The following is a 43,096-nucleotide window of genomic DNA, read 5'->3' as shown; positions in this document are numbered from 1 at the left end:
CGCACCGCCAACAACGAATGCCCACCCAAATCAAAGAAATCGTCATCCACCCCCACCGACTCCACACCCAACACCTGCGCAAACACCCCGCACAGAATCTCCTCCTGCACCGACACCGGACCCCGACCACCACCACTACCCGCCGTGTAATCCGGCGCCGGCAACGCCCGCCGGTCCAACTTCCCACTCACCGTCAACGGCAACTCATCAAGCACCACCACAACCGACGGCACCATGTACTCCGGCAACCGCACCGCCACAAACTCACGAACCCCACCACTCACCAACACCCCACCAGCAACATCCACCGGCACCACATAAGCCACCAGCCGCTTGTCACCAGGAATGTCTTCGCGGGCGATCACCGCCGCCTGGGCGATCTCCGGATGCGAACGCAGCACACCTTCAACCTCGCCGGGTTCGATCCGGAACCCACGGACCTTCACCTGCTCATCGGCCCGGCCGACGAAGACGAGCTGCCCGTCCGCCGTCCACTTCACCAGGTCCCCGGTCCGATACATCCGCTCACCCGACCCGAACGGACACGCCACAAACCGCTCCGCCGTCAACGCCACCCGCCCCACATAACCCCGCGCCACCCCAGCACCCGCGACATACAACTCACCCACCACACCCACCGGAACCGGCGAGAGACCGTCGTCGAGCACGAGCATCGACATTCCCGCGACACCGCGGCCGATCACACTGTCCTGGTCGCCGCCGTCCAGGCGCCGATGCGTGACATAGATCGTCGCCTCGGTCGGCCCGTACATGTTCACGAGCCAGGGGTCGCCCTCTCCTTGCCTGGCCCACCAGCCACCCAACTGCGCCGGGTCCAGCGCCTCGCCGGCCAGCACCACCAGCCGCAACGCACCCAGGTGGAAGCCGTCAGCCGCGAGCATCTGGTAGAACGCCGACGGTGTCTGACTCAGGATCGTGACGCGTTCGCGCGTCAGCAGCTCCGCGAGCTCCAGCGGTGACCGGGACACCTCATAGGGCACGACCACGACCCGGCCGCCGTGCACCAGAGCGCCCCACAGTTCCCAGGCCGACACGTCGAAGGAGAACGAGTGGAAGCAGCTCCAGACGTCGTCCGGGCCGAGGTCGAACAGATTCCGCATCGAGGCGAACAGCCGAACGACACCGCGATGAGGAACCGCAATCCCCTTGGGCCGCCCCGTCGATCCCGACGTGTAGATCACGTAGGCCGAGTTGTCCGGCAGCGGCTCACCGTTTCGCTCGGAGCTCGACAGCACGCCGTCGTCGAACCCCGCCAGCTCCGCCGCCACTCCCGGCTCGTCCACCACGACCACCGGCACTCCCAGCGGCACCGACTCGGCGACCAGGGACGCACACGCCACCGACGTCAGCACACAGCCGGCGCCGCTGTCGTCCACCATGAGTCCCACGCGCTGCGCTGGTAGGTGCACGTCGACCGGCAGGTACGCCGCCCCGGCCTTGAGCACCCCCAGGAACGCCACCACCACGTCGATCCCGCGCTCCAACACCACCGCCACCACCGACTCGACGCCTACACCCCGAGCCGCCAGGTACCGCGCCACGCGGTTCGCCGCCGCGTCCAACTCCCGGTACGACACCTCCACCCCGTCGGCCACCACCGCCGTAGCGTCCGGAGTCCGCTCCACCTGCCGCTCGAACAACTCGACAACCGTGCCGTCGTCGACACCCTCGACCGCCGTGTCGTTCCACTCCACCAACACCTGATCCCGCTGCCGCTCATCCAGCAGGTCGACCTCGTGCAGCCGCACCTGCGGCTCAGCCGTCACCAACTCCAACACCCGCACGAACCAACCCGCGATCCGCTCCGCCGTCGACGCATCGAACAAATCCGTCGCCACCGTCAGCGAACCCTGCAACCCCGCGGGACGTCCCTGGGCATCGAACATCTCCACGACAGCCGCTTCGAGATCGAACCTGGCCAGGGTCATGGGCTTCTGCAGGACCTCGGCGGTCACGTTCGGCAACTCAAGGGCCGCTTCACCGGTGTTCTGCAGTGTCAGCATCACCTGGAACAACGGGTGCCGGGCCAGCGCACGGGTCGGCGACAGATCCTCCACCAGCCGCTCGAACGGCACGTCCTGATGCGCCAGCGCACCGAGGCTCGTCTGCCGCACCCGACTCAGTACCTCGGTGAACGTCGGGTCGCCCGACAGGTCGGTGCGGATCACCAATGTGTTGGCGAAGAACCCGACCAAGTCGTCCAACGCCTCGTCGGTCCGCCCCGCCACCGACGACCCCACCGGAATATCCGTGCCCGCGCCCAGCCGCGACAACAGCACCGCCAACGCCGACTGCACCACCATGAACCCGGTCACGCCCTCGGCCCGGGCCACCTCCACCAGCCGCTGATGCACCTCGGCCGGCACCCGCAGCGGCACGGTGTGCCCACGGTGACCCGGCTCGGCCGGACGCCGTCGGTCAACCGGCAGGGGAAGTTCTTCCGGCGCTCCCGCGAGCGCTTGCCGCCAGTAGGCCAGCTGAGTCGACAGCCGGCTCGCCGGGTCCGACTCCTCCCCCAGCAGCTCTCGTTGCCACAACGCGTAGTCGGCGTACTGCACCGGCAGGGCGCTCCACCGCGGTGCCTCGCCCCGCAGGCGTGCCGCGTACGCCGCTGAGAGATCTCGCGCCAGCGGCGCCCGCGACCAGGCGTCCATGGCGATGTGATGGACGATCAGGACGAGCACATGCTCGTCCGGTGTCTGCTGGTCGGCGCCGGTCTGAAACAGCCATCCCCGCACCGGGATCTCCGCTGCCAGGTCGAAGGAATACTCCTCCGCCTGTGCGACCGCCGCGGTCAGTTCTTCCGCCGCCACCCGGCGCACCTGGAGCTGCCAGTCCAGCTGTCGCATGTCGAGGATCTGCTGATGCGGCTCACCATCGACGGCCGGGAACACGGTCCGCAGTGCCTCATGGCGCTCAAGGACGTCGCGCAGCGCGGTGCCCAGCGCCGCGACATCGAGTTGGCCGCGGAAACGCACGGTGACACCGCTGTTGTAGGCCGGGTTCTGCCCTTCCATCTGGCCGAGGAACCACAGCCGCCGCTGGGCATGCGACAACGGAATCATCGTTTTCTCCCTATTGCACTGGGCGTGCAGCCGACCAACTCGATTTCTGATGTCACCGGATCTTTCGCACGTCTTATCGGCGTCGGCGCCGCGCCGTGCTGCGCTGTGCCGACGCGATCGTGAATCGCCCAGTATTCAGGGAAATTCACGCCCGGGGATACCCGAGCCGTCCACCGTCGCCCGACACCGGTCTGCGTTGCGGTGACAGACCGACGGCCAAATTTCAGCGCATCACCGGTCGTTGAACAAGGCCGGCTGCGGAACACCGAGACGGGCACTGTCCAACTGATGAGTCGGCGCAGTTGAACGGTTGAGGGGATTTCTCGAAACCGAGTGCGGGTCCTGAGTTCCGTACGGACGTGCCGTTCAGTTGATTGTGGTCATGCGGGGGTGTGGAAGCCAAGGCCTTCGCCGGGCGGACGGCTCCTCCATCGACATTCTGATCCGCAGGTCATCCCCGGAAAAGAGTCCAACTGCGGTGGTGCGCCGGTTGCACAGTCGCCCACGAGTCGCGCGTCGGGACGTGGCGGGGACCGTTGCTCATGAAGGCCGGGTGCGGCGGTGCCTCGGGGACCGCCGCACCTTCCTGGTTCCGCTCAGTCCGCGTACCCGAACTGCTCGACCAGTGCCGCGAATTCCGCGTCCTCGCGGATCCGCTCCTGGTAGGCCGCTGCCAGCGACTCTTCGACATCTTTGGCCACGGACGACTCGAAGTGGGGGGCGTCGTTCGCCTGTGATGTCCGGAACTCCCTCATGCCGGGCGGCATCTCGAAGATGCCGGACGCCCGGACGGTCGTCAGCGTCCAGTTCTCCACGGCCCGCAGGACCCGGTCGCCGTCCACCCCGCCCGGGACCTCAAGAAAGTCGACGATCCGCCCGAGCGCCGCGCCAGGGTCGGTCAACAGGTCTTCGTGCCGTATCACGCAGACGTCTTCCAGCTGTGGGAAGTGTGCGCGGACCCGCTCAGGCCGGGTCCACTCCCGGGCGTGCAGCTGCCAGTTGGCGTACGCCTCGTCGGACTGCTTCAGCGACTCGTCCGGGCTCCCCAGCAGCTGCTTGATCCGCCGCTCCCGGTCCTCGGGTCTGACCCGGTTTCCCTGAGTCATGGCGTACATGATGCCGCGCGGGTCGCGTGCCACGTACACGACCTTTCCGGTGATCGACCGGTAGTACTGGATGACTTCGGCGCTGGGCAGGAGGAAGGTCCGCACCAGGTGGGGTCGCGGCTCCTCCAGCGGCACGACCCGTCCCCAGTTGAACAGCACCGACAACTCGGGTGCCAGGTCGTTCAGGTCCTCCGGCGTGGCGTCACCCGGAGGCAAATCCAGCAGGTAGCCCGCTACGAGCGCGCGAGCCAGGCCGCAGGCGGACTGCTGGCAGGAGGTGATCCAGGCAAGGCTGGGCATGGTCCTCGTCTCCCTCGTGTCACCGGGTTAGTTGGCGTATCCGTACTGACCGGCGAGGCTGCCGAACTCCTCGTCCTCGCGCAGCAGGCGCCGGTAGGCGTCCTCGATGTCCTCGCCGTAGCCGGCCAGGGACTGGTCGCTCAGTCCCTGGCCGAAGAACGGGTTCCGGTCGCGGTGGCGGAGTGAGTCGTCCCGCCGCTCGGCGTCGCGCATCTTGTCCAATGCGGAGTTGTCCACGGCGCGCTGCACCCGGTCGGAGTCCAGCTCGCTGTCGAAACCGAGAAAGTCGATCATCTTGTACAGCGACCCGGCGGTGTCCCGCTTGATGTCCTCGTACCGGAGGACCAGCAGTTCGGTGTTCGGGAAGTACTGGTGCAGCCGCTCAGGGGTGGTCCACTCCAGCACGTTCTCCGTCCACAGCCCGAACCCCATGCGCTGCCACGGCACGACCCCGCGGTTGTCGATGAAGTGTTTCGCGTACGCGGTCCGGCGGTCCGGGCTGACGTTCAGCATCCGTTCCGCGCTGGGAATCACGTCGCGTGGGTTGCGCACGAGGTAGATCACCTTGGTGGTGGCATCGCGATACGGGTCGTGGATGTTCCGGCCGGGCAGGAAGTGGGTCTTCACCGCCAGTGGTCGTGGCTGGGCGACCGGCAGCATCGTGCCGGTACGCAGTACGTTCACCAGGTCGGGCACCGCGTCGTCCAGTCGGCCCCGGCCCAACTGCGCCATGCGCAGCTCGACCTGTCTGTCACGCAGGTAGCTGGCCAACAGGATGCGGGCCCAGGTGTTGCCGGACTTCGGGTAGGAAGCTATCCAGGCCAACGCCATGGCTCCTCCTTTCAATGCGGGATCGTGCCGCGGAACGGCAGTCGGACATCACGCCGGAAGACGTACACCTTGCGCTCGATGAGCGATGACGTGGGCTGGTCGAAGCCCCGGGTCGTAGGAGAACGGGAGAGGACGAACTCGACTCTCGACCGGAGCACCGGCGGTGCTCAACGGCCGCCTTCCCGAGGGAGGGGCCCGCCGGTGCATCCGGAACCGACCGTACCCGCTTCGCTGTTCACCGTCTCGGAGTCGCTGTACGGCCGCTTCGGTTCCCGCTGTCGCCGCCTCGCCCGCCCTGGTCACCTCGAACGGATCGTTCTCGGGCTCGGCGACGGCCCGCACGTCGCGAACCGCCCGCAGCCTCGACCGGAGAGAAGTGCGCGCTCCCTTTCCCGGATCGCTCAGCTCGTGGTGGCCCGTTGCTCCTCCTGGGGCGCTGTCACCGTGTCCGTGGGCAGACGGCGGTTGATCACCGACAGCAGCGGGCCGGTCATCGCGGTGGTGATCAGCGCCATCACCACCAGTGCGAGATACAGGGTGGAGGTGAGCACTCCGGCGCTGTACCCGGCCTGGAGGAGGACGATCTCGGTGAGCCCGCGGGTGTTGAGCAGGACGCCCAGGCGGAGTGCCTCGCCGCGCTCCTCGCCACCCCGGCGCAGGAACACGTAGCCGCCGCCGATCTTCGACAGCACGGCCAGGGCCGTCGCCAAGAGCGCCACGAGCCAGGGAATGCCTGTCGCTCCCGTCCATATCTTGAGTCCGGTGGTGACGAAGAAGACCGGCACCAGCCACCGGCCCAGCGTCGACACCCAGCGGACCGGTGCGTCCCAGTGCGGTGAACCGGGCGGGATCATCAGTCCCACCGCGAACGCGCCGAAGATCGCGGTGAGGCCCCAGGACTCCGCCGCGGCCGCCGCACCGAGCACGCACGCCCCCAGCACCACGGCCACCAGCCAGGGCAACCGGGCGCAGAGCCACTCGGCCTGACGGACCCTCAGCAGCCGGCGGCCCAGCATGATCGCGAGCACGCCGAGAATGAACATGGTGCCCGCCGTCGCGATGCCCCCCGCGCCCCCCTTGGCGATTCCGATCACCACGGCGAGGAGAAGCCAGGCCACGGCATCGACGAGCGCCGCCGAGGTCAGCGCGAGCCGTCCGGCGCGCGTGGTGGTCAGGCCCCGGTCGGCGAGGATCCTGGCGAGCACGGGTACCGCCGAGACCGCCATCGTGGTCGCGAGCAGCAGTACGAAAGCAAGGGTGGGCCCTGTCCCCCGGAGCTCGGGACGGTCGTACCAGACGAGCCAGCCGGCGAATGCCGCACCGGCCGCCAGGGACGGTGCGAGGGTGCCCAGTGTCGTCCAGCCGATGGCTCTTTCCCGCAGGCGGGAGTCGTCCATCCGCAGCTCGTGGGCGACGCCGACCAGGAACAGGACGAGTCCGGCGTGCCCGATCTGCCGCAGCGGTTCGATCACGGGGTCCGGCAGCAGGACGGGTTGTGCCTGCGGCCAGGCCCACCCGAGGATGGCGGGCCCCAGCAGCATGCCGACGGCGATCTCGCCGACGACCCCGGGCTGCCCGAGCCGGCGCGCGACCCACCGTCCGAGGTAGGCGACACCGAGGACGGCAGAGAGGGCGGCCGCCGTGTGGCCGGCCACGGCGGGCGTCATCGCGCACCCTGCCGGTCCGTCGCGACCGGGGTCGTTCTCTTCGGTTCCGGGGCCCGGGTCACGTTCGGGGGCCGCGTCCCCGTGGGTGTGAACGGTAACCGGCACAGTTCTTCTGTCGTGTCCATCGATTTCCCCCTGTGCAATGTTCCGAAGGTGCGTGGCGAAGATCGTCCGTTCCTCGGGTGATTTCACGACGTCGAAATGACCGGCACCTTCGACGAGTTGCACGGCCGACCGCCGCCGGCCCGAGTGCAGTTCCTCGACGCGCGTTCGGGCAGGCGAGGGCGAGATCGATATCCGCGCCTCGGCACTCATCTCGCCGTGCCATTCCGAAAGGGTTCACACCCGCTCGACTCCCCCTGAGCCGGCACATCGAACAGCGTCATCCGACTGCCCTGTGCGAGGAGTTCCCCGGCGACGGCCACCATAGTTCGCGGGTCGCTGTTCAGGCCATGGCCGAGGAGAACGGAACACTGATTGAGGAATACCTTCGTGAACGGATCGTGCGGGAACTTCGCCACCGGTCGGAACTGCTCGACGAGGTCGTTCACGGATTCGGCCGGACTCATTTGCTCGGCGCCTCGCCGCGATCCGTCGTCCTGAAGATTCACCATGAGGTCGAACGGATCGATGTCCCTGTCGACAGTCACCGCCAACCCTCGGGCCGACCGGTTCACGGAAGCCCTTCCGCCTGGCAGAAGCCGCCTTGCGCCGTGCACGCGGCCCTCAGGAACCTGATCCCAACCACGGCACGCGGGGCGACGATGCCCCGCCGACAGGGACGGGAACGCCATGCCTCACATGACCGCCTTCGCCAGGAACCAGTGGTACGTCGCCGCCTACAGCCACGAGGTCGGCCGCGACCTCCTCGGCCGGACGATCCTCGGCGAGCCCCTCGTCTTCTACCGCACCGAGGACGACGGCAGTGCCATAGCACTCCACGACCGGTGTGTGCACCGGCGGTTCCCGCTCTCCGAGAGCCGCCTCGACGGGGACCGGATCGTGTGCGGCTACCACGGCTTCACCTACGACACGACGGGCACCTGCGTGTACGTGCCGGGCCAGAAACGCATCCCCCGCACCGCCCGCGTCGCCTCCTACCCCGTGGTCGAGCAGGACGCGCTGGTCTGGGTGTGGATCGGCGACCCGGCGCTCGCGGACCCGCAGGTCATCCCCCGCGCCCCGCACCTCGCCTCCCCCGACTGGGTCACCGTCAGCGGCATGGAACCGATCGACGCCGACTATGGACTCCTCGTCGACAACCTCCTCGACCTCTCCCACGAGACGTATCTGCACGGCGGTTACATCGGCTCGCCCGAGGTCGCCGAGACCCCGATCACCACGGAGGTCGACGAGGGCGCCGGCGTCGTACGAGTGAGCCGGCACATGGACGACGCCGAGTGCCCGCCGTTCTACGCCAAGTCCACCGGAATACAAGGGCGGATCACTCGCTGGCAGGACATCGAGTACCACGCGCCCTGCCTCTACCTCCTGCACAGCCGTATCGCCCCGGTCGGCGTCCTGCCCGAGGAGGACGGCAGCGACCCGAACGGCTTCCACACCGAGATCACCTACGCCATCACGCCCTCGTCGGACGGCAAGGTGTACGACTTCTGGGCGGTCTCGCGCGACTGGGCCACGGGCGACGCCGAGGTCACCGAGTTCCTGCGCGGCAACAACCACACCGTCGTCATGCAGGACGTCGACGCGCTCAACCTCCTTCAGAGGACGTTGGGTTCGGAACGCTCCGGCTATCAGGAGCTGAGCATCAACATCGACACCGGCGGCCTCGCCGCCCGCCGTATCCTCGCCCGGCTGGTCGAGGAGGGCGCCAAGCCCGTGGAGCAGGTCCAGTGACCGCTCCGACCGGCGAGGTCTACCGCATCGACTGGCTGCCGGGCACCGACGTCCTGCACGGCACCTGTCACTGCGGCCGCGAGCACACCTCTCAGGACCCGATCGAGATGTGGGAGTGGATGCTCGCCCACCCCCGCGGCCACGCCGTCGACGATGCACAGGGAGCCGGCGCATGACCACCCACGAGGCCGAACTCGTCGTAGAGTCAAGGGACTTCGCGGCCGACGGCGTCCTCGCCCTCACGCTCCGCCATCCGCTCGGCGAGCAACTCCCGTCCTGGGAACCGGGCGCCCACATCGACGTCGTGCTCGGCCCCGATCTGGAGCGCCAGTACTCGCTGTGCGGCGACCCGGCCGACCGTACGACCTGGCGGATCGCGGTACTGCGCGAGCCGGACGGGCGGGGCGGATCGGCTTACGTGCACGGGCAGTTGGAGCAGGGCGACAAGGTGCGGGTGCGCGGACCGCGCAACCACTTCCGGCTGGAGCCCGCCCCCCGCTACCGCTTCGTCGCGGGCGGCATCGGCATCACCCCCCTCCTGCCGATGCTGGCCGCGGCGGAGGCGTCGGGCGCCGACTGGAGCCTGCTCTACGGCGGCCGCACCCGTAACTCCCTGGCGTTCACGGAGGAGTTGAGCCGCTACGGCGACCGCGTCACCGTCGCTCCGCAGGACGAGGTCGGGCTGCTCGACCTGCCGTCGGTGCTGGACGACGTTCCGGACGGCACCCTCGTCTACTGCTGTGGTCCCGGGCCGCTGCTCGACGCGGTCGAGGCACGGTGTCCCGGCGGCATCCTGCACGTCGAGCGGTTCCAGCCGAAGGCCCAAGTCGCGGACGCCGACAGCGAGTTCGAGGTCGTGCTGGAGCAGAGCGGGAAGACGGTCACCGTCCCGGTGGGCGTGTCCGTGCTCGACACCGTGCGCGCCGCCGGTGTGGAGGTGCTGTTCTCCTGCACCGAGGGCACCTGCGGGACCTGCGAGACCGATGTCCTGGAAGGCACCCCGGACCACCGCGACTCGGTGCTGAGCGAGGAGGAACGGGCGGCCGGCGAGACGATGCTCATCTGCGTCTCGCGCTGCCTGGGAAAGCGGCTCGTACTGGATCTGTGACGACGCGTCCTGGATCCGTGACGGCGCGGACCGGAGCTGTGACGACGCGGGGACAACACGCCAAGAGCGCACTTCGATAACTGTCAACAATATTGTGAGCACTAGGCATTGACCTGGCCGCGACGGGGCCCTACGTTCCCGCTCAACACCCATTGAGCACCACTGTGCGGTCTGCGCACAGCCTGTCGGAACACCGTCGTCTGCACAGGAGTTGCCATGCGTCGTCTGCTCGTCGGCCTCGCGGCCGGAACCGTGCTGGTCGCCGCGTCGGCCTGCGGTTCGTCCGGCAACGGAGCGTCGGATCAGAACAGCTCGTCCACCGGAACCACCACGGTCAAGGTGGGGGTCATCCCCATCGTCGATGTCGCCCCGCTCTATCTCGGCCAGAAGGAGGGCTTCTTCGGCAAGCACGGGCTGAAGCTCTCGATGACGCTCGCGCAGGGCGGCGCGGCCATCGTGCCGGGTGTGGTGAGCGGCCAGTTCCAGTTCGGCTTCTCCAACATGACCTCCCTGATGCTCGCCGAGTCCAACAACGTTCCCGTGAAGGCCATCGCCAACGGCGTCGCCTCAACGGGCGTGTCCGGCAAGGACTTTGGCGCCCTCGTCGTCAAGAAGGGCAGCACCCTCAAGTCGGCGAAGGAGCTGGAGGGCAAGAAGGTCGCGGTCAACACGCTGAAGAACATCAACGAGACGGCCGTCCGCGAATCCGTTCGCAAGGCCGGCGGCGACCCGGACAAGGTCAAGTTCGTCGAGCTGGCCTTCGACCAGATGCCGGCGGCGCTCGACAAGGGCCAGATCGACGCCGCCATGGCCGTCGAACCCGCGCTCACCACCATGTTGAACCAGGGCGCCCAGCAGATCGCCTGGCCGCTGGTCGACGTGGCGCCGAACCTCACCGTCGCCATGTACTTCACGTCGTCGGCGTACGCGACCAAGAACCCGGACGTGGTGAAGAAGTTCCAGGAGGCGACCGCCGAGTCCCTGGCCTACGCCGACGCCCACCCGGACGAGGTCCGCCAGATCGTCGCCACCTACACCAAGGTTCCCGCCAGTGTGCTGGCCAAGGTGATCCTGCCCAAGTGGCCCGCCGATCCGAACCGTTCGTCGATCGAGGCACTGGAGAAGCTGAGCGTGACGGACGGTCTCTTCAAGACGGCCCCCGACCTGGACAAGCTGCTTCCGTGAAGGGACTGAACACCGCACTGGGTGCGGCCGGACTCGCGGCCTTCCTCGCCCTCGGCGAGGTCGTGCCGCGCGTCGGCATCGTCAAAGAGGCGTACTTCCCGCCGACCAGCAGGATCGCGTCCGCGCTCTGGGACGAACTCAAGGACAGCACGTTCTGGTCGGCCCTCGGCGACACCCTCACCGGCTGGGCCCTCGGCCTGGCGATCGCCGTCGGCGCGGGCATCGTCGCAGGCGTCCTGCTCTCGGTGGTCCCGTACCTCCGCGAGGCGACGGCATCGACGGTCGAATTCCTCCGCCCGATCCCCTCGGTCGCCCTCATCCCGTTGGCAGTGCTGTTGTACGGCACCGAGTTGAAGTCGGTGCTGTTGCTCGTCGTCTACGCCTCCTTCTGGCAAATCCTGATCCAGGTCCTCTACGGCGTCCAGGACGTCGACCCGGTCGCCGAGGAGACGGCGCGGTCCTACGGTCTCGGCACCTGGGCCCGGGTGCGGCACGTGCTGTGGCCGAGCGCCCTGCCGTACGTCATGACGGGTGTCCGGCTGGCGGCGGCCGTCGCGCTGATCCTCACCATCACCGCCGAACTGGTCATCGGGGCACCGGGGTTGGGCGCGACCATCATGGTCGCGCAGAGCTCGCAGGCGGTGCCCGAGATGTACGCGCTGATCGTGGTGACCGGTCTGCTGGGGCTGATCATCAACGTGGGCGCGCGGACGGTGGAGCGGCGGGCGCTGGCCTGGCACCAGTCGGTGCGCGGGGAGGTGACGGTGTGAGGCGGGCTCTGCTCCGGCTGCTGTTCGTGGTCGCGCTGCCGGCGGTGCTGCTCACCGTCTGGTGGCTGGCGTCGGACGGCAGCACCAATGTGTTCTGGCCACCGCTACGGACGATCCTCAAGACCTTCCCCGACGTGTGGACCGCCGACAGGCTCAAGTCGGACGTCCTGCCCAGCGTGCTGCGGCTGACGGCCGGTTACGCCGCGGCGGCCGTCGCGGGGATCGCGCTCGGCACGGTGATCGGCTCCTACCGGCGGGTGCGGGCGGTGTGCGAACCGGTCCTGGAGTTCCTGCGCGCGGTCCCGCCACCGGTCCTGGTCCCGGTCATCATGCTGTTCGCGGGCATCGGCGACACGATGAAGATCGTGGTCATCGCGAGCGGCTGCGTCTGGCCGATCCTCCTCAACACGGTCGAGGGCGTACGCGCGGTCGACCCGGTCATGAAGGAGACGGCCCTCTCCTACGGCATCACGGGCACCGCCCGCCTGCGGAGCCTGGTGCTGCGCTCGGCGAGCCCACAGATCTTCACGGGGCTGCGTCAGGCGCTGTCCATCGGGATCATCCTCATGGTCATCAGCGAGATGTTCGCGGGCACGGACGGACTGGGCTACGCCGTCGTCCAGTTCCAGCGCAGTTTCGCGGTGCCCGACATGTGGACCGGCATCCTCGTCCTGGGGATGCTGGGATTCCTGCTCTCCGTCGTCTTCCAGGTGGTCGAGCGGCGGGTGCTCGGCTGGTACCACGGCCTGCGCGCGGCCTCCCGCCGGTCCCCGTGAACATCGTGAAAGGGCGGTCCATGCTCGACGTACGCGGCCTGAACAAGGTCTACGAAGGTTCCGGCCGCCGGGTGGAGGCGGTGCGGGACCTCACCTTCACCGTCGACGCCGGCGAACTCGTCTGTCTCGTCGGCCCGTCGGGCTGCGGCAAGACCACGCTGTTGAAGTGCATGGGCGGACTGCTCACCCCGACCGCGGGCGAAGTCCTGCTGAACGGACGGAAGGTGAGCGGTCCGCCGCCCGGGATGGCGTTCGTGTTCCAGGAGTACGGGCGGAGCCTCTTCCCCTGGATGCGGGTCGGCGAGAACGTCGAACTCCCCCTGAAACAGAAGGCGTTGAGCAAGGCGCGCAGGCGTGAACTGGTCGCGGACGCCCTGGAGTCGGTGGGCCTGACGGATGCGGCCGGGGCGTATCCGTGGCAGCTGTCCGGCGGTATGCAGCAGCGGGTCGCGATCGCGCGGGCGCTCGCCTACGAGCCCGAAGTCCTGCTGATGGACGAGCCGTTCGCGGCGGTCGACGCGCAGACCCGGGCCGATCTGGAGGACCTGGTACGGGGGTTGTGGCGGGAGCGCGGGATCACGATCCTGTTCGTGACCCACGACATCGACGAGGCCGTCTACTTGGGCGAGCGCGTGGTCGTGCTGTCCGCGTCGCCGACCGTCGTGCAGGAGCAGCTGAAGGTCGATCTGCCCGTGGAACGCGATCAGTTGCACACCCGGGTCGCCCCGCGCTTCGCCGAACTGCGGACCCATGTCTACGAGCAGATCCAGGCGGCGAAGCGCGGGACGCTCCCGGTTCAGGACCGGCTCACGAAGTCTGATACGCCTCCACTTCGCTGAACTGCGCCGCGGGCCAACCGGAGTTGGCGGTGACGTTGAGCCGTAGGTAGCGCAGGTTCGTACCGCTGGGCAGGGCCACGGTGACCGTGTTCCCGGTCGCCGGGTCGAAGCGGTAGCCGGTGGAGCCGACGACGGTCGAGTAGGCCGAGCCGTCGGTGCTGCCCAGCACGGACAGCGTCTGCGTGCGGGCACCCCACGTGGAGGACGGCGGCAGCTTCAACACCAGCCTGCGGACTGCCTGGTTGGAGCCGAGGTCGACCGTCCAGGCCTGCGGGAAGGCGTTGTTGGCGGACTCCCAGTAGGTGTTCGCGTCGCCGTCGACCGCCTTGCCCGGTGTGTAGACGTCCTGCGAGCCGGTCGCCGTAGCGGGGCGGCCCTTGGCGAGGTTGGTGTTCTGGTCCGGGGGCGGGTTGCCCTGCCCGGGCTGCGGCCAGGTCGAGCAGTCCGACCAGGTACTGCTCCAGCCGGAGTTGCCGCCGCCGTCGGTGAGGGTGAAGGCGCCGGAGCCGGACGGGTAGGGGCAGTTGTAGATGCCGGCCGCGCCGACGCCGGTGGCCTGCACGTTGCTGAACTTGGCCGAGCCTTGCGCCTCGGCCTGGACGACGACCGTCCCGGCGTTCTGCACGGTCGCCCCGCTCACGGAGACGTTGCCGGTCGAGTACCCGTGCCCGCCGCCGGACACGAACTCGAAGGCGCTGTAAGGGCTGTTGGTGATCGTCGTGTTGGTGATGGTGACAGTGGCGTTGACCGCGCTGTCGTAGGAGTCGACGCGCAACGCGCCCATGGGGTGGCCCCAGTTGGGGTTGATCGCGCCGGTGCGGACGAGGGTGTTGCCGTCGACCGTGATCGTGCCGGCGAGCGGGGAGAAGGGGTCGAGGAACTTCTGGTTGGAGATCGCGATGCCGCTGCCGAGGGCGTTGGTGTCGGAGACCAGGTTGTTCCTGACCGCGATGTTCGTGCCGCCGTAGATCGCGATGCCGTTGGCGAGGTTCGGCTGGGAGATGGTGTTGTTCTCGAAACTGCTGTTGGTGTCCGGGGAGTTGAGCGACCACATGGCGAGGGAGTCGTCGCCCTGGTCGCGGAGGAAGTTGTTGCGGACGATGACGCCGTGGGCGTTGCCGTTGAGGTTGAGGCCGTCGGCGGTGGTGTCGAGGATGCGGTTGTTCTCGACGACGAGGTTGTCGTTGTTGCCCGTCAGCCAGAGGCCGACCTTCAGGTGCTGGATCCACATCCCGGAGACCGAACTGCCCGGTCCCAGCGCCCCGTTGACGAAGTTGTCCGGGTTGGAGTCGACGCGTTCGGTGACCTCGCCGATGACCGCGAAGTCCTTGATGTGGACGCCGCCGGAGGAGCTGGACTGGTCGATGAAGCGCGAGGTGTGCACGACCGAGTACCACTGACCGGCGCCCTGGAGCGTCACGTTCTGCACGCCGCTGAGGGAGGAGGTGAGCCGGTAGTCGCCCGGCGGGATCCACACCACTCCCCCTTGGGCCGCGGAGATGGCGTCCCGGAAGGCCTGGGTGGAGTCGCCCGCGCCACTGGGGTCGGCGCCCTTGGAGACCACGGACACCGAACCGGCGGGCTGCGCGGCGGCCCCGGCGACCTGCTCGAAGTCGGCGACGTCGACGGCGACTTGGGTGCCCGTCGCCACGAACGCGACCTTGTCGCCCTGCTGCACGTTCTGGCCGAGCAGGAGCCGGGAGTTGTCGAAGAAGTGGTGCGTCTTCGCGCCCGCGATCCAACTGGTGTCGACGTACGAGTACTTGGACGTGACGGCGAGCGTCCTGCTGATCTTGACCCCGTTGACGTACACGTCGAGGCTGCCGCTCTGGCCGTCCGGGACGTTGTACGACACGTTCACGGCGTTGGCCGCGCGCGGCACGGTGAACTCGACCCGCTGCCCGGAGGTGAGCCGTACGGCCTGCCGTCCCGAGGCCTCGGAGGCGAGGGTCCCCTGGGTGTAGTCGGGGCCGATCTTCGTTCCGGTGGTGGTGGCCGACTCGGCCTCGACGGAGGTGAAGGGGAGGGAGGCGCCCGAGGCGGCGTGGGCGGCGGCGGGGGTCAGGGCGACGAGCGTGCCGGCGGCGAGCGCGACAGCCGCGCCGATCATTGGCATGCGCCTGACAGATCTGAAAGTGGTGCTGTGCATGTGCTGATCCCTTCGAGGTGGGGGTGCGGGGATAGCGGATGCAGGTGACGGCCGAGGGCCGGCGGCTATACGGTGCGCAGCCAGGCGGCCGTGTCCCGCGGCAGGCGTCCCTGGTCGTCCAGGGGGCCGCTGGTCAGCAGGAGGTGGGTGTGGGCGGGGAGGTCGGCGGGTGCGTCGGCGAGGTTGACCACGCAGGTCACGCCCTCCGCGCGGGCGAAGGCGAGGACTCCGTCGGGGGCGGGCAGCCAGGTGAGGGGGCCGTCGCCGAAGACCGGCCGGAGGTGGATCGCCTCGCGGTAGAGGTTGAGTATGGAGTCGACGGTCCGCTGCTGACGGTCGACCGCATACGATGTCCAGCCGACCGGCTGCGGCAGCCACGGCTCACCGCGCGAACCGAAGCCCGCGTACGGCGCTTCCTCGACCCAGGGCAGCGGCACGCGGCAGCCGTCGCGGCCGGGGTCGGTGCCGCCGGACCGGAAGTACATCGGATCCTGTATGCGGTCGGCGGGCAGCTCGACCTCGGGAAGACCCAACTCCTCCCCCTGGTAGAGGTAGACGACTCCGGGCAGCGCCAGCGACAGCAGGGCGGCCGCCCGGGCGCGCCGGGTGCCGAGGGCGAGGTCGGTCGGGGTGCCGAAGGCCTTGGTGGCGAAGTCGAAGCCGGTGTCGGCGCGGCCGTACCGGGTGACCGTGCGGGTCACGTCGTGGTTGCACAGGACCCAGGTGGCGGGCGCGCCGATCGGGGCGTGCTCGGCGAGGGTCTCGTCGATCGAGGCGCGCAGTCTCTCCGGGTCCCAAGGGCAGGACAGGAAAGCGAAGTTGAAGGCGGTGTGGAGTTCGTCGGGGCGGAGGTAGCGGGCGAAGCGTTCGGTGTCGGGGAGCCAGACCTCGCCGACGAAGACGGCACCGTACTCGTCGGCGACGGCCCGCCAGGAGCGGTAGATGTCGTGGAGTTCGTCGCGGTCGACGAAGGGGTTCGGGTCGCGGCCCTCGACGAAGTCGGGCAGGTCGGGGTCCTTGGCGAGCAGGGCCGCCGAGTCGATGCGGACGCCTTCGACGCCGCGCTCGAACCAGAAGCGCAGGATGTCCTCGTGCTCCTGACGCACCGCCGGGTGGGCCCAGTTGAGGTCGGGCTGTTCGGGGGTGAACAGATGGAGGTACCAGTCGCCGTCGGGGAGGCGGGTCCACACGGGTTCGGTGGAGGCGGCGAACTGGGACGGCCAGTCGTTGGGCGGGAGTTCACCGTGTTCGCCGCGTCCCGGGCGGAAGTGGAAGAGGTCGCGCTCGGGGCCACCGGCGAGGGCGGCGCGGAACCAGGGGTGCTGGTCGGACACATGGTTGGGCACGATGTCGACGATCGTGCGGATGCCCAACTCCCGTGCCTCGGCGATGAGTTTCTCGGCCTCGGCGAGGGAGCCGAAGGCCGGGTCGATGGCGCGGTAGTCGGCGACGTCGTAGCCGCCGTCCTTCATCGGCGACAGGTACCAGGGGGTGAACCACAGGGCGTCCACGCCGAGTTGGGCGAGATACGGCAGTCGGGAGCGGACGCCCGCGAGGTCGCCGGTGCCGTCGCCGTCGCCGTCCGCGAAGCTGCGGACATAGACCTGGTAGATGACGGCGGAGCGCCACCAGTCGTCCTGGCTCTGGGCATGGGGGGGCTGTCCCACGGTGCTGGCCTTTCTGTCGGGGGCGTCGAAGGGGGCGGTGTCAGCCCTTCGTGCTGCCCGCGCTGATCCCGGCGATGATGTGCCGCTGGAAGACCAGGAACATCGCGACCATGGGGATGCTCGCGATCACCATCGCGGCGATGAGCACGGTCAGTTGGATGTTCTGGGACAGCTGGACGAGTGCCACGCTGATCGGCTGCTTGTCGGTGTCGGAGAAGACCATCAGCGGCCACAGGAAGTCCTGCCACACGGCGACGAGCGCGAAGATCGACACGACGCCGAGGACCGGGCGGGACATGGGCAGGACGATGGACCACAGGATGCGGAGTTTCCCGGCGCCGTCGATCTCGGCGGCTTCCATGACGTCGCGCGGGAGTTGGTCGAAGAACCGCTTGAGGAGGTAGAGGTTGAAGGCGTTGGCGACGGCGGGCAGCCAAATGCCGAGGGGGCTGTTGAGCAGGCTGGTGTGGATCAGCGGGAGGTCGGCGACGGTCAGGTACTTGGGTACGACCAGGGCCTGCGCCGGGACCATCAGCGTCGCCAGGATGCCGCCGAGGATCAACTTGCCGAAGGCGGGCTTGAGTTTGGACAGGGCGTAGGCGGCGGCCGTGCAGAGGACCAGCTGGAACGCCCAGGCGCCGGCGGCCTGGACGACCGTGTTCCACAGGTGCTCCGGGAGCTGCATCAGGTCCCAGGCGTCGGTGTAGCCGCTGATGTGCAGGTGGTGGGGCACGATCGTGGGCGGGGTCTGCGCGATCTCGTCCGGCGACTTCATCGCGCCGGTCACCATCCAGTAGACCGGGAAGAGGAAGGCGAGGGCGAAGAGCACGACGACGCCGGTGAACACCGTCCAGTAGACGGCCTTTCCGCGCGGCCGGGCGAGGCTCGCCGGGGAGAGCAGCGTGCGGGTGGTCACAGGTCGTCCTCTCCGGAGCGGGTCAGCCGCAGATAGAGGGCCGAGAAGACGCCGAGCAGCACGAGGAGCATCACGCTGAGCGCGCAGGCGCCGCCGAAGTCGTTGTAGAGGAAGGCGTATTTGTAGATCAGGTAGAGCACGGTGACGGTGGCGCTCTCCGGTCCGCCGCCGGTGATCACGAACGGTTCGGTGAACACCTGCATCGTGGCGATGATCTGAAGGAGCATCAGCATCAGGATGACGAACCGGGTCTGAGGGATCGTCACATACCGGACGCGTTGCAGCAGGCTCGCGCCGTCCAGCTCGGCCGCCTCGTACAGCTCGCCCGGGATGGACTGGAGTGCGGCCAGGTAGATCAGGACGGTGCCGCCCAGGTTGGCCCAAGTGGCCACGATCACCAGGGAGATGAGGGCGGTGTCGGTGCCGTTGGACCAGTTCGAGGTGGGCAGGTGCAGGAAGCGCAGCGTCTCGTTGGCGAGGCCCGCTCCCGGGTCGTAGAACCACTTCCACAGCAGGGCGGTGACCACTGGCGGGATCATCACCGGGAGGTAGACGACGACCCTGAAGAACGCCTTCCAGTGCCTCAACTCGTTGAGGACCAGGGCGAGTACGAAGGGGATCGCGAAGCCGATGAGCAGGGCCAGCAGGGTGAAGACGAGGGTGTTGCGCCAGGCGGCGGCGAACTCGGGGTCGTGCCAGACCTGGGTGAAGTTGTCGGTGCCGACCCACTCGGGCGAGGAGCCGGGCGTGTACTTCTGGAAGGCGATCACGACCGCGCGGATCGCCGGGTACCAGGAGAAGAGGGCGAAGCAGATCAGGCCGCCGATGAGGAAGGCGTAGGCGCGCGCCTGGTCGAGGAGGCGGCGCCGCCCCGGGCCCCCTGCCGGGGGCGGCGCCTCGACCTGTCGAACTGCCGTCGTCTCGACGGGACTCCGGGTGGCCGTCCGGGTCATCGGGTCAGCCCCGGGCCAGGATGCCGTCGATCTTTCCGGAGGCGTCCTTGAGGAGTTGGTCGATGTTCGCGTCCTTCTTGGTGAGGACGGCGGAGACGGCTCCGTCGAGGACGGAGTAGATCTGCTGGGCGTCCGGCGGCTCGATCTTCATCTGGAGGGACTGGTTGCCGTCGAGGAAGGCCTGGTAATTCGCCACCGGGACATTGGAGTTGGCCTTCTTGACCTGCTGGTCCTTGGCGTCGGCGGCGCCGGTGAACAGGCGCGGTTCGGGCAGTCCGACGGGCGCGTTGGCCTTCTTGGCGCGAGCGTAGTCGCCGAGGAAGCCGCTGCCCGGGGTGAGGAACATGCTGTCGAGCCACTTGAGGCCGGCGCGGATCTGGGCGGGCGTGTCGTGCTTGTTGAACATGTAGCCGTCGCCGCCGATGAGCGTGCCCTGGCCGCCGGGCATCGGGCCGAGGGCGAGGTCGTCGTAGTTGCCGCCCTTCTCCTTGACCAGGATCGGGATGTTGTCCGGCGCGGAGAGGTACATGCCGAGCTTGCCCGAACCCATCAGCTGCTGCACGTCGTTGATGACCAGGAGCTGCTTGCTGCCCATCGAGTTGTCGGTCCAGCGCATGTCGTGCAGGTTCTGCAGCACGGCGTGACCCTGGGGCGTGTCGATGGTCGCCTTCTTGCCGTCGGCGCTGACGACGTCGCCGCCCTGCGAGTACATCTCGGCGGTGAAGTGCCAACCCCCTTGGTTCTGGGCGCTGTAGTCGGCGTAGCCGACGGTGCCGTTGCCGAGCGCGGCTATCTTCTTCGCGTCGGCCCGGACCTCGGCCCAGGTCGTCGGCGCCTTGTCGGGGTCGAGGCCGGCCTGCTGGAAGAGCTTGCGGTTGTAGATCAGACCCATCGAGTAGCCGGTGCGCGGGATGCCGTAGATCTTGCCGTCGACGGTGTAGATGTCACGCAGCTGCTTCTGGATGGTGTCGTAGCTCTTCAACTCCTTGATGTACGGCGTGAGATCGGCCGCCTGGTTGATGTCGACGACGTGCTTGGCGTCGGTGAAGTACGTGTAGAACACGTCCTCCATCTGGCCGCCGGCGAGTTTGGCGTCGAAGGTCTTCGGATCCTGGCAGGGGAACGCGTCGTGGGTGACGACGTCGATGTCGGGGTTCTTCTTTTCGAAGGCCGCGACATCGGAGTCGAAGAACTTGCGGTCGACCTTGGCGCTCTTGGGCGGCTCGCAGTTGACCGTGATGCGCGTCTTGCCGCTCCCCGAGTCGTCGCCGGACCCGCAGGCGGCGGCAGTGAGCGCGAGAGAACAGACGCCGATCGCGGCGAAGGTACGGCGGAACCCGGTGCTTCTCATCGGTGGACCCCTCTGGGCAGGAGCGGTGGGCGCCGCACACTCAAGCACCGCCGACACCTGTCCGCAAGATGTCGCGCAGAATCTGTAATTATTCGACAGCGGGGCGACTGTCAGCCGCGCGGGGCTTGCGCGGTGGAACCACGCACTACCAGTTCCGGTTCGAAGAGCAGCTCTTCGGCCGGTACGGCCGTGCCGCCGACCTGTGAGTTCAACAGCTCCACGGCGGCCCGGCCCATGGCCTCGATGGGCTGGCGGACCGTGGTCAGCGGGGGCTCGGTGCAGTTCATGAAGGCGGAGTCGTCGTAACCGACGACAGAAATCTGTGACGGGACGTCAAGTCCCTTGCGGCGTGCGGCCCTTATGGCACCCAGGGCGAGGGGGTCGCTGGCGCAGATGATGCCGGTGACGCCCCGGTCGATGAGCCGGGAGGCGGCGGCGTGACCGCCCTCGATGGAGAAGATGGCCCGTGCGACGAACTCGTCGGGCAGGTCCGGCGCGATGACCCGCGCGGCGGCCAACTTCCTTGCCGACGGCATGTGGTCGGCCGGGCCGAGGACCAGCCCGATGCGCTCGTGGCCGAGGGAGGCGAGGTGCCGCCAGGCCTGCTCGACGGCGACCGCGTCGTCACAGGACACGGCGGGGAAACCGAGGTGGTCGATGGCCGCGTTGATCAGAACGACCGGGATCTTGCGCTCGGCGAGCAGCCGGTAGTGGTCGTGCGGCGCGTCCGCCTGCGCGAACAGCCCGCCGGCGAAGACGACTCCGGAGACCTGCTGTTCCAGCAGCAGCGTCACATAGTCGGCCTCGGAGACGCCGCCCTTGGTCTGGGTGCACAGCACCGGGGTCAGACCGAGTTGGGCGAGCGCGCCGCCGATCACCTCGGCGAAGGCGGGGAAGATGGGGTTCTGCAGCTCGGGCAGCACCAGACCCACGAGTCGCGCGCGCTCCCCGCGCAACTGTGTGGGCCGCTCGTAGCCGAGAACGTCCAGGGCGGAGAGCACCGCCTGCCGGGTGGGCTCGGAGACTCCGGGTTTGCCGTTGAGCACCCGGCTGACCGTGGCCTCGCTGACCCCGACCTTCTTCGCCACCTCAGCAAGTCGTCGCGTCATGTGCGCAAGAATAGCGCAAGATGCGCAAGTGGTTTGCGTTATGCGGGAGTCGGATCAAGCCGATCGCGACTCCACGGCCTCCGGTGCCGGCGGGTCAGTCGTGGGCGGCCCACAGACCGCGGACATGCCCCAGGTGCCGGGTCATGATCTCACGCACGGCCCCCTTGTCACGGTCCAACAGCGCGTCCAGCAGCTCCAGATGCTCCTGCGCGGAGGCCAGCAGCCGTCCTGCCTTGACGAGGGCGGTCAGCCCGTAGAGGCGGGACCGCCCCCGCAGATCACCGACGACCTCGACGAGGTGGGCGTTGCCCGCAAGCGCGAGCAACCCGAGATGGAAACGGGTGTCCGCCTCGACGTACGCGATGAGGTCACCGGCAACGGCCGCGCCGACGATCTCCCGGGCGGCCGGCCGCAGCGCCTCCAGCGAGACCGGGTCGGCGGTCTCGGCCAGCGCCACCACCGTGGGGATCTCGATCAGGGCGCGGATGTGGGTGTACTCGTCGAGCTGCTTCTCGGAGACGGCGGTGACCCGGAACCCCTTGTTGGGAACGGTGTCGACCAGCCCCTCCTTGGCCAGATCCAGCATGGCCTCGCGCACCGGGGTCGCCGAGACGCCGAAGCGGGCGGCGAGCGTGGGCGCGGAGTACACCTCGCCCGGCCGCAGCTCCCCCGCGATCATCGCGGCCCGCAGGGCATCGACGACCCGCTCGCGATAGCTGCTCTTCTTGCCGCCCAGCGTGGGCAGGTCCGGAGCGGTGGTGGGCGGGGCGCCGGCTCGCTGGACGGCCATCGGAAGTCTCCTAGTGGTGCAAGGTCACACACGGTGCAATGTCACGCGTGACCGGCCATTATCCCCGATCTAGAGGATGAATCCGCCCGGGAACGGATCGGCGGGATCGAGCAGGTACTGGGCGGTGCCGGTGATCCAGGCGCGGCCGGTGAAGCTGGGCAGGACGGCGGGGACTCCGGCGACCTCGGTGGTGTCGAGGAGCCGTCCGGTGAACTGCGTGCCGATGAAGGACTCGTTCACGAACTCGGTGTGCAAAGGGAGTTCACCGCGCGCGTGGAGCTGTGCCATGCGCGCGCTGGTGCCCGTGCCGCAGGGTGAGCGGTCGAACCAGCCCGGGTGGATCGCCATCGCGTGCCGGGAGTGCCGGGCGGTGGCGCCGGGCGCGTACAGGTGGACGTGATGGCAACCGCGAATGGAGTCGTCCTCGGGGTGGACGGGCTCGTCCCGGTCGTTGATCGCCTCCATGAGGGACAGTCCCGCCTTGATGATGTCGTCCTTGCGGGCCCGGTCGAAGGGCAGCTCGAACTGGTCCAGCGGCAGGATGGCGTAGAAGTTGCCGCCGTACGCCATGTCGTATGTCACCGTTCGCCCGTCGGCGAGTGTGATTTTACGGTCCAGGCCGACGGAGAACGAGGGGACGTTCTTGAGGGTGACGTTCTTCGCGGCGCCGTTCTCTACGGCAACTTCGGCGACGACGAGTCCGGCCGGGGTGTCGAGCCGGATCGTGGTGACCGGTTCGACGACCTCGACCATGCCCGTCTCGACGAGCACGGTGGCGACGCCGATCGTGCCGTGCCCGCACATCGGCAGATAGCCCGACACCTCGATGTAGACGACGCCCCAGTCGCAGTCGGGGCGGGTGGGCGGCTGGAGGATCGCGCCGCTCATCGCGGAGTGGCCGCGCGGCTCGTTCATCAGGAACTGCCGGATGTGGTCGCGGTGTTCGCGGAAGTACAGCCGCCGCTCGTTCATGGTCGCGCCGGGGATCGTGCCGATGCCGCCGGTGATCACGCGGGTGGGCATGCCCTCGGTGTGCGAGTCGACGGCGTGCAGGACGAGTTTGCTGCGCATGACGCTCCTGATGAATGCCGGTGAACCACTGTGCCGTTGGTTACGCGAGCCCCGCCGCGACCGCCTTCTCGGTGGCCGAGCGCACGACCGCCTCGTGCTCGGGCAGCAGCGGTGCGCGCGGCGGACGCACCGGACCGCCGTGCCGGCCGACGATGTCCATGGACAGCTTGATGGCCTGCACGAACTCGACCTTGGAGTCCCAGCGCAGCAAGGGGTGCAGCTGCGCGTACAGCGTCTTCGCCGTGGCCAGGTCGCCGCCGACGGCCGCGTGGTACAGCTCGACGGATGCGGCGGGCAGCGCGTTCGGGTAACCGGCCACCCAACCCTTCGCACCCGCGAGCGCGAGCTCCAGCAGGACGTCGTCGGCACCGATCAACAGATCGAGTTCCGGGGCGAGTTCGGCGAGCTGATACGCACGCCGGACATCACCGGAGAACTCCTTGACGGCGTGGATGTACCCCTCGCCGTGCAGCTTCGCGAGCAGCTCCGGCACCAGGTCGACCTTGGTGTCGATGGGGTTGTTGTACGCCACGATCGGCACGCCCGCCTTCGCGACCTCCGCGTAGTGCGCGAGGACCGAACGCTCGTCGGCACGGTACGCGTTGGGCGGCAGCAGCATCACGGAGGCGCAGCCGGCGTCGCGCGCCTGCTCGGCCCAACGGCGGGACTCGGCGGAACCGTAGGCGGCGACACCGGGCATCACACGCGCGCCGCCGATCGCGGCGACGGCCGTCTCGACGACCTTGGCCCGCTCCTCGGGCGTGAGCACCTGGTACTCGCCGAGCGAGCCGTTCGGCACGACACCGTCACAGCCGTTCTCGACCAGCCAGGCGCAGTGCTCGGCGAACTTGTCGTAGTCGACGGCCAGTTCGTCGGTCAGCGGGAGCGCGGTGGCGACGAGGACGCCGCGCCAGGGGCGGTTCGGGGTGGTGGTCATAGGAAGTCCCATCTCAAGAGCGCGTGGTATTTCACTGGTGAACAGGGCGTACGGTCAGTCCGGCGCGGGTTCGGACTCGCCGGCACGGGCCAGCACCCCGAGCGGCACGGGCCGCGCGAACGGCCGCCGGGACGGGGCGAGTTCGCACCCGGCCAACCCCGCGACGGCGGGCCCGCACACCCTCCCCTGACACCAGCCCATCCCGGCCCGCGTCAACAGCTTCACGGTCCGCGCGTCACCGGCACCGAGCCCGTCCACGGCCTCGCGGACCGCTCCCCCGGTGACCTCCTCGCAGCGGCAGACCACGGTGTCGTCGGTGACGAGATCGGTCCAATGGGCGGCCGGTGCGTACACGGTGTCGAGGGCGGCGAAGAACTCCCGCAGTTTGGTACGGGACTTGGCGGCCGACACCCACGAACTCGGGTCGGGTGCGGTGCCGTTCAGGCGCGCGGCGGCGGAACGTCCCGCGATATGCCCCTCCGCGAGGGAGAGCGCCGCACCGCCGATGCCGGTGGTCTCGCCGGCCGCCCAGACGCCGGGGACGTCGGTGCGCTGTTCGTCGTCGACGTGGACGCCGGTCCCGTCGAGTCGGCAGCCGAGGGTCTCGGCGAGGTCGATGTGCGGGAGCATGCCGTGGCCGACGGCGAGGATGTCACAGGCGATCCGGCGTTCGGTGCCGGGCCGGACGCGCCCGTCGGCGTCGAGTGCGGCGACGGTCACCGCCTCCAGCCGCTCTTCACCGTGGGCCTCCACGACGGTGTGCCGGGTGAGCAACTTGATGCGATGCCGTAGGAGTTGGGCCGCGTACTGGGCACCCTCGGCGACCTTGCCGGGCTGCGCGGCGAGTGCTCGGGTCCGTCGCACGAACGCCCTGGGGTCGGCGGACTCGACGAGCGCGGCCACCTCGACTCCGGCTGCCGCGAGGCCGGTTGCCACGGGGAGGAGGAGCGGACCGGTACCGGCGACCACGGCGGTGCGTCCGGGGACGGCGAGGGTGCCCTTGAGCATGGCCTGGGCGCCGCCTGCGGTGAGGACTCCGGGAACGGTCCAACCGGGGAACGGGAGGACCTTCTCGTAGCCACCGGTGGCGAGGAGAACGGCGTCGGCGCGCACCTCGACCGGGGACTCCTGGGCGGGGCCAAGGAGGGCGTGCACGGTGAAGGCGTCTCGGGCGGCACCGCCGGTCAGTTGCTTCAACCGCCGCTCCACGAGCCAGACATGATGGTCAGTCAAGTGCGTGACGCGGCCCACCTCCACGTGTCGTGCGAGGGCGTCCCTCAGCCGCTCCCACGTCCGCCACTGGTGATGCAGGGCCTGCGGGCGCCCGGCGTTGAGTGCGGCGGCGGCCTGTCGGTAGAACTGGCCGCCAGCCTGAGCCGCCGAATCAACCAGGGTGACGCGGACACCGTGGGCAGCGGCGGCGACGGTGGCGGCGAGTCCCGCCGGGCCCGCGCCGATCACGGCGAGGTGCGGTCGGTCGTCAGTCATCGTGGCCCGTCCCCTCCTGCGTACGGATGGCGTCTCCCGGGTGCAGGGGCACCAGGCAAGCCCGTTGGTTCGGGCGGGAGTTGACGGTGACGAGGCAGTCGTAGCAGATGCCGATCCCGCAGAAGATGCCGCGCGGATGGCCCTCGCCCCGGGTGGTGCGCCAGGACGTCACGCCCGCCGTCCACAGTGCGGCGGCGACGGTCTGGCCGGGGAGGGCCTCGATCTCGCGGCCGTCGAGGGTGACCGTGAAGGCCGGGCCCGGGTGGGCGTCGGCGAGGTCCAGTGGGGAGTTCACGCGCCCTCCTTGTCGGGGAACTCGGGGAACTCTGGGAAACGGTCGGGCCGGAAGGGCGTCATGTCGAGGTCCGGGTTCTTGCCGCCCAGCAGCTGCGCGATCAAGTGCCCTGTGCCGGTGGCGAGTCCGATGCCTGCGCCCTCGTGTCCGCAGGCGTGGACGAGGCCGGGGACTCGGGGGTCGGGGCCGATGGCGGGGAGGTGGTCCGGCATGTACGGGCGGAAGCCGAGGTAGGAGCGCATCGCGTGGACGTCGGACAGGAACGGGAACAGCCGCGTCGCCCCCGCCGCCAGCGCCCGGACGACCAGCAGCGAGAACTCCCGGTCGAAACCGACGCGTTCGCGGCTCGCGCCGATCAGCACCGGTCCGGCGGCGGTGCCCTCCACGACCGGTGAGGTCTGGAGGGCGGCCGAGTCGCTGGCCACATCGGCCACGTAGTCGGCGGCGTACACCTTGTGGCGGACCAGGCGTGGCAGCGGTTCGGTGACGAGGACGAAGCCGCGGCGCGGGAGGACAGGGAGGGTGACTCCGGCGAGGGTCGCGAGTTCACCGCCCCAGGTGCCGGCGGCGTTGACGACCGTGGGGGCGAGGATGTCGCCCCGGTCCGTGCGGACGCCGTCGACCGTGCCGTCCGCCTTGAGGAGTACGTCCGTCACCGTGCGGCCGGTGAGCAGGCGGGCGCCCGAGGCCCGGACGAGGTGGGCGGCGGCCAGGGCGGGCATCACCTGGGAGTCCTGGGGGTAGTACACGCCGCCCGGGAGGCCGGGGGCGAGGTGGGGTTCGAGGTCGTACAGGGCGTCGCCGTGGACCGGTCCGGCGACGACTCCGGCGGTGCGCTGCTCGTCGGCGAAGCGCTCCAGCGCGGTGAGACCGTCGGGCCTGGAGGCGACGACCAGCCCGCCCTTCGCCTCGTACTCGACGAACTCCCCGATCTCCTCGGCGAGTTGCGCCCACAGGCGGCCGGAGAGGAGGGCCAGGTCGAGTTCCGGGCCGGGTTCCTTGTCGGAGACGAGCAGGTTGCCCTCGCCGGCGCCGGTCGTACCGCCGGCGACCGGGCCACGGTCCACGATGACGACGTCGAGGCCCGCCCGGGCCGCGTAGAGGGCGCAGGCCGCGCCCACCATTCCGGCTCCGACGACCACGACATCGCAGGTCAGTCGCTTGCTCACGGCAGTACTATGTCACATGACTCACTGGTTGGGTATGTTCCGACGCGACTGTCACCACACCCGGAATCACCGCACACGGAAGAGGTGCCCGACGTGGCCAAGGGCCGAAAGAACGGTCTGTACCGAGGAATCTCCGACGAGTTGTCCGCCCTGATGCGCACCGGCTGGGCCGACACCGAGCGCACGGATCTGGAGCCGGCCGAGCAGGCACCGCACGCGGCGCGCCGCCGGGCCGCGCTGTCCGCGCTCTTCCCGGGTGAGCGCCTGGTCGTGCCGTCCGGGAAGCTGCTGATCCGCTCGAACGACGACCACCACCCGTTCCGCCCGTACTCCGGCTATGTGCATCTCACCGGCGACCAGGGGCGCGACGGTGCCCTGGTCCTGGAGCCCCGCGCCGACGGCGGCCACGACGCGCACTGCTACCAACTCCCCCGCGACAGCCGGGACAGCGACGAGTTCTGGACGGGCTACACCGCCGAGCTGTGGATGGGCCGCCGCCGATCGCTCGCCGAGTCGGCTCTCGTACTCGGCCTGCCGTGCCGTGACATCCGCACGATCGCCGAGGACCTGGCGAAGGCCTCCGGCACACCCACCCGTATCGTCCGCGGCGTCGACCCGGCGCTGGACGCGGCCCTCGACACCGATGAGGAACGCGACGACGAGTTCGAGTCGGCCGTCTCCGGGCTGCGGCTGATCAAGGACGAGTGGGAGATCGGCGAGATGCGCCGGGCCGTCGACTCCACGGTGCGCGGATTCACCGATGTCGTACGGGAGTTGTCGCAGGCGGTCGCCACCTCGGAGCGCTGGATCGAGGGCACCTTCTTCCGCCGGGCGCGCGTCGAGGGCAACCATGTCGGCTACGGCTCGATCTGCGCCGCCGGCGAGCACGCCACGATCATGCACTGGACCGACAACGACGGCCCGGTCCGCCCCGGTGAACTCCTCCTGCTGGACGCGGGAGTCGAAACGCACAGCCTCTACACCGCCGACGTCACCCGCACCCTCCCGATCAACGGCACGTTCACTCCGGTCCAACGCCAGGTCTACGACGCGGTGTTCGAGGCCCAGGAGGCCGGCATGGCGGCGGTGAAGCCGGGTGCGCACTACCGGGATTTCCACGAGGCGGCCCAACGGTCCCTGGCCGAGCGGCTGGTGGAGTGGGGCTTCATCGAGGGGCCGGCCGAGCGGGCCTACGAGCTGGCGCTGCAGCGCCGGTTCACGATGGCGGGCACCGGGCACATGCTCGGGCTGGACGTGCACGACTGCGCGCAGGCGCGCAACGAGGAGTACGTGGACGGCGTCCTCGAACCCGGCATGGTGCTCACCGTCGAGCCGGGCCTGTACTTCCAGCCCGACGATCTGACGGTGCCCGAGGAATGGCGGGGCATCGGCGTCCGGATCGAGGACGATCTGCTGGTGACCGCCGACGGCTACGAGAACCTGTCGGCGGGGTTGCCGCGATCCGCCGACGAAGTCGAGGCGTGGATGCGGGAGTTCGCTGGCTGAGTGCGTCGACTGGTCACCTGGACAACATGGGTGACCAGTCGTCAGGCACGCCCCAACGCCGGATTGACCAGTCGTCAGACCCGGCTCGCGGTGGCCGTGTCGGCGGACAGGCGCTGGGCGACGTAGATCGGGAGCACGGACAGCAGGACGAGGACCGCGGCCACCACGTTGACGACCGGGGCCTGTTGGGGGCGGGTCATGTTGTTGAAGATCCAGATGGGGAGGGTCTCGATGCCGGGGCCGGCGGTGAACGTGGTGACCACGATCTCGTCGAAGGACAGCGCGAAGGCGAGCAGTCCGCCCGCGAGGAGCGCCGAGCGCACCAGCGGGAAGGTCACGTCGACGAAGGCGCGGAAGGTGTCGGCGCCCAGGTCCATCGCGGCTTCCTCGTACGACCCGGAGGTGCGCCTCAGGCGGGCGACGACGTTGTTGAAGACGACGACGATACAGAAGGTGGCGTGTCCGACGATCACCGTGAACAGGCCGAGGCCCACCCCGAGCGGCTCAAGTACCGTACTGAACGCCGAGTTGAGGGCGATTCCCGTGACGATGCCGGGCAGCGCGATCGGCAGGACGACCACGAAGGAGATGACGTCGCGGCCGAAGAAGCGGTACCGGGCGACCGCGAAGGCGATCAGCGTGCCGAGCACCAGGGCGATCGCGGTGGCGCCGAGACCGGCCTTCACGGAGACCCAAAGGGCCGCGCGGGCACCGGAGTTCTGCCAGGCGACCGACCACCAGTGGAAGGTCAGGGTGGACGGCGGCCAACTCGCGCTGCGGTCCGGGTTGAGGGAGTTGACGAGGACGAGCAGGAGCGGGACGTAGATCACCGCGAAGCCGAACCCGGCGGCCACGCGCAGGGCGATACGCGCGGAACGGGAGAGTTGCACGACGGGCTCCTCTACAGGCTGCTCAACGCGCCCGTGCGGCGCATCGCGAGCAGGTACACCACGATGACGACGACCGGGACGGTGCCGAGGGCGGCGGCCATGGGCAGGTTGAGTTCGATGTTGGAGTAGACGAGGTTGCCGATGAGCTGGGTCTTGCCGCCGACGATCTGCACGGTGATGTAGTCGCCGAGGCTGAGCGAGAAGGTGAAGATGGAGCCGGCGGCGACGGAGGGCAGCACCATCGGCAGCACGACCGACCGGAAGGTCCGCCCGGCCCGCGCGCCCAAGTCGGCCGACGCGTCAAGGAGGTTGGCGGGCAGCTGCTCCAGCGCGGTGTGGATCGGCAGGACCATGTACGGCAGCCAGAGGTACGTCAGGGTGAGGACGGTCGCGGGCAGTCCGAATCCGGGTCCGCTCAGCCCGAACGGCTTCAACATCCAGTCGGCCAGGCCGCCTTGGGAGAGGATGAGCCGCCACGCGTACACCTTGACGAGGTAACTGGCCCACAACGGGGTGAGGATGGCGACCACCAGCAGCGGGCGCCACTTCGGCTTGGCGACCCGGGCGGTGTAGAAGGCGAGCGGGAACGCGATCACCGCGCACAGGACCGTGACGGCGAGTGCGACGCCGATGCTGCGCAGGATGACCTGCCGGTACACGGGCACCGTGAACAGCTCGTGGAAGTTGTCGGTCGACCAGACCTTCACCACCTCGGAGGTGAAGGAGTCCGTCGTCCAGAACGCGGAGACGAACAGCACGCTCAGGGAGCCGAGATAGAGCACGGCGAGCCACAGCAGCGGTGCGGTGAGCAGCAGGGAGAGCCGCAGCCGGGGGCGCCGGTACAGCGCCCCCGCGGTCCGGTTCAGCAGGGACATGTCTCAGCCCTTGATCTCGGTCCAGGCCTGCACCCACTTCGCGTACGGCACGCACTTCACGTCGGTGCGGCCGTCGAGGCACTGCGCGATGGGCGTGTTCCAGAAGGCGATGTTCTTCCAGTACGCGGTGTCGGCGGCGTGGTAGGTGGTGCAGAAGTTCTTGTCGCTGGTCTCGGCGCACGCCTTGGAGTTGGCGGGTGCCTCGCCGAAGTACTCGGCGACCTGGGCGTTGACCTTCGGGGAGACGATCCAATTGAGCCACTGGTAGGCGCAGTTGGGGTGCTTGGCCTTGGCGGAGATCATCCAGGTGTCGGACCAGCCGGTCGACCCTTCCTTGGGCACGAAGGCCTTGATCTTGGTACCCTCGTCGGCGGTGAGGTTGGCGATGACCTGCCAGGTGGTGCCGACGACGGAGTCACCGCTCTTGAAGGCGGAGATCTCCTTGAGGTAGTCGCTCCAGTACTCGCCGATGTCCGCGTTCTGCTTCTTCAGCAGGGCGACGGCGGCATCGAACTGCTTCTGGTCGAGCGCGTAGGGGTCCTTGATCTTCAACTCGGGCTTGGTGGCCTTGAGATAGAGGGCCGCGTCGGCGATGTAGATCGGTGAGTCGTACGCCGTCACATGGCCCTTGTACTTCGAGGCGTCGTCGAAGACCGCGGCCCAGGAGGTCGGGGCGGGGGTGACCTTCTGGGTGTTGTACATCAGCAGGTTGGCTCCGCGGCCGTGCGGGATGCCGTAGGCCTTGCCCTTGACCGAGTTCCAGGCCTGGAGCTTCAAGTCGGGGAAAATGTCCTTGTAGTTGGGGACCAGGCTGGTGTTGACGGGGGCCGCGTCGCCGGAGGCTATGAGGCGCAGGGAGGCGTCGCCGGAGGCGGAGACGGCGTCGTACTCGCCGGTCTTCATCAGCTTGACCATCTCGTCGGAGCTGGCGGCGACCTTGGAGTTGACCTTGCAGCCCGTCTGCTTCTCGAAGTCGCTGACCCAGTTCACCTTGGGGTCGTTGGAGCCGTCCTCGACATAGCCGGCCCAGGCGATCAGGTTGACCTCGCCCTCGCTCTTGCCGAGCTTCGACTGGGCTTTGAGATCAGGGGGGTTGAGGCCGCCGCCCGACGAACCGCTGTCGGAGGAGCCGCAGGCGGTGGCGGCGAGCAGGACGGCGGCACAGGCCGTGACCTGGAGGGTTCGGGTGAGACGCACGGCGTTCTCCATGGGTGGAGGAGATGGGCGAGGGAGCGAGCGGGTCAGGGTCAGTGCGGGTCGGGAACGTGCACCGTGTGGCGTCGGTGCCATTGCAGTCGCACCCGGCTGCCCCGGTAGGCGGCGACGTCCTCGGCGGAGGTCTCCAGGTTCTGCTGGAGTGCGGTGAGCCGGCCGCCGGCGTCGAGGTCGACGAGGAAACGGGTGGAGTCCCCCAGGTACACGACCTCGGCGACGGTGCCGGCGGCGCTCTCGTGGTCCGGGTCGTCGCTCCCGGCGGAGTCCTTGAGGACGCGGATCTTCTCGGGCCGGATGCTGTAGGTGCCCGGGGTGCCGACGACGCGTTGGGCGGACTCGCCCTCCAGCAGGTTGGAGGTGCCGACGAAGGACGCGACGAAGGGGGTCGCGGGACGTTCGTAGACCTCGGCGGGGGTGCCGACCTGCTGGATGCGGCCCTCGTTGAAGACGGCGATGCGGTCGCTCATCGTCAGGGCCTCCTCCTGGTCGTGGGTGACGAAGACGAAGGTGATGCCCACCTCCCGCTGGAGCGCCTTGAGTTCGACCTGCATCTGCTCGCGCAGCTTGAGGTCGAGGGCGCCGAGGGGTTCGTCGAGCAGCAGCACGCTGGGGCGGCCGACGAGGGCGCGGGCGAGGGCGACGCGTTGTCGCTGGCCGCCGGAGAGTTGGGCGGGGCGGCGGGTGCCGTAGCCCTCAAGTCGTACTTCTGCCAAGGCCTTTCGGGCGCGGACGAGGCGTTCGGACTTGGGGACTTTCCGGACCTTGAGGCCGTAGGCGACGTTCTGTTCGACCGTCATGTGCGGGAAGAGGGCGTAGTCCTGGAAGACGGTGTGGACGTCCCGTTCGAAGGGGGCGAGGCCGGTGACGTCCTGGCCGGCGAGTTCGATGGTGCCCCCGGTGGGGCTCTCGAAGCCGGCGATCATGCGGAGCACGGTCGTCTTGCCCGAGCCGGACGGGCCGAGCATCGAGAAGAACTCGCCGTCCCTGATCTCCAGGTCGACCCCGGCCACGGCGGCCGTCTCACCGAACGATTTCCGCAGATCCCGCAGCCGGATCGCAATCCCCTCCATGGGCGGGAACCTTTCTGGTGCTCTGTAACGTTGCACGGAAACATATGAAGTCATAGTTCAAATCTCAAGACCCCCTTAGGGTAAAGCTTGAGTCAACGTGCAAGGTGGTGGCCGTGAACCAGCAGCAGCACATGAACGGCGGCGCCCGGAAGGCCGTCTTCGCCCCGGTCGACAACCGGGCGCGGGTCGACGCCGTCGTCAGCAGGCTCGGGGACGCCATCGAACTCGGACTGCTCGCCGACGGTGAGCAGCTCCCGGGCGAGAGCGAGCTCGCCGGGCAGCTCGGGGTGTCCACGGTGACCCTGCGGGAGGCGCTGATGGCGCTGCGCCAGCAGGGCCTCGTCACCACCCGCCGGGGGCGCGGCGGCGGCAGCTTCGTGTCGCTTCCCGAGGTCCCGGGCGAGGAGCGGCTGAAGGTCCGGCTGCGCGGCTGGAGCACCGAGGAACTGCGCGACCTCGGCGACCACTGGGCGGCCCTGTCCGGCACCGCCGCCCGGCTCGCCGCACAGCGCACCGAGCCCGAGGACCTGGTCCAACTCCGGCGTACGGCCGACGAGTTGACGCACGCCGAGAACGCGGCGGCACGCGGCCGGGTCTACGGCCGCTTCCACGTCGAGCTCGCCGCCGCCGCGCAGTCGGCCCGACTCACCCGTGAACAGGTCGCGTTGCAGACCGAGGTGGGCGCGCTGCTGTGTCTCGTGCTCGGGAACGACGAATATCGTGAAGAAGCCGCAGCCCGTCACCGCTCCGTAATCTCGGCCGTGCAAGATGGGGCCCACGATTCGGCCAGGGAGCTGGCCGAGCGGTGCGTGCAGGAATCGACGGCGCGGCTCATCGCCGAGCGGCTGGTCCTGTAACCGTCACCGCGTCCGCTCCCCGTCTGCTGGAGGGCACGCATGAGCCTCGCGACGGCAACACCGGCCACGGCACCCGAGCAGTCCGTCGCGGCCGGGGTCCGCTCGGCCCTGGAGTCCGTGTTCGACGCCGTGGCGGCCACCCGCGCCGACACGACGGCGCTGCTCGCCAAGGTGGCCGCACAGGGCCGCCGCCCGGCGACCGTCGACCTCGCCGCGCTCCGCCCCGGGCTCCATCTCCGGCTCGCCCGGCACGAGTTGGTGTCCGGCGTCGGCTTCGTCGCCGCACCGGGACTGCTGAGCGACGTACCCGCATGGCTGGAGTGGTGGCAGACCACGTCCGACGGAGGCATCCGCCCGCTGCTGCTCGACCTCGACCCCGAGCACTCGGCGTACGCCGACTACACGCACTGGGACTGGTTCGCGCTGCCTCGCGACACCGGGGAGCGGGCGGTCGCCGGGCCGTACGTCGACTACCTCTGCTCGGACGAGTACAGCCTCACCCTGTCCGCACCGGTCCTGACGGAGGGCCGGTTCGCCGGGGTGGCCGCGGCGGACGTGTATCTACGGCACTTCGAGGCGGCCGTGATGCCGATGCTGCACCGGCTGCCGGGACCGGCCCGGCTGGTGAACGCCCGTGGCCGGGTGGCCGCTTCGACCGATCCCCGGCATCTGGTCGGCTCCCTCAGCAAGGGGCCGGACTTCGCCGAGGCGCTCGCGGCGGGCCGGGCCGGGTCCGCGCAGGGGGCGCGGCTGGTGCCGTGCGACGGGGTGCCGTTGGTGTTGGTGGTCGCGGAGCGGTGACCGAAGTCAGCGGCGCGGGCGCCGATTTGGGGCCGGGTCGCACCGAACTCGCACGCCCGCGTGCCGAGTTGGGGCGATCCGCACGGTTCCCGCGCTCACTCGGCCGCGGGGACCACCCTCAGATGTCCGGCGCCGCGGCCGGCCCTGCGGACCCTGGGCGGTGGCACGCGGCGGGCCTCGCGCAGGACCAGCGTCAGGCGCGTATAGCCCATGTTCTCAAGGGTCTTGGGGGTCTCGCGGACGATGCGGCAGTCGGTGGCGCCCCAGCGCGGGTCGGGGTGCAGCAGCGGACGGACCGCGCCGTCGTGCTCCACGGCCTCCTCGCCGACCGCGCGGACCCAGTGCGGCAGGCCCTGCCGGTAGGCGGCCTCCATGATCGGGTCCTGGGCTATGTCACGGCGGATCGCCTGCAGGCCGTGGTCGTGTCCGTGGCTCTCCACGGCGGCGGCGAAGTGGGCCAGCATCGGCAGGCACCAACTCGACTCGTGCGCACCGAGAACGGAGCTCGCGTCGGGGTGGAAGAGCACGAAGCGCAGGAAGTTGTCACCGGGCATCGCCGTCGGATGCGGGCCGACCGCCCGGAAAAGTGACTTGAACGCGCCGTTGGTCAACACCACGTCCCAGCGGTGGTCGATGACGACGGAGGGGAAAGTGACGGCCTCCAACAGCGCGGCGTAGTCCAGCAGATACGCCTGGGCCTCGGGACTCTCGGGGACGGGCCGCGGCGCGGACCGCTGCCCACCTGCCTGATATGCCATCGGGAGGTCACCCCTCTTGCCTATGCGGCCTTCTCGCGGCGCCTTGATCCTGGTGCCCCGACGCGAGCCGTGTCAACTATCGTGGCATTTCATGCTTGTTGACGGCTGAAATTGGCCACAGTTGTGGCGAGACCTGGATGCGAGTTCGAACCAACCGCTACTCTCCGGGATGTTCACGGCCACCGTTTGTGAGAAGCCTGTGAGAGACGTATAGGAGATCTGTCGGTGTCGGATGGCTTCGAGGTACCGGGCACGACGGCGACCGCCCTGCTGCCCGTCGTCGTCGACCGCGTCACCGCGCTCGCCGAACGGCTCGACGTGCCCCAGGCCGAGGTCGTCCACATCGGCCGGCTGTCCGTGGCCTGCGGTGTCCCGGAGCCCGTGGTCAGAGCCCTGCTGAGCGGCCGTCCCGCGGGCGAGCCGGATGTGCAGGCCCGGTTCCTGCAACGCCTGGACCTGTTGCGCCGTACGAGACTGAAGCCCAACGGGCGCAAGTACACCCAGCAGGAGATCGCCGACGGCGCGGGCATGTCCCGTCAGCAGGCGGGCGCGCTCATCAACGGCGACCGGCGTCCCACCATGGAGCACTGCGACGCCCTCCAGCGCTTCTTCCGCGTGCACGCCGGATTCCTCACGGCCGAGGACCCCGAAGCCCTCGCGGGCGCCCTCCAGCGCACCGAGCAGGAGTTGCTGCAGAAGCTCGCCGACCGCGAGCGGGCTGCGGCTGAGGCCGCGGAGGACCCGCTGGAGCGGCTGCTCCAGGACCACGGAGTGCGCGGAATCGCCTGGCGGGCCGCGCAGTTGCCCACCGACCAGCACCGCGACAAGGTCGCCGAGTGGCTGGACATGCTCCTGGAGAGCGTGAAGCGGCCCGAGTCGTGATCCGGGGGCGAACGGTGGGCGTCGGACGGCAGATGCGCCGCCTGTGCGGCGAGTTGGTGGCGGAGCTGAGCCTCGGCGCACCCGCACGCCCCCACGACCTGTATGCCGCCCTGTGCGACGCGATGAGCCGCCGCCGGGGCCGCCCGGTCCAGTTCCGTACGGCCGCCTTCCCGGCCTGCACCGCGAGCGGGCTGTGGCTCGACATGGCCGACCAGGATCTCGTCGTGATCGAGGAACGCACCGCGCCCGACCACCAGTTGGTGATCCTGGGCCACGAGCTGTGGCACATGAAGGCCGGCCACTGCGGTCCGCAGGTGGAGGGCACCGCGGTGGCCGCCCGGCTGCTCGGCGAGACCGTCGACGAGGCGGCGCTGCGTGCGACCGTCCTCAAGGTGGCCGCCCGCAGCCGGTTCGAGCGCGCCGACGAGCGGGAGGCGGAGAGCTTCGGTCTGCTGCTTGCCAGCAAGTGCCGTACGTGGCTGGCCGGTTCGTCCCTGCGGGAGCCCGCGCAGCACGACCATCTGGCGGGACGGATCGAGGCGGCGCTGGGGTATCCGGGGCCGCGCAGCTAGGAGTTGACGGTCCGTCATACGGCCCGCCCCGCCTAGGTCGCGCTGCGTTCGCTCGCCTCCCGCAGGTCCCGTTCCCTCGCTCCGCCCTGGGCCGTGACGCCGGGCCGGCCCTCGCACAGGAGGTCGCGCCAGTGCTCGCGGCTCCAGTGCGCGGGGGTGGTGGTGCCGGTGAACTCCTCGACCAGGGTGAGGAACCGTGCCGGGTCGGTGTGGAACGGGAAGTGCCCCGCGCCCTCGAAGATCTCCAGCCGGCTGCCGGGCATGGCCTCGTGGGCGCCGTAGGCGTGCCGGACCGGCACCACGCTGTCCCGGTCGCCCCACAGCAGCATGGTCGGCATGCCCTCGGTGAGATAGCAGCGGTCGAGCATGGTCACCACCTGGCCGCGCCAGTCGACGACCGCGCGCAGGGTGCGGATGAAGGCGTTGCGGGCGGTCTCGTCGGGCAACGCGTCGACGAGGGTGAGGAGTTCGGGGGCGTCCCGGCCGAGATCGGTGTCGAGGAGCTTCAACAGCCCGACCGTGAGGCCGACTTGGAGACGCATGCCGGGCAACCGGAGCGCGGACAGGGCGAGATGGGACCCCGGGAGCGAGACGAGCCGTAGCACCGGATTGACCTCGCGGCCCACGCCGCCCGCGCTGACCAGGACGAGGCGTTCGGTGCGCTCGGGGAACTGGTAGGCGAACTGCATCGCCACTCCCCCGCCCAGCGAGTGCCCCAGCAGGGTCGCGGACTCGATGCCGAGGGTGGTGAGCAGATCGCGGACGCCGTTGGCGTAGGCGGCGACCGAGTAGTCCGCGCGGGGTTTGTCGGAGGCGCCGTGGCCGAGGAGGTCGGGGGCGATCACGGTGTGGGTGCGGGCGAGGTCGGGGATCAGGTCGGTCCAGGTGGCGGAGGAGTCGCCGATGCCGTGGATGAGGACCAGCGCCGGGCCCTGGCCGGCCATGCGGAAGGCACGGCGGTATCCGTGCACGACGCGGTACTGCAGGGCGAGTTCTCCGGCGCCCACCGAGCGCAGCCGTGCAGCGCGCGCCGGGCGCCGTGCCGGGACGTCCTCCACGCACTCGCCTCCCGTTCACCTGGCCGCCCACGAGCGGCCGAAAGCCCTTCCCTCCAGCGTAGGGCCGCTGTCCCCCGGGGGATTTCGGGGACGTTTCGCCTCCGCTAAGCGGGCGAACCGGCGCCCGGCGCAACGGCATTGTCAGTGGCACCCGGCAAGCTGGAGTCGTGCCACCGCCGTGCGGGGGCGCACGACGCCGACCAGGGGAGAGCCGTCCTATGCAGACCGCAGTGATGACCGACCGCGAGCGCGCCGCCGTTCAGGCCTATCTACGGCTGCTGCACACCGTCCGAGCAGCCTTCGACGGCCCACCGGGCGATCCTCGCCCCGTGCTCGTCCCACCCTCGGTACTGGCCGAGGCGGACCAGGCGTTGACGGACGCCGGGCTCGCGGGCAACGAGGAGGCGTTCTTCGAGTTGCTGCAGAGCTGGGGTCCGGAGGGGTGAGCGGGGTGTCAGGGGCCGGGCCGGTGCGGGCGGTTCACGGGTGCGGGACCGTGACCGCCGTGGCGACCAGTCCGCGCCCGACGGTCCAGCGGCCCTCGAAGACCGCGAGACGTTCGCCGTCGACCACCGGGCCGGGGACGAGGAGACGGGCGCGGAGGCCGCCGCGGGTCTCCTCGCCCGGGTCCGTGAAGACCTCGATGTCGGCCTCCGCGAAGTCGAGCCACTTGCCGGTGAGGGGGAACCACGCCTTGTAGACGGACTCCTTGGCGCTGAACAGGAGCCGGTCCCAGTGGACGCCGGGCCGCTCCACCGCCAGGTGTGCCAGGCGGTCCTGTTCGGCGGGCAGGGCGACGGAGGTGAGGACGCCGTCGGGGAGCGGGGCGTGGGGTTCGGCGTCGATGCCGAGCGAGGCGAGGTCGCCTGCGCGGGCCAGTGCGGCGGCGCAGTAGCCGTCGCAGTGGGTCATGCTGCCGATGATGCCGGCGGGCCAGGCCGGCGCGCCGTGGGCGCCGGGCAGGATCGGCTGCGGGGGCACGCCGAGCTTCTCCATCGCGCGCCGGGCACACGCCCGCACGGCGGTGAACTCGCGGCGGCGCTTGGGCACCGCGCGGGCCACGCGGGCCTCTTCCTCGGGATAGAGCGGGGCGTCCTGGAGCCCCTCGTCACCGTGTGTCTCCACGGTCACCACGGAGTCCGGCAGCAGTTCCTCGATCACCGGTTGCGACCTCCATCGGCAGAATGCGGCGCAGTCGGCCCGGGGGTTCGGAGCGCTTCTGCCACTCGCGGGGGTATCCCACAGACACCTCTTCGAAGCGGACCCCCTCGTGATGGGTGGTCCGCGGGATGTGGAGATGGCCGTAGACCATGGTGTCCACGCGGAATCTGCGGTGCCAGTCGGCGGTCAGGGTGGTGCCGCACCACATGGCGAACTCGGGGTACCACAGGACCTCGGTGGGGTGCCGGTCCAGGGGGTAGTGGTTGATCAGGACGGTGGGGAGGGTGTCGGGGATCTCGGTGAGCCGGCGTTCGGTCTCGGCGACCCGGGCCCGGCACCAGGCCTCGCGGCTGGGGTAGGGGTCGGGGTGCAGCAGGAACTCGTCGCTGCAGACGACGCCGGTGCCGTGCGCGTACGTCAGTCCCTCGGCCTTGGTGGCGCAGCCTGCCGGGAGGAACGAGTAGTCGTAGAGCAGGAAGAGGGGTGCCACGACGACCGGGCCGCCGGGGCCCTCCCACACGGGGTACGGGTCCTCGGGTGTGACCACGCCCAGCTCGCGGCAGAGGGCGACGAGGTGCTCGTAGCGGGCGACGCCGCGCAGGGTGACGGGGTCCTTGGGGTGGGTCCACAGTTCGTGGTTTCCGGGGGACCAGAGGACCTTGCGGAAGCGGCCGGCGAGGAGTTCGAGGACCCAGCGGATGTCGGACACGGTCTCGGCGATGTCACCGGCCACGATCAGCCAGTCGTCGTCCGTGACGGGCCGCATGTTCTCGACCAGGGCGCGGTTCTCGGCGTACCCGATGTGCAGGTCGCTGATGGCCAGCAGCTGTCCGGCACCACCGGCCGTCGACTCCACCCTCGCCCCCTCCGCGCGCCCGAATGAGCCCACGAGATCACATCCCGCCGTTCCGCGACAAGACGGCGGGCGGCACGAGGGCCGTCGGCCGGGCGGGCCGCGGGAAACCCGAGCGCTCGGGTGCCACCGCGAGGGAAGTTCACGTGCCGGGTGGGCACCATCGGGAAATCCGTAACACGGGCGTTGCACGCGGCACCCTTTGAAAGCCGTATGATCGCCCCAACACCACCGCCACGAACGCCTCTTCGCCGAGGGCGGTTTGGTGTACCTCCAACTACCTTGGCCGGGCACGGCCTTGCTCCGCCGTGCCCGCGAAACCGAAAGGACGGCCCTGCATGGTCTCTCGCGTACGCGTCTGGCTCAACCGCACGTACGCGGAGAACGTGTTCTTCATGGATCAGCTGCGGAGAAATCCCAGCGACCGGGCCGTCGAGATCCATGCCACGCACGGCGACGCCGACTCCCCCGTACTGGCCGCCGCCGACACCGCCGACCTGGAGCCCGAGGGCCTGTCCCCGGCCGCGTACGTCGAGTTCGCGCTCGACCAGTGCGCCCGCCGCGGCATCGACGTGTTCGTGCCCCGGCTGCACCAGTCGGAGATCGTGGCGCACCGCGCGGACTTCGAGGCGGTGGGCACGGCGCTGCTGGCGCCGACCCCCGAGGCCGTCGCCGTCTTCCACGACAAGGTGATCGCGTACGAGGCCGTCCAGGCGATCGGCGTGCCCGTACCGCCGTGGTGGCGGGTCCGCACCGCGCCCGAACTCGTCGCCGCCGTCGAGGAGTTGGAGGCCGCCGGGCACAAGGCGTGCTTCAAGCCGGCGTCCGGCGCGGGCGGGGTGGGCTTCCGCGTGATCACGCGCACCCCCTTCTCCCTCATGCACCTCAACGGCTTCCCGAGCCCCTACGTCCCGCTCGACACGGTCGTCGAGGCGCTGGAGCGGGCCGACGAGCAGGTCGACTGGCTGGTCATGCCGCGCCTGGAGGAGCCGGAGGTGTCGGTGGACTGCCTGACCGGTCCCGACAACCTCGTCCGGCTCGCCGTGGGCCGCACGAAGAACGGCCGCCGTCGCGGCTTCACCCTGCACGAGCAGTGGCTGGAGCCGGCCCGCCGGATCGCCGAGGGCTTCGGGCTGCACTACCTGTCCAACATCCAGTTCCGCATGTTCGGCGACCAGCCCGTGCTGATGGACGTCAACACCCGTCCCGCGGGCGGCCTGCACCAGCTGTCGCTGTGCGGGGTCAACGCCCCTTGGGCGGCAGTGCAGTTGGCGCTCGGCGAGGACCCGGGCACGATGGAGCCGCCGTTCCTGGGCGCGGACTACGCAGTCGTCTCGGGCCCCCGTCAGCTGCGTCCGGTGTCGCTCCCGCACCAGCGCGCGGAGGAGTCGGAGCCGCTGCTCCCGGCGACGCCCGCACCGGCGCAGGACGAGCTGGAGACGGCGACGGAGCCCTCCGAGACGGGCAGCCGGGCAGCCGCTCGCGCCTGACTCCCGGTCCCACCACACAACTTCATACCGGTATGGACCAATCATGACGTCGCATCTTGACAGCGCGATTGGTCCATACCAACTTGGTTGCGCACCCTCTTGCACTCCCGAACACCCCCATTCCTTCAGGGAGATCGCGTGCGCAACAGACTCAGACGTTCCAGACACCGGCTCCTCGCCCTGCTCGGGACCGCCGCCCTGGCCATGGCCGGGGCGATCGCGTTGCCCGGTACGGCTCAGGCGGCCAACGTCCTGACCAACCCCGGCTTCGAGTCGGGCAGTCTCTCCCCCTGGTCCTGCACCGGAAACCTCGGTTCGGTCGTCTCCTCGCCCGTGCACGGCGGCTCCAAGGCCCTTGCGGGCGCGGTGAGTTCGAGCGACACCGCACAGTGCTCCCAGACGGTCGCCGTGCAGCCGAGCACGACGTACTCGCTCAGCGGCTGGGTGCGCGGCAGTTATGTCTACCTCGGTGTCAACGGCGGTTCCTCGACGTGGACTTCGTCCCCGTCGGCGTACAGCCAGCTGACGACGTCCTTCACCACCACCGCCTCGCAGACCAGCGCCACCATCTACGTCCACGGCTGGTACGCGCAGGGCACCTACTACGCGGACGACATCAGCCTCGACGGTCCGGGCGGTGGCGGCGGTGGCGACACCCAGGCCCCGACCGCGCCGACCGGCCTGACGTCCACCGGCAAGACGTCCTCCAGCGTGTCGCTGTCGTGGGGCGCCTCGACGGACAACGTGGGCGTGACGGGGTACGACATCTACAGCGGTTCGAACCAGGTCCTCAGCGTCTCCGGCACGAGCGGGACGGTCACCGGGCTCGCGGCCAGCACCGCCTACACGTTCACCGTGAAGGCGCGCGACGCGGCCGGGAACAGTTCGGCGGCCTCCAACGCGGTGAGCGTCACGACGAGTGCCGGCACCGGTGGCGGCACCGGGTTCACCCAGGCCGCGCCGTATCTCTACGAGGGCTGGGGCGATCCGCCGGCCCCGAGCACGGTGATGAGCGCGACCGGCATCAAGTGGTTCACGATGGCGTTCGTGCTCGACTCCGGCGGCTGCAACCCCGCCTGGGACGGCAGCCGGGCCCTGACCGGTGGCGTCGACCAGACCGCCATCAACCAGATCCGCGCGGCCGGCGGTGACATCGTGCCGTCCTTCGGCGGCTGGCAGGGCAGCAAGCTCGGCGCCAACTGCTCCTCCGCGAGCGCGCTCGCCGGCGCGCTGCAGAAGGTGATCAGCGCCTACGGCCTCAAGGCCATCGACATGGACATCGAGAACACGGACGAGTTCGAGAACGAGGCCGTCCAGGCGAAGATCCTGACCGCGCTGAAGACCGTCAAGGCCAACAACCCGGGCCTCAGGACGATCGTCACCTTCGGCACCTCGACCACCGGCCCGACGTACTACGGCAACCGGCTCATCGAGCAGGCGCAGTCGCTCAACGCCGGCATCGACGTCTTCACCATCATGCCGTTCGACTTCGGCGGCGGCTCCGACATGTACGGCAACACGGTCGCCGCGGCCGAGGGCCTGAAGACCAAGCTGAAGTCCACGTTCGGCTGGGACGACGCGACGGCCTACTCGCACATCGGCATCTCGGGCATGAACGGTCTCTCGGACCAGTCGGAGACCACAACTCCCGCCATCTGGACGCAGATTCGGGATTGGTCCAACTCGCA

Annotated in this window: 41 protein-coding genes (1 of these 41 only partly in view); 15 read left to right on the top strand and 26 right to left on the bottom strand. The window is 69.5% G+C overall.

What is annotated here, in order from left to right; translation table 11 throughout:
• From ACIBK4_RS29205 to ACIBK4_RS29180, 6 genes are all read right to left on the bottom strand, one after another.
• Positions 1 to 3,086 (bottom strand): amino acid adenylation domain-containing protein (locus tag ACIBK4_RS29205; RefSeq protein ID WP_398999190.1); only part of this gene is annotated, 3,086 nt, incomplete at its 3' end.
• A gap of 596 nt (positions 3,087 to 3,682) precedes the next feature.
• Positions 3,683 to 4,492, bottom strand: coding sequence for a sulfotransferase domain-containing protein (locus ACIBK4_RS29200; protein WP_398999188.1), 810 nt, complete (start codon positions 4,490 to 4,492; stop codon positions 3,683 to 3,685).
• A 27-nt stretch (positions 4,493 to 4,519) separates the two neighbouring features.
• Positions 4,520 to 5,323, bottom strand: coding sequence for a sulfotransferase domain-containing protein (locus ACIBK4_RS29195; RefSeq protein ID WP_398999186.1), 804 nt, complete (start codon positions 5,321 to 5,323; stop codon positions 4,520 to 4,522).
• Between the two features lie 11 nt (positions 5,324 to 5,334).
• Positions 5,335 to 5,481 (bottom strand): hypothetical protein, encoded by a 147-nt coding sequence (locus tag ACIBK4_RS29190; protein ID WP_398999184.1) that lies wholly within the window; start codon positions 5,479 to 5,481, stop codon positions 5,335 to 5,337.
• A gap of 243 nt (positions 5,482 to 5,724) precedes the next feature.
• A complete protein-coding gene (locus ACIBK4_RS29185) occupies positions 5,725 to 6,990 on the bottom strand; it encodes a cation:proton antiporter (protein WP_398999182.1) in 1,266 nt (421 codons plus the stop codon).
• A gap of 311 nt (positions 6,991 to 7,301) precedes the next feature.
• Complete coding sequence (locus ACIBK4_RS29180) at positions 7,302 to 7,640, bottom strand: hypothetical protein (protein WP_398999180.1); 339 nt, start codon at positions 7,638 to 7,640, stop codon at positions 7,302 to 7,304.
• 142 nt (positions 7,641 to 7,782) lie between these two features.
• Between ACIBK4_RS29180 and ACIBK4_RS29175 the strand changes: the two genes are divergently transcribed.
• The 7 genes from ACIBK4_RS29175 to ACIBK4_RS29145 all read left to right on the top strand — a co-directional run bounded on the left by ACIBK4_RS29175 (position 7,783) and on the right by ACIBK4_RS29145 (position 13,525).
• Positions 7,783 to 8,847, top strand: coding sequence for a Rieske 2Fe-2S domain-containing protein (locus tag ACIBK4_RS29175; RefSeq protein WP_398999178.1), 1,065 nt, complete (start codon positions 7,783 to 7,785; stop codon positions 8,845 to 8,847).
• Complete coding sequence (locus ACIBK4_RS29170; protein WP_365298324.1) at positions 8,844 to 9,023, top strand: hypothetical protein; 180 nt, start codon at positions 8,844 to 8,846, stop codon at positions 9,021 to 9,023. Before ACIBK4_RS29175 ends, ACIBK4_RS29170 begins: the two co-directional genes overlap by 4 nt.
• Positions 9,020 to 9,955 carry a PDR/VanB family oxidoreductase gene (locus ACIBK4_RS29165; RefSeq protein WP_398999176.1) on the top strand — a complete coding sequence of 312 codons (936 nt, stop codon included), beginning with the start codon at positions 9,020 to 9,022 and terminating at the stop codon, positions 9,953 to 9,955. The genes ACIBK4_RS29170 and ACIBK4_RS29165 overlap by 4 nt, the downstream gene beginning before the upstream one ends.
• A gap of 216 nt (positions 9,956 to 10,171) precedes the next feature.
• Entirely contained in the window at positions 10,172 to 11,140 is a 969-nt protein-coding gene (locus ACIBK4_RS29160; RefSeq protein ID WP_398999174.1) for an ABC transporter substrate-binding protein, read from the top strand.
• Complete coding sequence (locus ACIBK4_RS29155) at positions 11,137 to 11,910, top strand: ABC transporter permease (RefSeq protein ID WP_398999172.1); 774 nt, start codon at positions 11,137 to 11,139, stop codon at positions 11,908 to 11,910. The genes ACIBK4_RS29160 and ACIBK4_RS29155 overlap by 4 nt, the downstream gene beginning before the upstream one ends.
• Positions 11,907 to 12,686, top strand: coding sequence for an ABC transporter permease (locus ACIBK4_RS29150; RefSeq protein WP_398999170.1), 780 nt, complete (start codon positions 11,907 to 11,909; stop codon positions 12,684 to 12,686). The genes ACIBK4_RS29155 and ACIBK4_RS29150 overlap by 4 nt, the downstream gene beginning before the upstream one ends.
• 20 nt (positions 12,687 to 12,706) lie before the next feature.
• Positions 12,707 to 13,525, top strand: a complete 819-nt coding sequence (locus tag ACIBK4_RS29145) for an ABC transporter ATP-binding protein (RefSeq protein ID WP_398999167.1) — start codon at positions 12,707 to 12,709, stop codon at positions 13,523 to 13,525.
• Here the strand turns inward: ACIBK4_RS29145 and ACIBK4_RS29140 are convergent.
• The 12 genes from ACIBK4_RS29140 to ACIBK4_RS29085 all read right to left on the bottom strand — a co-directional run bounded on the left by ACIBK4_RS29140 (position 13,494) and on the right by ACIBK4_RS29085 (position 27,420).
• Positions 13,494 to 15,674: a discoidin domain-containing protein gene (locus ACIBK4_RS29140; RefSeq protein ID WP_398999165.1), complete on the bottom strand. Its 2,181-nt coding sequence runs from the start codon at positions 15,672 to 15,674 to the stop codon at positions 13,494 to 13,496. The genes ACIBK4_RS29145 and ACIBK4_RS29140 overlap by 32 nt on opposite strands.
• A gap of 65 nt (positions 15,675 to 15,739) precedes the next feature.
• Positions 15,740 to 17,341 (bottom strand): glycoside hydrolase family 13 protein, encoded by a 1,602-nt coding sequence (locus tag ACIBK4_RS29135; RefSeq protein WP_398999162.1) that lies wholly within the window; start codon positions 17,339 to 17,341, stop codon positions 15,740 to 15,742.
• Between the two features lie 40 nt (positions 17,342 to 17,381).
• Positions 17,382 to 18,257, bottom strand: a complete 876-nt coding sequence (locus ACIBK4_RS29130; protein ID WP_398999160.1) for a carbohydrate ABC transporter permease — start codon at positions 18,255 to 18,257, stop codon at positions 17,382 to 17,384.
• Positions 18,254 to 19,210 (bottom strand): carbohydrate ABC transporter permease, encoded by a 957-nt coding sequence (locus tag ACIBK4_RS29125; RefSeq protein WP_398999158.1) that lies wholly within the window; start codon positions 19,208 to 19,210, stop codon positions 18,254 to 18,256. The genes ACIBK4_RS29130 and ACIBK4_RS29125 overlap by 4 nt, the downstream gene beginning before the upstream one ends.
• Positions 19,211 to 19,214: 4 nt before the next feature.
• Positions 19,215 to 20,561, bottom strand: a complete 1,347-nt coding sequence (locus ACIBK4_RS29120) for an ABC transporter substrate-binding protein (RefSeq protein WP_398999155.1) — start codon at positions 20,559 to 20,561, stop codon at positions 19,215 to 19,217.
• Positions 20,562 to 20,671: 110 nt separating this feature from the next.
• Positions 20,672 to 21,670 (bottom strand): LacI family DNA-binding transcriptional regulator, encoded by a 999-nt coding sequence (locus tag ACIBK4_RS29115; protein WP_398999153.1) that lies wholly within the window; start codon positions 21,668 to 21,670, stop codon positions 20,672 to 20,674.
• A gap of 94 nt (positions 21,671 to 21,764) precedes the next feature.
• Entirely contained in the window at positions 21,765 to 22,460 is a 696-nt protein-coding gene (locus tag ACIBK4_RS29110; protein WP_366429965.1) for a GntR family transcriptional regulator, read from the bottom strand.
• Between the two features lie 69 nt (positions 22,461 to 22,529).
• On the bottom strand, positions 22,530 to 23,531 hold the full coding sequence (locus ACIBK4_RS29105) for a proline racemase family protein (RefSeq protein ID WP_366429964.1): 1,002 nt from the start codon (positions 23,529 to 23,531) through the stop codon (positions 22,530 to 22,532).
• Positions 23,532 to 23,571: 40 nt separating this feature from the next.
• Entirely contained in the window at positions 23,572 to 24,468 is an 897-nt protein-coding gene (locus tag ACIBK4_RS29100; RefSeq protein WP_398999150.1) for a dihydrodipicolinate synthase family protein, read from the bottom strand.
• Between the two features lie 54 nt (positions 24,469 to 24,522).
• Positions 24,523 to 25,956, bottom strand: coding sequence for an FAD-dependent oxidoreductase (locus ACIBK4_RS29095; protein WP_398999147.1), 1,434 nt, complete (start codon positions 25,954 to 25,956; stop codon positions 24,523 to 24,525).
• A complete protein-coding gene (locus ACIBK4_RS29090) occupies positions 25,949 to 26,251 on the bottom strand; it encodes a (2Fe-2S)-binding protein (RefSeq protein ID WP_398999145.1) in 303 nt (100 codons plus the stop codon). The genes ACIBK4_RS29095 and ACIBK4_RS29090 overlap by 8 nt, the downstream gene beginning before the upstream one ends.
• Positions 26,248 to 27,420, bottom strand: coding sequence for an NAD(P)/FAD-dependent oxidoreductase (locus ACIBK4_RS29085; RefSeq protein WP_398999143.1), 1,173 nt, complete (start codon positions 27,418 to 27,420; stop codon positions 26,248 to 26,250). The genes ACIBK4_RS29090 and ACIBK4_RS29085 overlap by 4 nt, the downstream gene beginning before the upstream one ends.
• A gap of 93 nt (positions 27,421 to 27,513) precedes the next feature.
• On the opposite strand from ACIBK4_RS29085, the gene ACIBK4_RS29080 reads away from it, so the two are divergent.
• Positions 27,514 to 28,926 carry an aminopeptidase P family protein gene (locus ACIBK4_RS29080; protein WP_398999140.1) on the top strand — a complete coding sequence of 471 codons (1,413 nt, stop codon included), beginning with the start codon at positions 27,514 to 27,516 and terminating at the stop codon, positions 28,924 to 28,926.
• A gap of 74 nt (positions 28,927 to 29,000) precedes the next feature.
• Here ACIBK4_RS29080 and ACIBK4_RS29075 read toward each other — a convergent pair whose 3' ends face one another.
• From ACIBK4_RS29075 to ACIBK4_RS29060, 4 genes are read right to left on the bottom strand one after another with little or no spacing between them, the layout of a single operon-like run.
• Positions 29,001 to 29,816, bottom strand: coding sequence for an ABC transporter permease (locus ACIBK4_RS29075; RefSeq protein ID WP_398999138.1), 816 nt, complete (start codon positions 29,814 to 29,816; stop codon positions 29,001 to 29,003).
• 11 nt (positions 29,817 to 29,827) lie between these two features.
• Positions 29,828 to 30,691 carry an ABC transporter permease gene (locus ACIBK4_RS29070; protein WP_398999136.1) on the bottom strand — a complete coding sequence of 288 codons (864 nt, stop codon included), beginning with the start codon at positions 30,689 to 30,691 and terminating at the stop codon, positions 29,828 to 29,830.
• A gap of 3 nt (positions 30,692 to 30,694) precedes the next feature.
• Positions 30,695 to 31,888, bottom strand: coding sequence for an ABC transporter substrate-binding protein (locus tag ACIBK4_RS29065; protein WP_398999134.1), 1,194 nt, complete (start codon positions 31,886 to 31,888; stop codon positions 30,695 to 30,697).
• A 50-nt stretch (positions 31,889 to 31,938) separates the two neighbouring features.
• Positions 31,939 to 32,976 (bottom strand): ABC transporter ATP-binding protein, encoded by a 1,038-nt coding sequence (locus tag ACIBK4_RS29060; protein WP_398999132.1) that lies wholly within the window; start codon positions 32,974 to 32,976, stop codon positions 31,939 to 31,941.
• 131 nt (positions 32,977 to 33,107) lie between these two features.
• Between ACIBK4_RS29060 and ACIBK4_RS29055 the strand changes: the two genes are divergently transcribed.
• Both ACIBK4_RS29055 and ACIBK4_RS29050 read left to right on the top strand, forming a co-directional pair.
• Complete coding sequence (locus tag ACIBK4_RS29055) at positions 33,108 to 33,833, top strand: FadR/GntR family transcriptional regulator (protein ID WP_398999234.1); 726 nt, start codon at positions 33,108 to 33,110, stop codon at positions 33,831 to 33,833.
• Positions 33,834 to 33,872: 39 nt separating this feature from the next.
• Positions 33,873 to 34,634, top strand: coding sequence for a cache domain-containing protein (locus ACIBK4_RS29050; RefSeq protein ID WP_398999130.1), 762 nt, complete (start codon positions 33,873 to 33,875; stop codon positions 34,632 to 34,634).
• Between the two features lie 95 nt (positions 34,635 to 34,729).
• Here ACIBK4_RS29050 and ACIBK4_RS29045 read toward each other — a convergent pair whose 3' ends face one another.
• On the bottom strand, positions 34,730 to 35,392 hold the full coding sequence (locus ACIBK4_RS29045; protein WP_366429953.1) for a hypothetical protein: 663 nt from the start codon (positions 35,390 to 35,392) through the stop codon (positions 34,730 to 34,732).
• 225 nt (positions 35,393 to 35,617) lie between these two features.
• Here ACIBK4_RS29045 and ACIBK4_RS29040 point away from each other — a divergent pair, with 225 nt between their 5' ends.
• Positions 35,618 to 36,274 (top strand): helix-turn-helix domain-containing protein, encoded by a 657-nt coding sequence (locus ACIBK4_RS29040; protein WP_398999128.1) that lies wholly within the window; start codon positions 35,618 to 35,620, stop codon positions 36,272 to 36,274.
• 32 nt (positions 36,275 to 36,306) lie between these two features.
• Positions 36,307 to 36,846: a toxin-antitoxin system, toxin component gene (locus tag ACIBK4_RS29035; protein ID WP_398999232.1), complete on the top strand. Its 540-nt coding sequence runs from the start codon at positions 36,307 to 36,309 to the stop codon at positions 36,844 to 36,846.
• A 32-nt stretch (positions 36,847 to 36,878) separates the two neighbouring features.
• Here the strand turns inward: ACIBK4_RS29035 and ACIBK4_RS29030 are convergent, their stop codons facing one another.
• On the bottom strand, positions 36,879 to 37,904 hold the full coding sequence (locus ACIBK4_RS29030; protein ID WP_398999126.1) for an alpha/beta fold hydrolase: 1,026 nt from the start codon (positions 37,902 to 37,904) through the stop codon (positions 36,879 to 36,881).
• 218 nt (positions 37,905 to 38,122) lie between these two features.
• Between ACIBK4_RS29030 and ACIBK4_RS29025 the strand changes: the two genes are divergently transcribed.
• Complete coding sequence (locus ACIBK4_RS29025) at positions 38,123 to 38,350, top strand: hypothetical protein (protein ID WP_398999124.1); 228 nt, start codon at positions 38,123 to 38,125, stop codon at positions 38,348 to 38,350.
• A 34-nt stretch (positions 38,351 to 38,384) separates the two neighbouring features.
• Here the strand turns inward: ACIBK4_RS29025 and ACIBK4_RS29020 are convergent, their stop codons facing one another.
• Together ACIBK4_RS29020 and ACIBK4_RS29015 are read right to left on the bottom strand one after the other, a co-directional pair.
• Complete coding sequence (locus ACIBK4_RS29020; protein WP_398999122.1) at positions 38,385 to 39,065, bottom strand: 4'-phosphopantetheinyl transferase; 681 nt, start codon at positions 39,063 to 39,065, stop codon at positions 38,385 to 38,387.
• Positions 39,013 to 39,921, bottom strand: a complete 909-nt coding sequence (locus ACIBK4_RS29015) for a metallophosphoesterase family protein (RefSeq protein WP_398999120.1) — start codon at positions 39,919 to 39,921, stop codon at positions 39,013 to 39,015. The genes ACIBK4_RS29020 and ACIBK4_RS29015 overlap by 53 nt, the downstream gene beginning before the upstream one ends.
• Positions 39,922 to 40,256: 335 nt before the next feature.
• Between ACIBK4_RS29015 and ACIBK4_RS29010 the strand changes: the two genes are divergently transcribed.
• Both ACIBK4_RS29010 and ACIBK4_RS29005 read left to right on the top strand, forming a co-directional pair.
• Entirely contained in the window at positions 40,257 to 41,408 is a 1,152-nt protein-coding gene (locus ACIBK4_RS29010; protein WP_033281632.1) for an ATP-grasp domain-containing protein, read from the top strand.
• A gap of 138 nt (positions 41,409 to 41,546) precedes the next feature.
• Positions 41,547 to 43,096 carry the 5' portion of a carbohydrate binding domain-containing protein gene (locus ACIBK4_RS29005; protein ID WP_398999117.1) on the top strand. It continues 136 nt past the right edge of the window, so only the first 1,550 of its 1,686 coding nucleotides appear in the window; its start codon is at positions 41,547 to 41,549; its stop codon lies off the right edge, out of view.

The organism is Streptomyces sp. NPDC050528, assembly GCF_044457795.1.
In the GTDB taxonomy this organism is placed as follows: domain Bacteria; phylum Actinomycetota; class Actinomycetes; order Streptomycetales; family Streptomycetaceae; genus Streptomyces.
This window is presented reverse-complemented; position numbering and strand designations above follow the sequence as displayed.

What these genes read in the sequence shown, in the direction of transcription:
- ACIBK4_RS29200 (WP_398999188.1), bottom strand. Translation starts at nt 4,492, where the DNA reads ATGCCCAGCCTTGCCTGGATCACCTCCTGCCAGCAGTCCGCCTGCGGC.
- ACIBK4_RS29195 (WP_398999186.1), bottom strand. Translation starts at nt 5,323, where the DNA reads ATGGCGTTGGCCTGGATAGCTTCCTACCCGAAGTCCGGCAACACCTGG.
- ACIBK4_RS29185 (WP_398999182.1), bottom strand. Translation starts at nt 6,990, where the DNA reads ATGACGCCCGCCGTGGCCGGCCACACGGCGGCCGCCCTCTCTGCCGTC.
- ACIBK4_RS29175 (WP_398999178.1), top strand. Translation starts at nt 7,783, where the DNA reads ATGCCTCACATGACCGCCTTCGCCAGGAACCAGTGGTACGTCGCCGCC.
- ACIBK4_RS29165 (WP_398999176.1), top strand. Translation starts at nt 9,020, where the DNA reads ATGACCACCCACGAGGCCGAACTCGTCGTAGAGTCAAGGGACTTCGCG.
- ACIBK4_RS29160 (WP_398999174.1), top strand. Translation starts at nt 10,172, where the DNA reads ATGCGTCGTCTGCTCGTCGGCCTCGCGGCCGGAACCGTGCTGGTCGCC.
- ACIBK4_RS29145 (WP_398999167.1), top strand. Translation starts at nt 12,707, where the DNA reads ATGCTCGACGTACGCGGCCTGAACAAGGTCTACGAAGGTTCCGGCCGC.
- ACIBK4_RS29140 (WP_398999165.1), bottom strand. Translation starts at nt 15,674, where the DNA reads ATGCACAGCACCACTTTCAGATCTGTCAGGCGCATGCCAATGATCGGC.
- ACIBK4_RS29125 (WP_398999158.1), bottom strand. Translation starts at nt 19,210, where the DNA reads ATGACCCGGACGGCCACCCGGAGTCCCGTCGAGACGACGGCAGTTCGA.
- ACIBK4_RS29120 (WP_398999155.1), bottom strand. Translation starts at nt 20,561, where the DNA reads ATGAGAAGCACCGGGTTCCGCCGTACCTTCGCCGCGATCGGCGTCTGT.
- ACIBK4_RS29115 (WP_398999153.1), bottom strand. Translation starts at nt 21,670, where the DNA reads ATGACGCGACGACTTGCTGAGGTGGCGAAGAAGGTCGGGGTCAGCGAG.
- ACIBK4_RS29110 (WP_366429965.1), bottom strand. Translation starts at nt 22,460, where the DNA reads ATGGCCGTCCAGCGAGCCGGCGCCCCGCCCACCACCGCTCCGGACCTG.
- ACIBK4_RS29105 (WP_366429964.1), bottom strand. Translation starts at nt 23,531, where the DNA reads ATGCGCAGCAAACTCGTCCTGCACGCCGTCGACTCGCACACCGAGGGC.
- ACIBK4_RS29100 (WP_398999150.1), bottom strand. Translation starts at nt 24,468, where the DNA reads ATGACCACCACCCCGAACCGCCCCTGGCGCGGCGTCCTCGTCGCCACC.
- ACIBK4_RS29095 (WP_398999147.1), bottom strand. Translation starts at nt 25,956, where the DNA reads ATGACTGACGACCGACCGCACCTCGCCGTGATCGGCGCGGGCCCGGCG.
- ACIBK4_RS29070 (WP_398999136.1), bottom strand. Translation starts at nt 30,691, where the DNA reads ATGTCCCTGCTGAACCGGACCGCGGGGGCGCTGTACCGGCGCCCCCGG.
- ACIBK4_RS29060 (WP_398999132.1), bottom strand. Translation starts at nt 32,976, where the DNA reads ATGGAGGGGATTGCGATCCGGCTGCGGGATCTGCGGAAATCGTTCGGT.
- ACIBK4_RS29055 (WP_398999234.1), top strand. Translation starts at nt 33,108, where the DNA reads ATGAACGGCGGCGCCCGGAAGGCCGTCTTCGCCCCGGTCGACAACCGG.
- ACIBK4_RS29050 (WP_398999130.1), top strand. Translation starts at nt 33,873, where the DNA reads ATGAGCCTCGCGACGGCAACACCGGCCACGGCACCCGAGCAGTCCGTC.
- ACIBK4_RS29045 (WP_366429953.1), bottom strand. Translation starts at nt 35,392, where the DNA reads ATGGCATATCAGGCAGGTGGGCAGCGGTCCGCGCCGCGGCCCGTCCCC.
- ACIBK4_RS29035 (WP_398999232.1), top strand. Translation starts at nt 36,307, where the DNA reads ATGCGCCGCCTGTGCGGCGAGTTGGTGGCGGAGCTGAGCCTCGGCGCA.
- ACIBK4_RS29025 (WP_398999124.1), top strand. Translation starts at nt 38,123, where the DNA reads ATGCAGACCGCAGTGATGACCGACCGCGAGCGCGCCGCCGTTCAGGCC.
- ACIBK4_RS29010 (WP_033281632.1), top strand. Translation starts at nt 40,257, where the DNA reads ATGGTCTCTCGCGTACGCGTCTGGCTCAACCGCACGTACGCGGAGAAC.